This window comes from Streptomyces sp. NPDC127190, from assembly GCF_042672505.1.
Lineage (GTDB): Bacteria > Actinomycetota > Actinomycetes > Streptomycetales > Streptomycetaceae > Streptomyces.
The window spans coordinates 368,294-424,583 of sequence record NZ_JBHXVE010000001.1 but is presented as its reverse complement, the minus strand read 5'-3'; the positions used below and the strand labels follow the sequence as shown (position 1 = coordinate 424,583).

The 56,290-nt window shown below is 72.3% G+C and carries 48 protein-coding genes (1 of these 48 only partly in view); 22 read left to right on the top strand and 26 right to left on the bottom strand.

Annotated features, from left to right (window positions below):
• A protein-coding gene (locus ACFVIU_RS01835) for a sensor histidine kinase (protein WP_385839937.1) crosses the window boundary here: on the bottom strand, window positions 1-855 show its 5' portion. Its footprint begins 327 nt before the window's first position; only the first 855 of its 1,182 coding nucleotides appear in the window; its start codon is at window positions 853-855; the stop codon falls past the left edge of the window.
• 151 nt (window positions 856-1,006) lie between these two features.
• Here ACFVIU_RS01835 and ACFVIU_RS01830 point away from each other — a divergent pair, with 151 nt between their 5' ends.
• A complete protein-coding gene (locus ACFVIU_RS01830; protein WP_385839936.1) occupies window positions 1,007-1,537 on the top strand; it encodes a hypothetical protein in 531 nt (176 codons plus the stop codon).
• Here the strand turns inward: ACFVIU_RS01830 and ACFVIU_RS01825 are convergent.
• The 3 genes from ACFVIU_RS01825 to ACFVIU_RS01815 are packed head-to-tail and all read right to left on the bottom strand — an operon-like array spanning window position 1,534 to window position 3,665.
• Window positions 1,534-2,106, bottom strand: a complete 573-nt coding sequence (locus ACFVIU_RS01825) for a cob(I)yrinic acid a,c-diamide adenosyltransferase (protein ID WP_385839935.1) — start codon at window positions 2,104-2,106, stop codon at window positions 1,534-1,536. The genes ACFVIU_RS01830 and ACFVIU_RS01825 overlap by 4 nt on opposite strands.
• 13 nt (window positions 2,107-2,119) lie before the next feature.
• A complete protein-coding gene (locus ACFVIU_RS01820) occupies window positions 2,120-2,869 on the bottom strand; it encodes an ABC transporter permease (protein ID WP_385839934.1) in 750 nt (249 codons plus the stop codon).
• A gap of 10 nt (window positions 2,870-2,879) precedes the next feature.
• Window positions 2,880-3,665 carry an ABC transporter ATP-binding protein gene (locus ACFVIU_RS01815; RefSeq protein ID WP_385839932.1) on the bottom strand — a complete coding sequence of 262 codons (786 nt, stop codon included), beginning with the start codon at window positions 3,663-3,665 and terminating at the stop codon, window positions 2,880-2,882.
• An 80-nt stretch (window positions 3,666-3,745) separates the two neighbouring features.
• Between ACFVIU_RS01815 and ACFVIU_RS01810 the strand changes: the two genes are divergently transcribed.
• The 4 genes from ACFVIU_RS01810 to ACFVIU_RS01795 all read left to right on the top strand — a co-directional run bounded on the left by ACFVIU_RS01810 (window position 3,746) and on the right by ACFVIU_RS01795 (window position 8,720).
• Window positions 3,746-4,378 carry a TetR/AcrR family transcriptional regulator gene (locus tag ACFVIU_RS01810; RefSeq protein ID WP_385839931.1) on the top strand — a complete coding sequence of 211 codons (633 nt, stop codon included), beginning with the start codon at window positions 3,746-3,748 and terminating at the stop codon, window positions 4,376-4,378.
• A 227-nt stretch (window positions 4,379-4,605) separates the two neighbouring features.
• Entirely contained in the window at window positions 4,606-5,454 is an 849-nt protein-coding gene (locus tag ACFVIU_RS01805; protein ID WP_385839929.1) for a 3-hydroxyacyl-CoA dehydrogenase family protein, read from the top strand.
• Between the two features lie 186 nt (window positions 5,455-5,640).
• Window positions 5,641-5,964: an STAS domain-containing protein gene (locus ACFVIU_RS01800; RefSeq protein ID WP_385840314.1), complete on the top strand. Its 324-nt coding sequence runs from the start codon at window positions 5,641-5,643 to the stop codon at window positions 5,962-5,964.
• A gap of 296 nt (window positions 5,965-6,260) precedes the next feature.
• A complete protein-coding gene (locus tag ACFVIU_RS01795; RefSeq protein WP_385839928.1) occupies window positions 6,261-8,720 on the top strand; it encodes an ATP-binding protein in 2,460 nt (819 codons plus the stop codon).
• 82 nt (window positions 8,721-8,802) lie between these two features.
• Here ACFVIU_RS01795 and nucS read toward each other — a convergent pair whose 3' ends face one another.
• A complete protein-coding gene (gene nucS / locus ACFVIU_RS01790) occupies window positions 8,803-9,474 on the bottom strand; it encodes an endonuclease NucS (protein ID WP_385839927.1) in 672 nt (223 codons plus the stop codon).
• A 276-nt stretch (window positions 9,475-9,750) separates the two neighbouring features.
• Here nucS and ACFVIU_RS01785 point away from each other — a divergent pair, with 276 nt between their 5' ends.
• A complete protein-coding gene (locus ACFVIU_RS01785) occupies window positions 9,751-10,143 on the top strand; it encodes an SCO5389 family protein (RefSeq protein WP_385839926.1) in 393 nt (130 codons plus the stop codon).
• Between the two features lie 137 nt (window positions 10,144-10,280).
• Here ACFVIU_RS01785 and ACFVIU_RS01780 read toward each other — a convergent pair whose 3' ends face one another.
• The gene (locus ACFVIU_RS01780) at window positions 10,281-11,309 is read right to left on the bottom strand and encodes an LLM class flavin-dependent oxidoreductase (protein WP_385839924.1); all 1,029 of its coding nucleotides are present in this window, start codon (window positions 11,307-11,309) and stop codon (window positions 10,281-10,283) included.
• Between the two features lie 233 nt (window positions 11,310-11,542).
• Between ACFVIU_RS01780 and ACFVIU_RS01775 the strand changes: the two genes are divergently transcribed.
• Complete coding sequence (locus tag ACFVIU_RS01775) at window positions 11,543-11,875, top strand: ATP/GTP-binding protein (protein WP_385839922.1); 333 nt, start codon at window positions 11,543-11,545, stop codon at window positions 11,873-11,875.
• Window positions 11,876-11,879: 4 nt separating this feature from the next.
• Here the strand turns inward: ACFVIU_RS01775 and ACFVIU_RS01770 are convergent, their stop codons facing one another.
• From ACFVIU_RS01770 to mce, 5 genes are all read right to left on the bottom strand, one after another.
• The gene (locus tag ACFVIU_RS01770) at window positions 11,880-12,758 is read right to left on the bottom strand and encodes an ABC transporter permease (protein WP_385839921.1); all 879 of its coding nucleotides are present in this window, start codon (window positions 12,756-12,758) and stop codon (window positions 11,880-11,882) included.
• Window positions 12,755-14,044: an ABC transporter ATP-binding protein gene (locus ACFVIU_RS01765; RefSeq protein WP_385839920.1), complete on the bottom strand. Its 1,290-nt coding sequence runs from the start codon at window positions 14,042-14,044 to the stop codon at window positions 12,755-12,757. Before ACFVIU_RS01765 ends, ACFVIU_RS01770 begins: the two co-directional genes overlap by 4 nt.
• 203 nt (window positions 14,045-14,247) lie before the next feature.
• Window positions 14,248-15,183 (bottom strand): cellulose-binding protein, encoded by a 936-nt coding sequence (locus ACFVIU_RS01760; RefSeq protein ID WP_385839918.1) that lies wholly within the window; start codon window positions 15,181-15,183, stop codon window positions 14,248-14,250.
• Window positions 15,184-15,366: 183 nt separating this feature from the next.
• Complete coding sequence (scy, locus tag ACFVIU_RS01755; RefSeq protein WP_385839917.1) at window positions 15,367-19,314, bottom strand: polarized growth protein Scy; 3,948 nt, start codon at window positions 19,312-19,314, stop codon at window positions 15,367-15,369.
• A gap of 206 nt (window positions 19,315-19,520) precedes the next feature.
• Entirely contained in the window at window positions 19,521-19,961 is a 441-nt protein-coding gene (gene mce, locus ACFVIU_RS01750) for a methylmalonyl-CoA epimerase (RefSeq protein WP_385839915.1), read from the bottom strand.
• 148 nt (window positions 19,962-20,109) lie between these two features.
• Between mce and ACFVIU_RS01745 the strand changes: the two genes are divergently transcribed.
• Window positions 20,110-21,309, top strand: coding sequence for an acetyl-CoA C-acetyltransferase (locus ACFVIU_RS01745; RefSeq protein WP_385839914.1), 1,200 nt, complete (start codon window positions 20,110-20,112; stop codon window positions 21,307-21,309).
• A gap of 46 nt (window positions 21,310-21,355) precedes the next feature.
• Window positions 21,356-22,312 (top strand): methylmalonyl Co-A mutase-associated GTPase MeaB, encoded by a 957-nt coding sequence (gene meaB / locus ACFVIU_RS01740; RefSeq protein WP_385839912.1) that lies wholly within the window; start codon window positions 21,356-21,358, stop codon window positions 22,310-22,312.
• A gap of 737 nt (window positions 22,313-23,049) precedes the next feature.
• Here meaB and ACFVIU_RS01735 read toward each other — a convergent pair.
• The 5 genes from ACFVIU_RS01735 to ACFVIU_RS01715 all read right to left on the bottom strand — a co-directional run bounded on the left by ACFVIU_RS01735 (window position 23,050) and on the right by ACFVIU_RS01715 (window position 25,942).
• Window positions 23,050-23,697: a TetR/AcrR family transcriptional regulator gene (locus ACFVIU_RS01735; protein ID WP_385839911.1), complete on the bottom strand. Its 648-nt coding sequence runs from the start codon at window positions 23,695-23,697 to the stop codon at window positions 23,050-23,052.
• Complete coding sequence (locus ACFVIU_RS01730) at window positions 23,694-24,395, bottom strand: DUF4166 domain-containing protein (protein WP_385839909.1); 702 nt, start codon at window positions 24,393-24,395, stop codon at window positions 23,694-23,696. The genes ACFVIU_RS01735 and ACFVIU_RS01730 overlap by 4 nt, the downstream gene beginning before the upstream one ends.
• Entirely contained in the window at window positions 24,392-25,153 is a 762-nt protein-coding gene (locus ACFVIU_RS01725) for a hypothetical protein (protein WP_385839908.1), read from the bottom strand. The genes ACFVIU_RS01730 and ACFVIU_RS01725 overlap by 4 nt, the downstream gene beginning before the upstream one ends.
• A 148-nt stretch (window positions 25,154-25,301) precedes the next feature.
• On the bottom strand, window positions 25,302-25,595 hold the full coding sequence (locus tag ACFVIU_RS01720; protein ID WP_385839907.1) for an MTH1187 family thiamine-binding protein: 294 nt from the start codon (window positions 25,593-25,595) through the stop codon (window positions 25,302-25,304).
• The gene (locus tag ACFVIU_RS01715) at window positions 25,592-25,942 is read right to left on the bottom strand and encodes a DUF3817 domain-containing protein (protein ID WP_385839906.1); all 351 of its coding nucleotides are present in this window, start codon (window positions 25,940-25,942) and stop codon (window positions 25,592-25,594) included. The genes ACFVIU_RS01720 and ACFVIU_RS01715 overlap by 4 nt, the downstream gene beginning before the upstream one ends.
• A gap of 200 nt (window positions 25,943-26,142) precedes the next feature.
• On the opposite strand from ACFVIU_RS01715, the gene ACFVIU_RS01710 reads away from it, so the two are divergent.
• The 7 genes from ACFVIU_RS01710 to ACFVIU_RS01680 all read left to right on the top strand — a co-directional run bounded on the left by ACFVIU_RS01710 (window position 26,143) and on the right by ACFVIU_RS01680 (window position 31,745).
• Window positions 26,143-26,775, top strand: coding sequence for an AIM24 family protein (locus tag ACFVIU_RS01710; protein WP_385840312.1), 633 nt, complete (start codon window positions 26,143-26,145; stop codon window positions 26,773-26,775).
• A gap of 1 nt (window position 26,776) precedes the next feature.
• Complete coding sequence (locus ACFVIU_RS01705) at window positions 26,777-27,427, top strand: AIM24 family protein (protein WP_385839905.1); 651 nt, start codon at window positions 26,777-26,779, stop codon at window positions 27,425-27,427.
• A 65-nt stretch (window positions 27,428-27,492) separates the two neighbouring features.
• Entirely contained in the window at window positions 27,493-28,254 is a 762-nt protein-coding gene (locus tag ACFVIU_RS01700; protein WP_385840311.1) for an AIM24 family protein, read from the top strand.
• 92 nt (window positions 28,255-28,346) lie between these two features.
• Window positions 28,347-28,823 carry a MarR family winged helix-turn-helix transcriptional regulator gene (locus ACFVIU_RS01695; protein ID WP_385839904.1) on the top strand — a complete coding sequence of 159 codons (477 nt, stop codon included), beginning with the start codon at window positions 28,347-28,349 and terminating at the stop codon, window positions 28,821-28,823.
• Window positions 28,824-28,991: 168 nt separating this feature from the next.
• On the top strand, window positions 28,992-29,501 hold the full coding sequence (locus tag ACFVIU_RS01690) for a MarR family winged helix-turn-helix transcriptional regulator (protein ID WP_385839903.1): 510 nt from the start codon (window positions 28,992-28,994) through the stop codon (window positions 29,499-29,501).
• Between the two features lie 129 nt (window positions 29,502-29,630).
• The gene (locus ACFVIU_RS01685; RefSeq protein WP_385839902.1) at window positions 29,631-29,969 is read left to right on the top strand and encodes a DUF3817 domain-containing protein; all 339 of its coding nucleotides are present in this window, start codon (window positions 29,631-29,633) and stop codon (window positions 29,967-29,969) included.
• Between the two features lie 75 nt (window positions 29,970-30,044).
• Entirely contained in the window at window positions 30,045-31,745 is a 1,701-nt protein-coding gene (locus ACFVIU_RS01680; protein ID WP_385839901.1) for a methylmalonyl-CoA mutase, read from the top strand.
• Between the two features lie 226 nt (window positions 31,746-31,971).
• Here the strand turns inward: ACFVIU_RS01680 and ACFVIU_RS01675 are convergent, their stop codons facing one another.
• Window positions 31,972-32,586, bottom strand: coding sequence for a TetR/AcrR family transcriptional regulator (locus tag ACFVIU_RS01675; protein ID WP_385839900.1), 615 nt, complete (start codon window positions 32,584-32,586; stop codon window positions 31,972-31,974).
• A gap of 213 nt (window positions 32,587-32,799) precedes the next feature.
• Here ACFVIU_RS01675 and ACFVIU_RS01670 point away from each other — a divergent pair, with 213 nt between their 5' ends.
• The 4 genes from ACFVIU_RS01670 to ACFVIU_RS01655 all read left to right on the top strand — a co-directional run bounded on the left by ACFVIU_RS01670 (window position 32,800) and on the right by ACFVIU_RS01655 (window position 37,140).
• Window positions 32,800-33,765, top strand: a complete 966-nt coding sequence (locus ACFVIU_RS01670) for a tetratricopeptide repeat protein (RefSeq protein WP_385839899.1) — start codon at window positions 32,800-32,802, stop codon at window positions 33,763-33,765.
• A gap of 624 nt (window positions 33,766-34,389) precedes the next feature.
• Entirely contained in the window at window positions 34,390-35,028 is a 639-nt protein-coding gene (locus ACFVIU_RS01665) for a DUF6230 family protein (protein WP_385839898.1), read from the top strand.
• Window positions 35,029-35,144: 116 nt separating this feature from the next.
• On the top strand, window positions 35,145-35,702 hold the full coding sequence (locus ACFVIU_RS01660) for a DUF6114 domain-containing protein (RefSeq protein ID WP_385839897.1): 558 nt from the start codon (window positions 35,145-35,147) through the stop codon (window positions 35,700-35,702).
• A complete protein-coding gene (locus ACFVIU_RS01655; protein WP_385839896.1) occupies window positions 35,692-37,140 on the top strand; it encodes a hypothetical protein in 1,449 nt (482 codons plus the stop codon). Before ACFVIU_RS01660 ends, ACFVIU_RS01655 begins: the two co-directional genes overlap by 11 nt.
• Before the next feature lie 109 nt (window positions 37,141-37,249).
• On the opposite strand, the gene pyk is transcribed toward ACFVIU_RS01655, so the two are convergent.
• The 3 genes from pyk to pta form a co-directional block, all read right to left on the bottom strand.
• A complete protein-coding gene (gene pyk / locus ACFVIU_RS01650) occupies window positions 37,250-38,674 on the bottom strand; it encodes a pyruvate kinase (protein ID WP_385839895.1) in 1,425 nt (474 codons plus the stop codon).
• A gap of 84 nt (window positions 38,675-38,758) precedes the next feature.
• Window positions 38,759-39,967, bottom strand: coding sequence for an acetate kinase (locus tag ACFVIU_RS01645; protein ID WP_385839894.1), 1,209 nt, complete (start codon window positions 39,965-39,967; stop codon window positions 38,759-38,761).
• A gap of 28 nt (window positions 39,968-39,995) precedes the next feature.
• Complete coding sequence (gene pta / locus ACFVIU_RS01640) at window positions 39,996-42,071, bottom strand: phosphate acetyltransferase (RefSeq protein ID WP_385839893.1); 2,076 nt, start codon at window positions 42,069-42,071, stop codon at window positions 39,996-39,998.
• Window positions 42,072-42,280: 209 nt separating this feature from the next.
• On the opposite strand from pta, the gene ACFVIU_RS01635 reads away from it, so the two are divergent.
• The gene (locus ACFVIU_RS01635) at window positions 42,281-43,306 is read left to right on the top strand and encodes an ATP-dependent 6-phosphofructokinase (RefSeq protein WP_385839892.1); all 1,026 of its coding nucleotides are present in this window, start codon (window positions 42,281-42,283) and stop codon (window positions 43,304-43,306) included.
• A 359-nt stretch (window positions 43,307-43,665) separates the two neighbouring features.
• On the opposite strand, the gene ACFVIU_RS01630 is transcribed toward ACFVIU_RS01635, so the two are convergent.
• The 6 genes from ACFVIU_RS01630 to ACFVIU_RS01605 all read right to left on the bottom strand — a co-directional run bounded on the left by ACFVIU_RS01630 (window position 43,666) and on the right by ACFVIU_RS01605 (window position 54,609).
• Entirely contained in the window at window positions 43,666-44,505 is an 840-nt protein-coding gene (locus tag ACFVIU_RS01630) for a methionyl-tRNA formyltransferase (protein ID WP_385839891.1), read from the bottom strand.
• Window positions 44,506-44,549: 44 nt separating this feature from the next.
• Window positions 44,550-44,759 (bottom strand): MbtH family protein, encoded by a 210-nt coding sequence (locus tag ACFVIU_RS01625; RefSeq protein WP_385839890.1) that lies wholly within the window; start codon window positions 44,757-44,759, stop codon window positions 44,550-44,552.
• A gap of 108 nt (window positions 44,760-44,867) precedes the next feature.
• Window positions 44,868-51,230 (bottom strand): amino acid adenylation domain-containing protein, encoded by a 6,363-nt coding sequence (locus tag ACFVIU_RS01620; RefSeq protein WP_385839889.1) that lies wholly within the window; start codon window positions 51,228-51,230, stop codon window positions 44,868-44,870.
• Window positions 51,231-51,421: 191 nt separating this feature from the next.
• Window positions 51,422-52,108 (bottom strand): helix-turn-helix domain-containing protein, encoded by a 687-nt coding sequence (locus ACFVIU_RS01615; protein WP_385839888.1) that lies wholly within the window; start codon window positions 52,106-52,108, stop codon window positions 51,422-51,424.
• A gap of 174 nt (window positions 52,109-52,282) precedes the next feature.
• The gene (locus ACFVIU_RS01610; RefSeq protein WP_385839887.1) at window positions 52,283-52,984 is read right to left on the bottom strand and encodes a response regulator; all 702 of its coding nucleotides are present in this window, start codon (window positions 52,982-52,984) and stop codon (window positions 52,283-52,285) included.
• Entirely contained in the window at window positions 52,981-54,609 is a 1,629-nt protein-coding gene (locus tag ACFVIU_RS01605) for an ATP-binding protein (RefSeq protein ID WP_385839886.1), read from the bottom strand. Before ACFVIU_RS01605 ends, ACFVIU_RS01610 begins: the two co-directional genes overlap by 4 nt.
• Window positions 54,610-54,774: 165 nt before the next feature.
• Between ACFVIU_RS01605 and ACFVIU_RS01600 the strand changes: the two genes are divergently transcribed.
• Window positions 54,775-56,139 carry a cation:dicarboxylate symporter family transporter gene (locus ACFVIU_RS01600; RefSeq protein ID WP_385840310.1) on the top strand — a complete coding sequence of 455 codons (1,365 nt, stop codon included), beginning with the start codon at window positions 54,775-54,777 and terminating at the stop codon, window positions 56,137-56,139.
• The last annotated feature ends 151 nt before the right edge of the window (window positions 56,140-56,290 follow it).

Genomic DNA, 56,290 nt, shown 5'->3' with positions numbered 1-56,290 from the left:
GAGCCGCACGTCGAGACCGTTGGCGCGGGCGCCCTCGACCAGGGCGGCCAGGCCGTCGAGCGTCGGTGTGGCGGCCGGCTCCAGGTCATCGCCGCGGTCCCGCAGGATGCCGATCAGCCGCCGCATCTCGGCCAGCCCGTCCACGCTGTTCTCCCGGATCACCGTCAGGGCGTCCCGGGAGGTCGCCGGATCGTCGAGGGACAGCGCGGCCGTGGAATGGATGGCGATCGCGGACAGGTGGTTGGCCACCATGTCGTGCAACTCCCGTGCCATGCGGGCCCGTTCGGCGGTGACCGCCTGGACGCGGTCCATCTCGGCGAGCAGCGCGGTCTGTTCGGCGCGCAGCCGGGCGGCCTCGGCCGCCTCCCGGTGGTCGCGCACCACCCAGCCGGTCCCGGCGGGCGCGAGCGCGATCACGCCGATGCCCACCCCGATCAGCAGCCCCTTCGGATCGCGCCACAGGGCGGCCGGTACGACCCCGCCGAGCACCGTCAGCATCCCGGTGATCCAGGGGATGCGGCGGGCGGAGGCCGGGGTGCCGTACAGGACGGCCGCGTACATCAGGTCCGTGTACAGCACGACGGTGACCAGGCTGCCGACGGTCACCGTGTCCAGGGTCAGCGCGATCGTGCCCACCAGCAGCCCGATACGGGGCCGGGTGCGGCGCAGCGGCTCGCAGGCGGCCGTCACCGCCAGCGGCACCAGCGGGGCCCAGGGCGCCTTCCACAGCACGAGCGCGTCCGTGGTCACCCGTGTGTGCAGACCGAGCGACCACAGCAACAGCCCGCCGAGCAGCCCGCCCACGGCGATCCGCACGTCGTCTCGGTGGGGGCGGGGGAGTGCTGCGAGGGCCATGCCCCCATCCAACACGGCCCGCGAGCGGCCCGCGTGCTCCCCGGGCACGGTCCTGGACTGCAACTTTCGCTTACCCGGGGTTCGCCCCCGCCGACGATGATCCGACCCCCGGGCGACCGGGAGCCTTGACGGGTGACGAGGGGAGCGAACCATGGTCGTATGGTTGATCATCGCCTGTGAGGTGGCGTTCTGGGTGCTGCTGGTGGCCGGACTGACCTTCCGGTACGCGCTGCGGATGCCCCGGACGGGGCTGGCGCTGCTGTTGTGCGAACCGCTGCTCGAGGTCGTGCTGTTCCTCGTGACCGCCATCGACCTGAGGAACGGCGCGCAGCCGGACTGGCGGCACGGCCTGGCCGCCGTCTACATCGGCTTCACGGTCGGGCTGGGCCACTCGACGATCAAGTGGGCCGACGCCCGGGTCGCCCACCGTTTCGCCGGCGGCCCGCCCCCGGTGAAGCCGCCGAAGTACGGCACCGCCCGCACCGTCCACGAATGGAAGGTCGCAGGCCGCTGGATCCTGGCCGCGTGCGTCGCCCTCGCTCTGCTCCAGGGTGCCGTCTGGTACGTCGGCGACGGCGACATCAGCTCCCTGCGCGCCTGGCAGCAGCGCATGCTCTGGGTGATCGGCATCAACCTGGTGATCGCCGGCAGCTACACGCTGTTCCCGAAGCGCGAACCCTAACGCTCACCGCCCGGCACCCACAGCACATCGCCCTGCTCCTTGTTCGCCGTGCGCGCCAGGATGAACAGCAGGTCCGACAGCCGGTTGAGGTAGGTCGCGGTGAGCGGGTTCATCGTCTCGCCGTGCACCTCCAGCGCCTGCCAGGTGGAGCGCTCGGCCCGGCGTACGACCGTGCAGGCCTGGTGGAGGAGGGCGGCGCCCGGGGTGCCGCCGGGCAGGATGAAGGAGCGGAGCTTCTCCAGCCGCTCGTTGAAGCGGTCGCAGTCCGCCTCCAGCTTGTCGATGTAGAACTGCTCCACCCGCAGCGGCGGGAACTCCGGCTTCTCCACCACCGGCGTCGACAGGTCCGCGCCCACGTCGAACAGGTCGTTCTGGACGCGGGTGAGGACCGTGACGATCTCCTCCTCCAGACCGCCCAGTGCGATGGCGGTGCCGATCACCGCGTTGGCCTCGTTGGCGTCCGCGTACGCGGAGATCCTGAGGTCCGTCTTGGACACCCGGCTCATGTCGCCGAGGCTGGTGGTGCCCTGGTCGCCGGTCCTGGTGTAGATGCGCGTCAGATTGACCATGCGGCCAGCGTAGTTACGCTCCGCTGGTCCGGAACACCCGTGTGCCCACCGTCACGGAGAGCACCGCGAGGGCGACGGCGACGAGGGCGCCCTGGAGCATGTGCCCGGTCGCGTACCGGCCGACGTACGCGTCGCGCACCGCGTCCACCAGATAGCGGAACGGGACGAAGTGCGAGAGCACGTCCAGCCAGGTGGGTGCGAGGGTCATCGGGAGCATCAGGCCCGACAGCAGCATCGACGGCATCGACACCGCGTTGATCAGCGGCCCGAACGTCTGCGGTGTGCTCACCCGCATGCCGAGCGCGTACGACAGCGAGGCCAGCGAGAGGGTGAGCAGGGCGACGAACACGAAGCCGATCACGATGCCCGCGAGCGGGGCGCGCAGCCCCATCACCAGCGCGGCCAGCACCAGCAGCACCGCCTGGAAGACGAACACCGTGGCGTCGCGCAGCACCCGGCCGAGCAGCAGGGCGAGCCGGCTGACCGGGGTCACCCGCATCCGCTCCACCACCCCCTGCCCCTTCTCGAGGATCACCGTGAACCCGGCGAACAGGGCGCCGAACAGGCCGAGTTGGAGCAGCAGGCCGGGGACCAGCAGCTGCCAGGAGCTGCCGGTGCCGCCGAGCGGGAGGCGGGTGAGCAGGGGGCCGTAGAAGAGGAGGTAGAGCAGCGGGGTGAGGACGCCGAAGAGCAGGGCGAAACGGGAGCGCAGGGACTGGCGGAGGTAGCGGCCGTAGATGAGGGCCGTGTCGTGCAGCAGCATCTTCTGGTTCCTAGACGGCTACGGGGGCGGTGTCGGCCGGCGCCGGGCCGCGGCCGGTGATGGCGAGGAAGGTGTCCTGGAGGGTGGCGTCGAGCGAGCCGCCGTACCGGAGTTTGAGCGCGCCCGGCGTGCCCTCGGCGGCGACCTCGCCCCGGTCCACGATCACCAGGCGGTCGGCGAGGGCGTCGGCCTCGTCCAGGTAGTGGGTGGTCAGGAAGACGGTGGTGCCGTGCTCGTCGCGCAGCCGGCGGACCAGGTCCCACAGGTCGGCGCGGCTGCCCGGGTCCAGGCCGGTCGTCGGCTCGTCCAGGAACAGCACCTTCGGCCGGTGCGTCAGCGCCATCGCGATGTCCAGCCGGCGGCGCTGCCCGCCGGAGAGGGCACCGGCCTTGCGGTCGAGCAGGTCGGTGAGGTCCAGCTGTCGGGCCAGTTCCGCGGCGCGGGCGACGGCCTCGGCCTTCGGCAGGCGGTACATCCGGCCCTGGGTGACCAGTTCCTCCCGCACGGTGATCTGCGGATCGACGCCGCCGGACTGGGCGACATAGCCGCAGGCCCGGCGCACCCCGGCCGGGTCGCCCGCCAGGTCGTGCCCGGCCACGACGGCCGTGCCGCCGGTCGGCCTGAGCAGGGTGGTGAGCATCCGGAGCGTGGTGGTCTTCCCGGCGCCGTTCGGGCCGAGGAAGCCGAGGATCTCGCCCGCGCGCACGGTGAGGTCCATGCCGCGGACGGCCGCCACGGGGCCGGCCTTGGTCTGGAAGGTGCGGGCCAGTCCGGCCGCGCTGATGACTGCTGTCATGCCCGACAGAAAAACAGAGTCCCTGAAATTTTGCAATGACCCCAAGTTTTCAGGAGTACCAGCGAAGCTAGGATGCGGCCATGGCCGAAGGACTCAGGGAACGGAAGAAGCGGCAGACCCGGCAGTACATCTCCGATGTCGCCACCGGGCTGTTCCTGGAGCGCGGCTTCGACGCGGTCACGGTCGCCGAGATCGCGGAGACCGCCAATGTCTCCGTCAACACCGTCTACAACTACTTTCCGGCCAAAGAGGACCTCTTCTTCGACCGCTCCGCCGGCGTCGTCGACCGGCTCGCCCGCTGGGTCCGCGGCCGCCCGCAGGGGGAGTCCGCCGCCGCCGCGGTCCTGCGCGAGCTGCGCGAGGAGATCGAGGCCGTCTCGCCCCGGGTCGGCCTGATCCCCGGCTACGCCCGCTTCCAGCGCGTCATCGAGGAGACCCCCGCCCTGCGCTCCCGCCTCTGGGCCATCGCCCAGGAGGTGCAGGCCAACCTGGAGCAGGCGCTGCGCGAGGAGACCGGCGCGGACCAGGACGACGACCTGCCGCACCTGATGGCCGGTCAGATCGGCTGGGCGCACAGCACGGTGATGGCGGTCATCGGACGCGAGATGGTCAAGGACCGCGACCCCCGCGAGGTGTCCCGCGAGGCTCTGGCGCTGCTGGACGAGATCGAGGACCTGTGGGGGGAGAAGGTCCTGGCGTACGCGGTGCGCTGAGCCTTGCGGATTCAACCCATTGGAGTGAAAAGCCGGTTTCGGGTGGGCGTCGGCCGAAGGGGCCCGGAAAGGCGCCCGATGGGGTGGCCGCTGCCGCTGCCGGTGTGATGTCCGTCAAGTGAGACGTGACGCGCGTTACTTACCGGTCACACAGCCGCTCCCGAGCGCTATGGTCCGCCGGAGAGACACGCGTTGGACAGGGTTCGCAAGGATTCGAAGGAGTCGGAGTGGCACGGAAGCTCGCCGTCATCGGGGCCGGTCTCATGGGGTCCGGCATCGCCCAGGTCGCCGCCCAGGCGGGCTGGGAGGTCGTCCTGCGCGACGTCACCGACCAGGCCCTCAAGCGTGGCACCGACGGCATCAAGGCCTCGTACGACAAGTTCGTCGGCAAGGGCAAGCTGGCGGCGGACGCCGCCGAGGCCGCCCTGGCCCGCATCACTCCGACCACGGATCTGGACGCCGCCGCCGACGCCGATGTCGTCGTGGAGGCCGTCTTCGAGAAGCTGGAGGTCAAGCACGAGATCTTCCGCGCGCTCGACAAGCTCGTGCGCGAGGACGCCGTGCTCGCCTCCAACACCTCCGCCATCCCGATCACCAAGATCGCGGCGGTCACCGAGCGCCCCGAGCGGGTCGTCGGTGTGCACTTCTTCTCGCCGGTGCCGATGATGCAGCTGGTCGAGCTGGTCCGCGGCTACAAGACCAGCGACGAAGCCCTCGCGACCGCGCGGGAGTTCGCCGAGTCCGTCGGCAAGACCTGCATCGTCGTCAACCGCGACGTCGCCGGCTTCGTCACCACCCGCCTCATCTCCGCCCTGGTGGTCGAGGCGACCAAGCTGTACGAGTCCGGCGTCGCCACGGCCGAGGACATCGACCTCGCCTGCAAGCTGGGCTTCGGCCACGCCATGGGCCCGCTGGCCACCGCGGACCTCACCGGCGTGGACATCCTGCTGCACGCCACCGGCAACATCTACACCGAGTCCCAGGACGAGAAGTTCGCCCCGCCGGAGCTGATGCGCCGGATGGTGGACGCCGGTGACATCGGCCGCAAGAGCGGGCAGGGCTTCTACACGTACTGATCACCTTCGGTACGGACATCGGCCGGATCTCACCCCCGGGGGTATCACTCCCAGGGGTGAATTCGGTATCGGTTCGCTTACAAACAGCAACCGCATCAGCACTCACACAGTCAGACGGTGCACAGCACCGCCACCATCGTCATCACCGTCACCGAGTACGCCAACCGCACTCAACGGGGAGCGCATATGCACATCAGGGGCGACCACGTCGAGCTGGTCGTCGGGGGCCGCCTCGACGTCCGCAGCGCGGCGGACGCCCGTACGGCCCTGCACTCGGCCGTCGACGACGGCGTCGGCGACCTGATCCTCGACCTGTCCGAGCTGGACTCCTGGGACGCCACCGGACTCGGTGTGATCATGGGGGCCCACCGGCGGGCCGGGCGCTGCGGTCGCCGCCTGGTGCTGCGCGGTGTGCCGCCGCAGATGCAGCGCCTGCTGGTGGCCACCCGACTGCACCGCATCCTCGCCATCGAGGGCGGCATCGGCGTCGAGTCGCTGCCGCGCGTCTGAGTCGTACGGCTGTGCACAGGGCGACGCGGCGGACCACGGGAGTCCACGGCGGCCGGTGAGACCCGGGCGCAGCCGTCGAACCGCACGTCGGGGGCAATCCTCACAAGACTGTGATGTCTCGGACCGCCCGGCACCCCGCCCTGTCGGAGATACTGGGCGACGGTTTAGGGTTCGGTCGCCCGCCGCCTCGCACCCCTCGACCGAGCGGGCCCGGACCAGAAGCGACAGCGCGGTGTGCAACAGGCCGGGAGGGGCCGGAACACGAGCACGCAACGCTTTTGGGGGGCTGGAAACCCATGGACCCGATCAACCCGGGACCCGAGGAGCAGAGCCAGGCGCACAGCCGCCGTCCGCCCCGGGAACCCCTCACCTCCGACTTCGCGCCGAGCGCTCCCGCGCCCGCCCGCACGGCCCGGCTCGTCACCGGCGACCTGCTGCTGACCGTCAACCCCGTCGACGGCAGCGAGATAGCCCTCTGCCCGCCGGCCGAACGGCCCGGCAGGCCCCGCAAGCGCACCGCCGCCGAGCGCGCCGAGACCGAGCGCGCCGCCCGGCCGCCCGTGCCGCCCGGCGCCGGCCACCCGACGCCCGCCCTGCTGGAACGCCAGGACGAACGCGAACGCCTGGTCCGGCTGCTGGCCCGCGGCCGCACCGTGCGGCTCACCGGTCCCGGCGGCTCCGGCCGCAGCGCCCTGCTCGACCTCGTCGCCGAGGACTGCCAGGACCTCGCCCCCGACGGTGTGGTGCGCCTGACCGGCTTCCATCGCACCGCCGCCGAGGTCCTGGACGACCTCTTCCACGCCGTCTACGACGCCCCGGGGTACCGCCCCGAAGCGGACGAACTGCGCGCACTGCTGACGGAGATCGGCGCGGTCGTCGTCGTGGACGACATCGAGTTCGGCGGCGCCGCCCTCGACGAGCTGCTCGACGCCACCCCCGAGTGCGCGTTCCTGATGGCCGCCACCCCCGAGGTGGCCGCCCCCTCCGCCGAGTCGGAGGTCGAGGAGGTCTTCCTCGGCGGCCTCGACCGCGCCGCCGGCGTGGAGATCCTGGAGCGCGCCGTCGGCCGGGTCCTCACCGAGGAGGAGGCCAACTGGGCCGGCGACCTCTGGTTCGAGTCCGAGGGGCTGCCGCTGCGCTTCGTCCAGGCGGGCGCCCTGCTCCGGCAGCGCGAGGAGCTGCGCGCCGGTGCCGCCGGGGTCGACGCGTTCGACGTCTTCGAGGACGCGCGGCCCCCTATCCCGCCGCTGCCCGCGACGGAGGGCGAGGAGGTCCCGCTGCCCTCCCTGGGCGAGGCCGCCGCCCCCGCCCCGCTGCTCGCCTCCCGGCTCGGGGCCTCCGCCCGCGCCGCCCTGCGCTTCGCCGTCGCCCTCGGCGGCGAGGTCCCGCACCAGGCCCATCTGCCCGCGCTCGTCGGCGACACCCACGCCGACGCCGCCCTCGGCGAGCTGGTGGGATGCGGACTGGTCTCGCCGGTCGGCCCCCGCTACCGGCTCGCGGCCGGCGTGCAGGCTCAGCTGGAGGCCGCCGGATACGGCGAGGACGCCCAGGACCGGGCGCTCGCCGCCGCCCAGCACTACGCCTGGTGGGCCGGCCACCCCTCGGTCACCCCCGAGCGGGTCGCCGCCGAGGCCGACGCGGTCCTCGCCGCGCTGGCCGCCGTGGTCCCCCAGACACCCCGCTTCGTCTCCGACAGCTCGGAGAACTGCGCCGTACGGCTCGCCCGCACGGCCGCGCCCGCCTTCGCCGCGGCGCTCCACTGGAGCGCCTGGGAACGCGCCCTGCGCTCCGGCGCGGAGGCCGCCCGGCTGACCGGCGAGGTGCCCGAACAGGCCTACTTCCACCATGAGTTGGGCGTCCTGGCGCTGTGCTCCGGACAGCTCGACCGAGCCCGCGCCGAACTGGAGGCGTCCATCGGGCTGCGCGGCGCCCTCGCCGACAAGCGGGGCACCGTCGCCGGGCGCCGGGCGCTCGCGCTCGTCGCCGACCGCGCGGGCGAGGTGCCGGCGGTGGCCGCCCTGGTGGGCGAGGAGGTGCCGGAGGTACCGCACGAGGAGTCGGCGCCGCCGCCGTACGGCCCCGTCGGCGACACCGTGGTCACCCGTCGGCTCCCGGCCGGGAAGCCGCTGGGCGCCGGCTTCCGGCGGCTGGCCCGGCGCAATGTGGCCGCGGCCGGCGCGGGCGCGCTGCTCGCCGCCGTACTGGGCACGGTCGTCACGCTCGGCATGACCTCCCATGAGACCGCCGACAAGAACCCGGCCGGCAAGGTCGGCGCCAACCCCTCCGCCGGCCAGGGCACGGACGACGGCAGCCTGGACGCCGACCCGCGGCAGGACACCGGCACCAGCGGCGGTACCGGCGGCGACGCGGGCACCGTCCCGTCGGCCCGGCCGACGAACCCGGGCCCGGACGGCACCTACGGCACGACGGACGACCCGACGCCGTACACCCCGGCCAGCTCCCCGGCCGCCGACCCGACCGGCAGCCGGTCGCCGAGCGGCGGGGGTACGACCCCGACGCCGCCGAAGACCCCCACGACGAAGCCGTCCACCCCGACCCCGAGCAAGTCGACCCCGACCGGCGGCAGCCCCTCCTCCTCGCCGTCGACCCCGAGTTCGCCGCCGTCCTCGTCCAGCTCCACCCCGACGGGTGGCAGCAGTGGCTCGCCGACGACGACGGACACGGCGAGCGGCCCGGTGTCCTCCAGCGGCTCGGCGAGCGCTCCGCAGAGCAGCGGGTCGGCGTCCGTGGTCTGAGGCCGCACGCAAAAACCGCCGCGACGGCCGGGTACAGCGCTGTCGCGGCGGTGAGCGGGGTGGGCGGACCCGGGACCCGGGGTCAGAACAGGCGGAGCTTGTCGTCCTCGATGCCGCGCAGGGCGTCGTAGTCCAGGATCTGGCAGTTGATGCCGCGGTCGGTGGCGAGGACGCGGGCCTGGGGCTTGATCTCCTGCGCGGCGAAGACGCCCCGCACCGGCGCCAGATGCGGATCGCGGTTCAACAGCTCGAGGTAGCGCGTGAGTTGCTCGACGCCGTCGATCTCGCCCCGGCGCTTGATCTCCACCGCGACCGTCTGCCCGTCCGCGTCCCGGCACAGGATGTCCACCGGGCCGATCGCGGTCATGTACTCGCGCCGGATGAGGGTGTAGCCCTCGCCCAGCGTCTCGATGCGGTCGGCGAGCAGTTCCTGGAGGTGTGCTTCCACGCCGTCCTTGATCAGCCCGGGGTCGACACCGAGTTCGTGCGAGGAGTCGTGGAGGATCTCCTCCATCGTGATGATCAGTTTCTCGCCCGCCTTGTTGACGACGGTCCACACGCCGTCGTCCTCGCCCGTGCCCTCCTTCAGCGTGCAGGGCGGCGACATCCAGTTGAGGGGCTTGTAGGCCCGGTCGTCCGCGTGGATGGAGACGCTGCCGTCCGCCTTGACCAGGATCAGGCGGGGTGCCGAGGGCAGGTGGGCGGTGAGCCGGCCGGCGTAGTCGACCGAGCATCGGGCAATGACGAGACGCATGGTCGGCAACGCTACTCGACGCCCCTCGGTGCGCGCGATTCGCCCGTCCCGCTCCCGATCGATCGCCCCATTTGTCGCTGGAAACTCTTGTTCATCCCTGGCCGATTGTGCCCCTAACGGGACCGTTCCATATACGCATTCTGCTGGTGTGGTCACCGACGGTTGCCTACCGTAGAGAACGGGAGGTCGCGGCATCCTTACCGAGCGTGTTCGACAGCGCGAACTCCCTTACCTGTCCGGCAACCCCTGCTCTTCGGGGGTGCGAGAGGAGAACCCATGTCGCTCGACGTCTCACCGGCCCTACTCGAAAAGGCCGAGCGAGGCGAGGTCGACGACGCAGACTTCGTCGACTGCGTCCGGACCTCCCTGCCCTATGCATGGGAGATGATCAGCTCCCTGGTGGCCCAGCTGAAGGTGGACGGCGGACCCTTCGCCGACAACCAGACGCCGCCGCCGGACGAGCAGGCACGCGGTCAGCTGCTGCGTGCGCTCGCGAGCGACGCCATACGCGGCGCGTTGCAGCGGCACTTCGGGGTGCGCCTGGCCTTCCAGAACTGTCACCGGGTGGCGGTGTTCCCGCTGGACGCCTCGGTGGACGAGACGCTGGCCCGCTTCACCTCGGCGCGCAACCAGTTGCTGAACCAGTCGCCGGAACTTCGCGACTGCTGACGCATGGCTCCGGCACGGCCGGGGCAGTGAGCTGCCTGCTTGCCGCTCCACTCGCGGGGGGTGCATCCAGTACGGGGCGGCAAGCCCCCCAGGTGGCTTGCGCGTCGGCGCCCGCGGCCGCAGCCCCCGGCGCCGGCTCAGCGCAACTGCGGCAGCACCTCGGCGCCCAGGCGCCGTACGTTCTCCTCGGTGGCCGCGAGGTCGCCCGACCCCTCGACCAGCAGGGCGAAGCGGGAGATCCCGGTACGTTCGGAGGTGGCCGCGAGCCGGTCGGCGGCCAGCCGCGGCGTGCCCACCGGGTGCAGCCCGCAGAGCAGCTCCGTGTAGGCATGCGGATCGCGCATCGCCCGCACCCGTCCGTCGACGGTGACATGGGCCTCGAGCCCCTGCCGCAGCCAGCCCGGCATCGCCTTCAGCAGGGTCTCCGCCGCGTCCGTGCGCCGGTCCGCGAGCTGGCATACCCCGGCCGAGACATGCCCCGCCGTCGCGATCTCCTCGGCCGGCCGGCCCGCCGCGCGGGCGCAGCGCCGCCACAGGGCGACCATCTCGGCCTTCTCCTCGTCCCCGACATGCATCCCGAGCAGCATGGGCAGCCCGCGCTCGGCGGCCAGCCGGACGCTCGCCGCAGAGGTGCAGGCGACCACCACCTCGGGCCCGGGCACCTCCGTCAGCGCCTCCGACGGACGCGGTACGACGGGCACCTCGCGGAACCGGTACCGCTCGCCGGCCGCCCCCACCGCCGGCTCGCGCAGCCAGCGCAGCAGCAGATCGAGCGACTCCGGGAACCCGTGTTCGTACGCCCCGAGGCCCGCGCCGAAGACCTCCAGGTCCACCCAGGGGCCACCGCGGCCCACCCCGAGCGTGAACCGCCCGCCGCTCGTCATATGCAGCAGCGCGGCCTGTTCGCCGAGGGCGACCGGGTGCGCGGTGGGCAGTACGCTGACCGCCGTACCCACCCGGATCCGGCGGGTGCGGCCGAGCAGCAGCGCGGCCAGGGTGATCGCGGACGGGCATGTGCCGTAGGGCACGAAGTGGTGCTCGGCCAGCCAGACCGCGTCCAGCCCGGCCTCCTCGGAGACCTCCGCCGAGCGCACCGCCCGGTGCAGCGCCTCCCCGGCACCCTGGCCGGGGAACTGTGCGGCCAGCACAAAACTACCTACGTGCATCGCGTTTTCCTGCTTCCTTGGCTCCGACCGGAGCTCCCCCACCCGGCATAACCGGCTGACACGTGCGCAGGACACGGCTCCGCGAGGAGATTTGCGGATTGTCTTCAGAATGGGTCGTCCGGCAGGGGGACTTGTACGGATTGCTTCCGCATTCGTTCTGTACGCGTACCCCACTCGGCGGCGCGTAGGCTGGAGTCGGCCCGTGCTCCCTGTACAGCCCCGAGAGGTGTCCCGTGTCCCCGCGTCGCAACCGCCCGAAGGCAGCCGGCTCGTCCGGCCGGAGCGCCGAGGACGACCGGGCCGGCCGGTACGGCGGCTGGCAGTCCACGGAGAGCTGGCAGGGCGAGGAGTGGAGCGTGCGCCATGTCGCGGGGGCGAGCGCGCAGGGCAAGACCTACCGCTGCCCGGGCTGCGACCAGATGATCCCCTCCGGCGTCCCGCACGTGGTGGCCTGGCCGGAACACGCGGGCGTGGACGACCGCCGGCACTGGCACAAGGCCTGCTGGAACGCGAAGGACCGCCGCACCACGCGGGTGCAGCGGTCCCGGAACGCCCCGAGGTTCTGAGGCGTCAGACGTCCCGGCTCCGCAGCAGGGCGAACGCACCGGCGTACGCGGCCGCGGTCAGGCCCAGCATGATCCACAGCGGGTCCCAGCCGGTCGGGCCGGAACCGCCGAGGTCGTTGCCGTAGAAGACGGCCAGCTGGCTCGGGATCGAGTACTCGAACAGCCACTGCTGCACCCGGTGCAGCGAGGACGTGCTCATGAACAGGGCGATCACCAGCGGCGCCAGCACCGCGCCGATCATGATCGTGATGGCGCCCGCGGAGTGCCGGATGATCGAGCCGACCAGCAGCGAGAGCAGCCCGAGCAGCGCGAGGTAGAGGCTCACGCCGACGGTGTCCTTGAACCAGTCCCCGCCGGACGGCGTCATCGCGCTGGTGCCGCTCAGCATGGACGCGTGGATCATCCCCACGAAGGCCGACGACGCCAGCGTGATGACGAAGGACACGGCGAAGAACACGATCGACTTGGCGGTGAGCACCCGGGCCCGGTCCGGGCACGCGGTCATCGTCGTACGGATCATGCCGGTGCCGTACTCCGAGGCCGTGGTCAGCACGCCGAGCGTGATGACGCACATCGAGCCGAGGAGCAGCCCGAAGAACCCGAAGGAGAGCGGGTTCTGGCCGTCCAGGGAGGAGGAGTGGGCCTTGGCCAGGGCGCCGGTCATCAGGCCGATGGAGACCACGAGGGCCACGAAGACGCCGAGCGTCCACATCGTCGACCGCACCGACTTGATCTTCGTCCACTCGGAGGCCAGCGCATGCCCGAGGTGGGTGCGCACGACCGGGATGGGCGAGGTGTAACCGGGGTACGGTCCGCCGGGCGCCGCCTGCCAGTCGGGCGCGGACGCGGGGGCCTGCGGCATCGGGGGCTGGTGGCTGCTCATCGGGCTTCCTCGGGCTTGGTCAGGTCGGCGGGGGCGGGAGCGGGTGCGGCGGCCGGGGGTGTCGCCGGGGGAGTGGCGGGGGCCGCGGGCATCGCCGGGGCGGCGCCCTGGGGCCCGCCCGGCTGGGCGTACGGGTTCGGGTCCGAGCCGGTCGGGGGCTGGCCGTACGGGTTCGGGGTGTCCGCGCCGGGGGCGCCGTACGGGTTCGCCGGGGCGCCGCCGTACGGGCCCGCCTGCGGCATCGCGAAGGGCTGGCCGCCCTGCTGGGGCGGCGGCGGGGCGTACCAGCCGGGCTGGCCCTGGCCGGGCACCGGCATCGGCGGCTGCGCGCCGGGCGGCGGCGCCTGCTGGAGGCCTTCCTTCTGGTCGACGGTCGAGCGGTAGTCCACGGCGCCCTGCGTCATTCGCATGTACGCCTCCTCCAGCGAGGCCTGGTGCGGCGACAGCTCCCACAGCCGGACGTCCGCCTCGTGCGCGAGGTCGCTGATCCGGGGCAGCGCCAGCCCGGTCACCCGCAGCGCGCCGTCCTGCTCGGGCAGCACATGGCCGCCCGCCTCGGTGAGCGCCGAGGTCAGCTTCTCGCGCAGGTGCGGCTCGGTGTCGGGGGTGCGGACGCGCGCGAAGTCCGCGGAGTTGGCGGAGATGAAGTCCTTCACGCTCATGTCGGCGAGCAGCTGGCCACGGCCGATCACGATGAGGTGCTCGGCGGTCAGCGCCATCTCGCTCATCAGATGCGAGGAGACGAAGACCGTACGGCCCTCGGCGGCCAGGGCCTTCATCAGGTTGCGCACCCAGAGGATGCCCTCCGGGTCGAGGCCGTTGACCGGCTCGTCGAAGAGCAGCACCTGGGGGTCGCCGAGGAGCGCGGCGGCGATGCCGAGCCGCTGTCCCATGCCGAGCGAGAAGCCCTTGGAGCGCTTCCTGGCCACGTCCTGGAGGCCGACCACGCCCAGCACCTCGTCCACGCGCCGGGCCGGGATGCCCGACAGCTGGGCGAGGCTCAGCAGGTGGTTGCGCGCGCTGCGGCCGCCGTGCACGGCCTTGGCGTCGAGCAGCGCGCCGACCTGTCGGGGGGCGTTGGGCAGCTTGCGGTACGGGTAGCCGCCGATGGTCACCGTGCCGGACGTCGGGTTGTCCAGCCCGAGGATCATCCGCATGGTGGTCGACTTGCCGGAGCCGTTCGGGCCGAGGAAGCCGGTCACGGTGCCGGGTCGTACCTGGAAGGAAAGGTTGTACACGGCGGTCTTGTCGCCGTAGCGCTTGGTCAGGCCTACAGCCTCGATCATGCTCCGCACCCATCGAATGGTTCAGGACAGCGGGGCGCATGCCCCCGTAAGGGTTAGGAGGATATCCGGGCGCTGACGGTTCCGCCCAAGAGAAGGCAAAGCCCCCTGCCATGAGACAGAGGGCTCGTCCAAGCGCCCCAAAGGGGCGCGGGAAACTGCGCGACCAGCCACAAGCGGCCCCGCAGCTCCCCGCGGACCGAAACCTACCGCGACTGCTGCGCCGGCACCCCGCGCGAGATGGGCTCGTCGTCCGTCGCAGAGCCGGCGGCAGCCACGGCCGCACCGGTCAGCGTCGCCAGCATCTCCCGGACGTTCGTCAGCTGGGCGTTGATCGAGTCGCGGCGGTTGGTCAGCGCCGCCAGCTCGCGCTCGGATTCCGAACGGATCCGGTCGGCCTTGGCGTTCGCGTCGGCCACGATGTCCTCGGCCTGGCGCTGGGCGGTCTCCACCGTCTGGCGGGCGCGGCGCTCGGCGTCGGTGCGCAGCTTCTCCGCCTCCAGGCGCAGCTGCTCGGCGCGGTGCTCGATCTCCGCCAGGCGCTTCTCGGCCTTCTGCTGCCGCGAGGCCAGGTCGCGCTCGGACTGCTCGCGGCGCTTGGCCAGGTTGGTCTCGAAGTCCGCGGCGGCCTGCGCGGCCTTGGCGCGGGTCTCCTCGAAGAGGGCGTCCGCCTCCTCCCGCTTCGACTGCGCGTCCTTCTGCGCCTCGGCCCGCAGCTGGGACGCGTCGGCCTTGGCCTTCTCGACGATCCGGACGCCCTCGTCCTCGGCCTTGGCCTTGCGCTCGGCCGCGAACGCCTCCGCGTCGTTGCGCACCTGCTGGGCCGCGGACTCGGCGAGGTCGCGGTGCTGCTCGGCCGCGCGCCGGGCCTCCTCACGCAGCTCCTTGGCCTCTTCCTCGGCCAGCCGCAGGATCTTCTCGACGCGCGCGCCGAGACCGGCGTACGACGGCTCCGCGTCGCTGACCTGGGCCTGGGCGTTCTGCGTTTCGAGGTGCAGCTCCTCGATGCGCTTCTCCAGGGCGGTGATCCGGGCGAGAGCGCTGTCACGGTCGGAGACGAGCTTGGAGATACGTTCGTCCACCTGAGCGCGGTCGTACCCACGCCGCACAAGCTCGAAGCCGTAGGGGGAAGTGTCGCTCATGGGGTTCCTGTCGAATGAGACCGGTGAGGTGATAAGGGGAATCCTAGGGGCCGAAGCGGTGTGTCATCGAGCGGATACGGATTTGATCTGGAGAATGGCACCTCTTTTGAGTGGCTGACCGTCGGACTGCTTGCCAAGGACTCGGGCAAAGCCCCCAGAAAACACCGGAAACCCCTCCGCGTGCTAGCCGTCTGACGACTTGCCACCCGATCGGGGGGCGCCCACGGTGGCACTCGCCTTGACTCCGCCGTCCTTGCCGGCCGCCGGCGTCTCGAAGGACTCCAGCGCCTCCAGGACATCCTGGACCCGGGAGATCTCCGCGTTGATGTCCTCCCGCCGGCGCACCAGGATCTCCAGCTCGCGCTTGCCCTCCTCGACCGTGCGCCGCGCCTCCCGGATCGCCTCGGCCTTCAGCTCCTCGGCCTCCTTGACCAGGCGAGCCTTCTTCAGCTCGGCCTCCTTCAGCAGGCCCTCCGCCTTCTTGACGGCGGCGATGCGCACCTTGCCGGCCTCCGAGTTGGCGTCCGACACCAGCTCCTTGGCCTTCGCCTCGGCCTTCTCCAGCTGCTCCTCGGCGGCCTTGATGAGCGCGTCGCAGCGGTCGCCGGTGGACTTCATCGTCTCGGCGGCCTCCCGGCGGGCCCGCTCGTGCAGCTCCTCGATCTCGCTGGTGATCCGGTCGCGCAGCTCCTCCGCGCGCTCCCTTATGGCGGTCGCGTCCCGGCGGGCGCCGACCAGCAGCTCGTCGGCGTCCGTACGGGCCTTCTCGACCAGCGAGTTGCCCTCGATGGTCGACTCGGTGACGATCCGCTCGGCCTCCGTGCGGGCCGCGCCCACCATCGTGTCGGCCTGCGACTCCGCGTCCGCGGTGGTCTTCAGCGCCTGCTCCTGCGCCTCGGCGAGCAGCTTGTCGACCTCGGCGGTGGTCTCGGTGATGAGCGTGTCGACCTGCTCGGCCGCCTCCGAACGCCGCTTGTTGGCTTCCTTGCGCGCCTCGTCCAGGGTCCGCTCGGCCTCCTCGCGCGCCGAGCCGACGAGCCGCTCGGCCGCCTCCTCCGCGTCCGCCTTCAGCTGCTCGGACTCCGCCCGCACCCGCTCGGCGTGCGCCTGCGCCGAGGCGACCGTCTCCGCGGCCTCGGCCCGCAGCCGCTCCGCCTCGTCGGAGGCCTCCCCGATCAGCTGCTCGGCGCTCGCCACCGCCTCCGCACGGACCCGCTCCGCCTCGGCGGCGGTCTCCGCGGTCAGGCGCTCGGCCTCGGTGAGGGCCTCGGTGCGGACGCGTTCGGCCTCGGTGAGGGCCTCGGTGCGGACGCGTTCGGCCTCGGCGGCGGTCTCGTTGGTGAGCCGTTCTGCCTCGTTGCGGGCCTCGGTGATGAGGGTGTCCGCCTGGGTGGCCGCGTCCGAACGGATCCGGTTGGCGTCCTCCCGGGCGTCCGCCCGGGTACGGGCCGCCGCCTGGTCGGCCTCGGCCAGCGCGTCCGACGCCTCGGTACGCACCCGCTGGGCGTACTCGCCCGCGTCCGCGCGCAGCCGCTCGGCCTCCGCCACCGCCTCGACGACCGTACGCTCGGCCAGCTCCTTCGCGGCCTCCGACTCCTCGGCCGCCTCGCGCCGGACCCGCGAGGCGTCCTCGCTCGCCCGCTCCCGCTCGGCGTAGGCGTCGGCGCGGACCCGGTCCGCCTCCTCCTCGGCCTCCCGCCTGGTCCGGTCCGCCGCGACCTCCGCGGCCGACCGCAGCCCGGCGATCTCCTCCTGCGCCTGCTCGTGCAGCCCGGCGACGGAGTCCCGCACCTGCTGGGCGTGCAGCTCGGCGGCCGACACCATCTCGGTGGCGCGCCGGTCGGCCTCCGCCACCAGCCGGACCGCCTCGGCCTGCGCCTCCTCCACGCGCTTGCGCGCCGAGGCCAGCAGCTCCTCGCTCTGCTCGCGGGCCCGCTCACGCTCCTGGTCCGCCTCCGCCCGCGCGGAACCGAGGACTTCCTCGGCCTCCCGGCGGCGCCGGGCGGCCTCCTCCTGCGCGGCGGCCAGCGTCTCGGACGCCTCCGCGGCGAGCCGCTCGGCGGCGGCCTGCGCCTCGGCACGCACCCGGTCGGCGGTCTCCTGCGCCTCGGTCTTCAGCCGCTCCGCCTCGGCGGCGGCCTCCGAACGCAGCCGTACGGCGACGGCCTCGCCCTCGGCACGGGACGCGGACGCGTCGGACGCGGCCTCGGTCCGCAGCCGGTCGGCCTCGGCCTCGGCCTGCTGCTGGAGCGTACGGATCCGGTCCGCCGACTCCGCGCGCAGCCGCTCGGACTCCTCCGCGGCCTCCCGGCGGATCCGGGCGGCCTCCTCCCGGGCCTCGGTCAGCGCCTGCTCGGCCGATGCCAGCCGCTCCTGCGCCTCCGACTGCAGCCGGGCCAGCTCCTCGGCGGCCTCGCTGCGCCGGGTCTCGACGGCCTTCTCGGTCTCCTCGCGCAGCTCCCGCGCGGCCTTCTCGGCGTCCCCGCGGACCGTCTCGGCCTGCTCGTCGGCCTCGGCGCGCAGCCGCTCGGCCTCCTTGCGGGCCCGCGCCAGGGTCTCCTCGGCCTGCCGGCGCAGACCGGTGGCGCGCTCGATGGCCTCGGTGCGGACCTTCTCGCTGTCCGCGGTCGCGGTCCGCCGCAGCTCGTCGGCGTCCGCCTTGGCCTTGGCCAGCAGCTCCTCGGCGGACCGGGCCGCCTCCTCGATCTGCGCGACCGCCTCCCGGCGGGCCTCCGCGCGGATCGACTCGCCCTCGGCGACCGCGTCGGCGCGCAGCTGCTCGGCCTCGCCGCGCAGCCGGCGCGCCTCCTCCTGGAGCTCGACCGTCTTGGCGCGGTACTCCTTGGTGTCGTCCTTCGCCGCGCCCTTGAGCTGCTCGGCGATGTCGTGCGCCTCGGCGCGCAGCCGGTCCGCCTCGGCCTCCGCCTCGGTGCGGATCCGCTCGGCCTCCTCGGCGGCGGCCTTGGTGGTCTTCTGGGCCTCCTCGGAAGCCTTGTTCAGGACCTCCTCGGCGGTCCGGGCGGCCTTGGACAGCTGGGTAGCCGTCTCCTCGGCCGTGATCGAGCGGGCCTTCTCGGCGGCCTCCGCGACGATCTTCTCGGCCTCGGCCCGGGCGTCCGCGACCAGCTGCTCGGCCTCGGACCGGGTGGACTCGGCCTCCTTGGTGGCCTCCTCGACCAGCCGGGCGACCTGCTCCTTCGCGGTACGCGTGCGCGCCTCGCCGGCGGCCTCCGCGGCCGCCAGGGCCTTGGCGGCGGCCTCCTTGGCCTCCGCCTGCACCTTCTCCGCCTCGGCCTGCGCCTTGCGCAGCGCCTCCTCGGCCGCCGTCATCCGCTCCTCGGCGGCCCGGGTCAGCTCCGCGGCCTGCCGGCGCGCGGTGTCCGACTCGCTGACCGTGGTGGAGCGCAGCTGCTCGGCGTGCTCGGTGGCCTCCTGGGCCTGCGTGGAGGCGGCGTTCAGCAGCCGCTCGGCGTCCGCGCGGGCGCGGCGCAGCAGCTGCTCGGCCTCCGCGCGGGCCGCCTCGGCGTCGGCCTGGAGCCGCTCTCGGGCCTCCCGGGTCAGCCGCTCGGCCTCGGCCCGGGCGGTGGCCATGGCCTGCTCGGCCTCCGCGCGGGACTCCTCCAGCAGCCGGCGGGCCTGCTGCTCGGTACGGGAGCGCAACTGCTCCGCCCAGGCGACGTTCTCGTTGACGTGCGACTCGACCGTGGCGCGCCGCTCGGCCAGCTCCTGGTCCAGCTGCTGGCGCCGGGTCACCGCCTCCTGGTGCAGCTCCGCCTGGAGCCGGGCCGCCTGCTCGGCGTGCTCCTGGAGGATGCGCTGGGTCTGCGCGCGGGCCTGGCTCAGCTCCCGCTCCGCGTCCTGACGCAGCTGCTCGGCCTGCATCTGGGCGTTGCGGAGCAGCTGCTCGGCCTGGTAGCCGATGTCCCCCGCGTCGTAGGCGGGCCGGGTCATGAGGGTGCGCCGCGCCTCGTGCAGCTTGGCGCGCAGCACCTCGACCTGGTAGCCGAGGTCCTCGGCGTGCTGGATCGCCTTCTCGCGCTCGGTCCTCAGCCGCTTCATCTCGGCCTCGAACCGAGAGAGGTGGTCGACGTCAGCCGCCGGCTCTCGCTCCTGGCTCTCGTAGCCCCGCACTGCGCGGTCCCATCCGTCCCCTGGTCAGCTTCTCCAACGAGCTCCGTCCATCGGCCGAACGGGGCCCCCGGGGAATGGTGTCAGATCAACGGCGGAGCACGGGCTGCTGCCCCGACGCTCGTCCCCCGAAACCCGGACCCCGGCATGTGGTCACCCCGGTTTCGGGGACGACCGCCCCCAACCCTACCGGCCCTTATGTACGAGGGTCAGTGCTCGGGCGACTCAACAGGCGCCGAAGTGACCAGTTCTGTCAGAACACCGTGGCAGTCCTTGGGGTGCAGGAACGTGATCCGCGACCCCATGGAGCCCCGCCGGGGCTCGTCGTACAGGACGCGGACGCCCTTGTCCCGGATCTGTGCGGAGTCCGCGTCGACGTCCGCCGTACCGAAGGCGATGTGGTGGACGCCCTCGCCGTTCTTCGCGAGCCACTTGGCGACCGTGGAGTCCTCGCGGATCGGTTCGAGCAGCTGGAGGTAGGAGGCGCCGCCGTCCGAGGCCTCGTTGATCTTGAGCATGGCCTCGCGCACGCCCTGCTCCTCGTTGACCTCGGTGTGGAACACCTCGAAGCCGTAGGTGGCCCGGTAGAACTCGACGGTGGCGTCGAGGTCGTGGCAGGCGATCCCGATGTGGTCGATTCGCGTCAGCATGGATTCAGTGCAGCGCCCCGACGGTGGTTACGCAACGTGCGCGCGATCACACCGACGGCCCGGTGACGGCACGGAGTGCCACTCAGTACATTCGAAGTAAACCCTCGTTCACTCCTCGGCTGTGCAGCCGGTAAGGGGATCGCAGCTCATGTCTTCAGGAACGACCAGCTCGGTGATCGTCGCGGGCGCCCGTACGCCCATGGGACGGCTGCTGGGCTCCCTCAAGTCCTTCTCCGCGGCCGACCTGGGCGGCGTCGCGATCAAGGCCGCTCTCGACCGCGCCGGCATCGGCGGCGACCAGGTGCAGTACGTGATCATGGGCCAGGTGCTCCAGGCCGGCGCCGGCCAGATCCCCGCCCGCCAGGCCGCAGTCAAGGCCGGCATCCCGATGAACGTCCCGGCGCTCACCATCAACAAGGTGTGTCTCTCCGGCCTCGACGCGATCGCCCTGGCCGACCAGCTGATCCGCGCCGGCGAGTTCGACATCGTGGTGGCCGGCGGCCAGGAGTCCATGACCAACGCCCCCCACCTGCTGCCGAAGTCCCGCGAGGGCTTCAAGTACGGCGCGGTGGAGATGCTCGACGCCATGGCCTACGACGGTCTGACCGACCCGTGGGAGAACATCCCCATGGGCGAGTCCACCGAGAAGCACAACACCCGCCTCGGCATCGGCCGCGCCGAGCAGGACGAGATCGCCGCCCTCTCCCACCAGCGGGCCGCCGCCGCGCAGAAGAACGGCCTGTTCGAGGCCGAGATCACCCCGGTGGAGATCCCGCAGCGCAAGGGCGACCCGGTCCTGTTCAGCAAGGACGAGGGCATCCGCCCCGACACCACGGCGGAGTCCCTGGGCAAGCTGCGCCCGGCCTTCACCAAGGACGGCACCATCACGGCGGGGACCAGCTCCCAGATCTCCGACGGTGCCGCCGCCGTGGTCGTGATGAGCAAGGCCAAGGCCGAGGAACTGGGCCTCACCTGGCTCGCCGAGATCGGCGCGCACGGCAATGTGGCCGGCCCGGACAACAGCCTCCAGTCCCAGCCGTCCAACGCCATCCAGCACGCGCTGAAGAAGGAGGGCCTGGAGGTCTCCGACCTCGACCTCATCGAGATCAACGAGGCCTTCGCCGCCGTGACCGTGCAGTCAATGAAGGACCTCGGCGTGTCCACGGAAAAGGTGAACGTCAACGGCGGCGCCATCGCGCTGGGCCACCCGATCGGCATGTCCGGCGCCCGCCTCGTGCTCCACTTGGCGCTGGAGCTGAAGCGGCGGGGCGGCGGGGTCGGCGCGGCCGCGCTGTGCGGTGGCGGCGGCCAGGGCGACGCGCTGATCGTCCGGGTCCCGAAGGCCTGACCTCTCTCTGTACGTCGTACGTCGCTGAAGTGAACGGAGCTGTGTGATGCAGGACGTCTCCTCTCTGGTGGCCCAGGCCAGGGAAGGCCGGCCGCGGGCCGTGGCCCGGCTGATCTCCCTGGTGGAGGGGGCGTCCCCGCAGCTGAGGGAGGTCATGGCGGCCCTGGCCCCGCTGACCGGCAACGCCTATGTGGTCGGCCTGACCGGCTCCCCGGGCGTCGGCAAGTCCACCTCCACCTCCGCGCTCGTCACGGCGTACCGCAAGCAGGGCAAGCGGGTCGGCGTGCTGGCCGTCGACCCGTCCTCCCCGTTCTCCGGCGGCGCCCTGCTCGGCGACCGGGTCCGGATGTCGGACCACGCCTCCGACCCCGGCGTCTACATCCGCTCCATGGCCACCCGCGGCCACCTCGGCGGCCTCGCCTGGGCCGCGCCCCAGGCCATCCGCGTCCTCGACGCGGCCGGCTGCGACGTGATCCTGGTCGAGACGGTCGGCGTCGGCCAGTCGGAGGTGGAGATCGCCTCCCAGGCGGACACCTCCGTCGTCCTCCTGGCCCCCGGCATGGGCGACGGCATCCAGGCGGCCAAGGCGGGCATCCTGGAGATCGGCGACGTCTACGTCGTCAACAAGGCCGACCGGGACGGTGCCGACGCCACCGCCCGCGAGCTGAACCACATGCTGAGCCTCGGCGAGTCCCGCGGCCCCGGCGACTGGCGCCCGCCGATCGTGAAGACGGTCGCGGCCCGGGCCGAGGGCGTGGACGAGGTCGTCGAGGCCCTGGAGAAGCACCGCGCGTGGATGGAGGAGCGGGGCGTCCTCGCCGAACGCCGCACCGCCCGCGCGGCCCGCGAGGTCGAGACGATCGCCGTCACCGCCCTGCGCGAACGCATCGGCGACCTGCACGGCGACCGCCGCCTCAGCGCCCTCGCGGAACGGATCGTCTCCGGCGACCTCGACCCCTACCGAGCAGCGGACGAACTGGTAGCAGGCCTCACCCAATCCTGACCCGCCCATACGGCGCCGTGAGGCCTGGGAAACCAAGCCCCAGGGGTGAGCCCGACCGGTCCGCCCGGCGCGGGTTCGCGCCACGCCGGCGGCGTACGGCCCTGAGTCCTGCCCCAGGCGGCTTCACCGCCGGAGTGGGGCGTCGCCGAGTGTTGCGGGGCGGGGTAGCGGAGTCCCGTCGTCGTCCCTCCCCAGGCGCTGAGCGCGGCCTGCTCGCCCGGTGCGGGATCCCGTGGCCTGCGCGCCCCAGCCGATGGCGTACGACCCGTTGCGTCAGCCACCCCGGCGACTCCATGGCCGCTTGCCTCCAGGCGCGGGGCGTCCTCGCCGAGTCCGGCGGTGCTGGTGCGCGTGGTCATCCCGACCGGGGCTGAGCCCGGCCGTCCCTTCCGGTCCGGAGCTCTGCGGCCCGCCTTCGCTCCGCAGGAGCCGCGAGGCCCTGAGGGAGCCAAGTCCGTCGTCGTCCTGCCCGAGGGCTGAGCCCGGCCGGCTCGCCCGGTGCGGGATCCCGCGGCCTGCGCGCCCCAGCCGATGGCGTACGGCCCGTTGCGTCAGCCGCCCCGGTGACTCCACGGCAGGTTGCCACCAGGAGCGGGATAACCTCGCCCAGCACCCAGCACCCAGCACCCAGCACCCAGCACCCAGCACCCAGCACCCGCAGGGCTCGGCACCCGCAGGGCTCGGCGGCGCCGTTGCCCGGCCCCTGGGGCCAGCCCAGTTCGCCCCCAGCTCGGGATTCAGCGGTTGGTGCGGCGGAGTTGGTGGCGTACTGCTCGTTGGGCCACCGGGCCCAGGGATTCCACCGCGGCGACCAGTGCGCCCAGTTGTTCCAGGGCGTCCAGGGCCGACAGGGCGCCGGCCTCGTCGACGCCCTCGTACAGCTCTATGCCCACGAAGGACGCGGCCACCGCGCGCGCCAGTCCCGCCGGGTCCACGAACTCGCCGAACGGCGTGGGGGTGAGCAGCCGCCGGAGGACCTGCTCGATCTCGGTGATCCAGAGCTGGAGCCCGGCCGCCGTGGCGGGACCGAGGGCCGCGTGGGTCGGGGTGCCGGCCAACAGCTGGCCGAGCAGGGCGACATGGCCGCCGGACCGCTCGTGCCGGTGGATCTCGCGGCCCACGGCGAGCAGTTCGGAGAGGGACGAGACGGCGGCGAGCCGGGCCCGGTACTTGGCGACGGCCTTCTCCGCACCGTACCGGCAGGCGGCCGCGAGGAGTTCGTCCACCGAGCCGAAGTGGTAGAAGACCAGCGCCTGGTTGACCCCGGCCGCCGCCGCCACCGTACGGGCCGACGTCTTGGCGATGCCCTGCTCGGTGAGGGTGCGCAGCGCCCCCTCCAGCAGTCTCGCCTTGGTCTCCTGCGACTTGGCCGTCTCCGGGCTCATGCGCGCGCCTCCTCCCGCACCGGCCGCAGACCGCGCCGCACGCCACAGCAGCGGACATCCGTGTACGACACCGTGAAGGACCCCTCGTAGCCGAAGAGCGGCCCGAAACGGCGGTTGACGACGCGGACGCGGATACGGAAGCGGCCGGCGGCGTCGTCGTAGGACTCGCGCACCTCGGCCGTGGCGCCGATGAGTTCGGGGACGCGGACGTCGACCGGCCCCTCGCGGAAGCGGTGTTCGCCGGAGCGGATGAGCAGGGAGCCGTCGGTCTCGACGCCGAGGTGCAGCTCGCTGGCGAGGTGCTGGTGGGTGCCGAGATAGTCCAGGATGCGGTCCCCCTTGGGGCTGAGCACCATCTGGGCGTCGAAGCGGCGGGCCCGGCCGGGCAGGTCGAAGGTGCGCACGAAGCTCACCGTCTCACGGCCGTGGCTGTCGGTGTACGGCACGTTCTCGATCACGAACGGGACGTTCCGGCCGGTCCTCGGGACGAGGATGTGGCGGGTGGCGCCGAGGGCCAGGAAGGGCTTCACGAACGTGGGCCCGTGCCAGATGCGGTCCATCACGCCCCGGCCGACACACGCCTCGCCGCTCGCGAGACCGACGGAGAAGCGGCGGCGCAGCTGGGGGTGGAGCCGGTCGAAGTCGGCCCCCAGGACGGCCTGGAACATGGAGGCCGCCGAGGTCGTCGTCGGGGTCATCCGTGCTTCTCCAGGGTGCGCAGGACACGGGGCGCCCGGGACTCCCGGGTCTGGGTGACCGGCGCGCGCAGGCAGCGGCGGGCGGCCGGGGTGGCGGACAGCGGCGCCTTGAACAGGGCGACGCAGACGGCGGCGAGGAGCAGCAGCGGGCACAGGAAGGCCACCGAGGGGGCGAGCGGCCCGAAGGCGCCCAGGGACGGCTGCCCGGCGAGCCCGGTGAGGCACACCGTCAGCACGAGCGCCCGCACGGCCAGCTCCGCCAGCCAGTTGGCGAGGGCCCGCTCGGGGGTGATGCCGCGCTCCATCCAGAGCCGCAGCCGGTCGAAGGACCAGGCGGTCGCCCAGCCCATCAGCGGGCGGAACAGCAGCCGGTCGGCGCGGGCGCCGAAGGCCCCCCAGCGGGGCCGGTAGTCGTAGCCGGTGAGGAAGCGGACGCCGTGGGCGTCGGGGACGTAGCGCCAGTAGCCGCTGCCCTCGGCGAGCAGCGACAGCGGGTGCGGGGAGGCGAAGCGCAGGGCGGAGGTGCGGGTGCCGTCGGGGCGCTCCTTCTCGCCGGCCGAGACCCCGGTGCCGGAGACCGTGAGGAAGGGCAGGAGGCGCGTGGCGTACCGGAAGCGCTGCGGCTCGCCCTCCGTGCGCGGAAGGTAGTCGATCTCGGTGAAGCGCAGGTCCCAGCGCTGGTGCCGGGCCGGGTCCTGGGTGTGCGTCCACAGTGTGTCGAGGTCGGCGCGTATATGCGCCTCGATATAGAGACCCATGTCGTTCCCCCACGTCAGGCCCTGGTTTGAGCGACTGCTCAAACACTCTGCGGCGACGGTACACCCTCTTTGAGCGATCGCTCAAACAGTGGGGACGAGAAAACCCCGGCCCGCGCGGGCCGGGGTCTTCGAGGGGCGAGCGACCGGGTCACTGCGCCAGATGGCGCTCCACGGTCTCCACCTTCGAGGTGAGCCCGTCACTCACGCCGGGCCGGATGTCGGCCTTGAGGACGACCGACACCCGCGGGGCGCGTGCCTCCACGGCGGCCACGGCGCGCTTGACGACGTCCATGACCTCGTCCCACTCGCCCTCGATGGAGGTGAACATGGCGTCGGTCCGGTTCGGCAGCCCTGACTCGCGCACCACCCGGACGGCGTCGGCGACGTACTCGCCCACGTCCTCGCCGACGCCGAGCGGCGTCACGGAGAAGGCGACGATCATGCGTTCACGACCCCTTCCTGGCGGGCCCGGGCGGCGATGACGGCGTCCTCGGCCTCGCGGCGCAGCGTCCGCTCGATGATGAAGCCGCCGCCGGGGATGATCGAGTACGCGAAGTAGAGGGCGGCCTTGCCCTTGGCCCACTTGGTGCGGTTCCAGGCGTCCGCCCAGAACAGCACGTAGAGGACGAACAGCACGCCGTGGATCGGGCCGAGCACGGGGGCCACGTCGAAGCCGGACGCCACCGTGTACTTGATCACCGTGCAGGCCGCGAGGATGATCCAGGAGATGCCCTCCGGCACGGAGATCAGGCGGAGGCGTCGGATGGCGGAGGCTGTCTTCAGGTCCACTGGTCACCTTCGGTGGGAGAGTCGCTGACGGCGCGATCGCTGCACTGGACCGCGTTCGCTGCGTGATCCGCTTTGTGAACGGAAGCACAAACGTTCACCCATTGTGGCAAACGGCGCCCGTAGGGGTGCGCTCAGGGTCCGTCTCCACCCGGGGGCCCTGTCCGGTCCACCCGGCCGGCGGCTACTTTCCCTGCGTGGCGATGTTCCGACTCCAAGGCAGCAAAGTGCTGGCCGTCGACATGACCGGGGACGCCGTGAAGGCGAAACACGGCTCGATGGTCGCGTACGACGGACAGATGACCTTCAAGAGACTGAGCGGGGGTGGCGAGGGGCTGCGCGGGATGGTGACCCGGCGGCTCACCGGTGAGCAGATGACGGTGATGGAGGTGAAAGGGCACGGGACCTGCTGGTTCGCGGACCGGGCCACGGAGATCAACCTGGTCGCACTCCAGGGCGACAAGCTGTACGTGGAGTCGAGCAACCTGCTCGTGACGGACGCGGGGCTGCGCACGGGCACGACGTTCACCGGCCTGCGCGGCGCCTCCCAGGGCAACGGCCTGTTCACCACGACCGTCGAGGGCCACGGCCAGGCGGCGATCATGTCCGACGGGCCGGCGGTGGTGCTCCGGGTCACCCCGCAGTACCCGCTGACCGTGGACCCGGGGGCCTATGTCGCCCACCAGGGCAACCTCCGGCAGTCCTTCCAGTCCGGTGTGACGTTCCGCACGTTCCTCGGGGAGGGCGGCGGCGAGGCCTTCCAGATCCGGTTCGAGGGCGACGGGCTGGTCTATGTGCAGCCGAGCGAGCGGAACACGATAGCGGGGGATCTCTGACATGGGCTTCCGGGAGATCAACTCCAAGATGGTCGAGGCGACCGTGCTGCCCGGGCAGCGGCTGTTCAGCCAGCGCGGGGCGATGCTCGCCTACAAGGGGGACGTGTCCTTCACGCCCAACCTCCAGGGCGGCCAGGGCGGACTGATGTCCATGGTCGGCCGCCGGGTGACCGGCGAGGCCACCCCCCTGATGACGGTCGAGGGCAACGGCACGGTGTTCTTCGGGCACGGCGGCCACCACGTCCACGTCATCCGCCTCACCGGCGACACCCTCTACGTGGAGGCGGACCGGCTGCTCGCCTTCGAGGGCACCCTGCGGCAGGGCACGATGTTCATGGGCTCACAGGGCGGGGTCATGGGCCTGGTCCGCGGCCAGGTCACCGGGCAGGGCCTGTTCACCACCACTCTCCAGGGCCAGGGTGCGGTGGCGGTGATGGCGCACGGCGGGGTCTTCGAGATTCCGATCACCCCCGAGCACCCGGTCCATGTCGATCCGCAGGCCTATGTCGCCCACCACGGCGACGTCCGCAACAGGCTGTCCACCGCGCTCGGCTGGCGCGACATGGTGGGCCGCGGCTCCGGCGAGGCGTTCCAGCTGGAGCTGACCGGCAACGGCACGGTCTATGTCCAGGCCTCGGAGGAAAAGCTGTGAGCACATACGCAGGCCCGCACGGCGGCGCATACGGAACCCCCGGCGGCCCGGTGGTCCACGACCCGATGACCCTGCCCGTCGACGACAACGTGAACCCGTACACCTTCTGTGTCGAGCTGAAGAGCGGCCAGTGGTTCCTCCAGAAGGGGAAGATGATCGCCTACTACGGGGCGATCGAGTTCAACGGCATCGGACACGGCCGGCTCGACCATCTCGTCCGCACCTCGTTCCATTCGCCACTGCACGCGAGCGACTGGGTCGTGGCACAGGGCTCGGGCAAGATGCTGCTCGCCGACCGGGCCTTCGACGTCAACGCGTACGACCTGGACGACGGGAACTTGACCATTCGCGCGGGCAATCTGCTCGCTTTTCAGCCAAGTCTGGCGCTGAAACAATCGATCGTGCCGGGTTTTCTGACCCTTATCGGAACCGGAAAGTTTGTGGCGGCATCTAACGGTCCGGTGGTGTTCATGGAACCTCCGATCCGGGTGGACCCGCAGGCGCTCGTCGGCTGGGCCGACTGCCCGTCGCCGTGCCATCACTACGACCACGGGTATCTGACCGGTGTACTGGGCGGTCTACGTGCGATGACGGGCCTCGGCGGGGTATCCGGGGAGGAGCACCAGTTCGAGTTCGTAGGCGCCGGCACGGTGCTTCTCCAGTCGACGGAGACGCTCATGGCGGAGGTGGACACAGGGGTCATTCCGTCCGATCCGGGGACTCCCGGCGGTGGCGGAGCGGCACCGGCTGGACACGGTCCGCAATCGATGGGCGGACCGCGCCTTCCCGGACAGCTCGGAGACCTCCAGCGTCGCTTCGGGCTGTGAGCGGTAGTCTGCGGAGTGTGACGTCGAACGCGTGCGCACAGTCACACCACCCGAAGTAGTTCGTCATTCAACTTCTTAGGTAGACTTCATTCATGGAGACCGAGACGGCCACGCGCTGGCTGACCGATGCGGAGCAGTGCGCCTGGCGCACCCACCTGGAGGTCAACAGGCTGTTGACGTATCAGCTCGAAAAGGATCTCCAGCCGTTCGGGCTGACGATGAACGACTACGAGATCCTGGTGAACCTCTCCGAGTCGGAGGACTTCCGGATGCGGATGAGCGACCTCGCCTCCGCGACACTCCAGTCCAAGAGCCGGCTCTCGCACCAGATCACCCGCATGGAGAACGCGAACCTGGTGCGCCGGGAGAACTGCGAGTCCGACCGGCGGGGACTCTACGCGGTGCTCACCGACCACGGCATGGAGACGATGAGAAAGGTCGCGCCGCATCACGTCGCCTCCGTGCGCCGGCACTTCATCGACCTGCTGCCGCCGGAGTCGCTGATAGAGCTGGACAAGTCCCTCAAGCCGATCGCCGAACACCTCAGAGGGCAGCGGGGGCGTCCCTGAGGCCGGCTGAGCGGCTCGGAGGGTCGTAGCCGGGCGGGGACGGGTGCCGCCGGCCCGCGTGCCGACGGCGCCCGCCCGGCGCCCGCCGGCACCGCCGCGGCGGTGCGGGGCGCCCGAAAGCCGAGACAGAGCTGAGGGGCTTGTGACCGGCGGGTAGGGTCTGGTGACGTGCCGAAGCCTCTCAGTCTTCCCTTCGACCCCATCGCCCGTGCCGACGAGCACTGGAAGCAGCACTGGGGAAACGTGCCCGCGATGGCCGCGATCACCTCGATCATGCGGGCCCAGCAGATCCTGCTCGCCGAGGTGGACGCGGTGGTCAAGCCGTACGGACTGACGTTCGCCCGGTACGAGGCGCTGGTGCTGCTCACCTTCTCCAAGGCCGGCGAGCTGCCGATGTCGAAGATCGGCGAGCGGCTGATGGTGCATCCCACGTCCGTGACGAACACCGTCGACCGGCTGGTGAAGTCCGGGCTGGTCGCCAAGCGGCCCAACCCCAACGACGGGCGCGGCACCCTCGCCGTCATCACCGCCAAGGGGCGCGAGGTGGTCGACGCGGCCACCCGCGACCTGATGGCCATGGACTTCGGCCTCGGGGCGTACGACGCGGACGAGTGCCGGGAGATCTTCGCGATGCTCCGGCCGCTGCGGATCGCCGCGGGTGACTTCGAGGACGAGTAGGCTCGACGCGGGTCAGTGCGCCGATCTCCGCTGTCGCGGAGGTGGTCCCAGCGTCCTGACACGCTAACGCGTGAGGGCGTAGTGGTCCCCGCCGCTGCGGGGGTTTTTCGGGCGGTTACGCTCGATGGCATGAAACGAAGCGTGCTGACCCGCTACCGCGTCATGGCCTACACCACCGGTGTTCTGCTGGTCCTGCTGTGCCTGAGCATGATCGCGAAGTACGGGCTGGACATCAGCGGTGCCGCCGACGTCACCCGGGTCGTCGCCATCGCCCACGGCTGGCTGTACGTCGTCTACCTGGTCGTCGCCTTCGACCTGGGCTCCAAGGCGAAGATGCCGGTCGGCAGGCAGCTGTGGGTGCTGCTCGCCGGCACGATCCCCACCGCCGCGTTCTTCGTCGAGCGGAAGATCAGCCGCGAGCTGGAGGCCAGGGTCGCCGACCAGGTCCCGGCCGCCGCCAAGGCCTGAGGCTCACCGCCGTACGAACCTCGTGCGGCGGTTTGCCATCGACATTTACTAGGACGTCCAAGTAAATTCGACGGTATGGACGCTCACGCCATCGAGGAGGGCCGCCGCCGCTGGCAGGCCCGGTACGACGCCGCACGCAAGCGCGACGCTGACTTCACCACGCTCTCCGGCGACCCCGTGGAGCCGGTGTACGGCCCCCGGCCGGGGGACACGTACGAGGGATTCGAGCGGATCGGCTGGCCCGGGGAGTACCCCTTCACGCGCGGGCTCCATCCGACCGGCTACCGGGGACGGACCTGGACCATCCGGCAGTTCGCCGGTTTCGGCAACGCCCAGCAGACCAACGAGCGCTACAAGATGATCCTCGCGGCGGGCGGCGGAGGTCTGTCCGTCGCCTTCGACATGCCGACGCTCATGGGCCGGGACTCGGACGATCCGCGCTCGCTGGGCGAGGTCGGGCACTGCGGGGTCGCGATCGACTCGGCCGCCGACATGGAGGTCCTGTTCAAGGACATCCCGCTGGGCGATGTGACGACCTCGATGACCATCAGCGGGTCGGCCGTGCCGGTCTTCTGCATGTACCTGGTCGCCGCCGAGCGGCAGGGGGTCGATCCGGGAGTGCTCAACGGAACCCTCCAGACCGACATCTTCAAGGAGTACATCGCCCAGAAGGAGTGGCTGTTCCAGCCGGAGCCGCATCTCCGGCTGATCGGCGACCTCATGGAGTACTGCGCGGCCGGCATCCCCGCGTACAAGCCGCTGTCCGTCTCCGGCTACCACATCCGCGAGGCGGGTGCGACGGCCGCGCAGGAGCTGGCGTACACGCTCGCGGACGGGTTCGGGTACGTCGAGCTGGGTCTGTCGCGCGGGCTGGACGTGGACGTCTTCGCGCCGGGGCTGTCCTTCTTCTTCGACGCCCATGTGGACTTCTTCGAGGAGATCGCCAAGTTCCGGGCGGCCCGGCGGATCTGGGCGCGCTGGATGCGGGACGTGTACGGCGCGAAGTCCGAGAAGGCGCAGTGGCTGCGGTTCCACACGCAGACCGCCGGTGTCTCGCTGACCGCGCAGCAGCCGTACAACAACGTGGTGCGTACGGCCGTGGAGGCGCTGGCCGCCGTGCTCGGCGGGACCAACTCGCTGCACACCAACGCCCTGGACGAGACGCTGGCCCTGCCGAGCGAGCAGGCCGCCGAGATCGCGCTGCGCACCCAGCAGGTGCTGATGGAGGAGACCGGCGTCACCAATGTGGCCGATCCGCTGGGCGGTGCCTGGTACGTCGAGCAGCTGACGGACCGGATCGAGGCCGACGCGGAGAAGATCTTCGAGCAGATAAGGGAGCGCGGCCTGCGGGCTCACCCGGACGGGCGGCACCCGATCGGGCCGATCACCTCCGGCATTCTGCGCGGGATCGAGGACGGCTGGTTCACCGGCGAGATCGCCGAGTCCGCCTTCCGGTACCAGCAGGCGCTGGAGAAGGGTGAGAAGAAGGTCGTGGGCGTCAACGTCCACACCGGTTCGGTCACCGGGGACCTGGAGATCCTGCGGGTCAGCCACGAGGTGGAGCGGGAGCAGGTGCGCATCCTGAGCGACCGCAAGGCCGCGCGGGACGAGGCGGCCGTGCGGTCGGCGCTGGACGCGATGCTGGCCGCCGCCCGGTCGGGCGCCAACATGATCGAGCCGATGCTGGACGCCGTCCGGGCCGAGGCGACGCTGGGCGAGATCTGCGGGGTGCTGCGGGACGAGTGGGGCGTGTACACCGAGCCCGCCGGTTTCTAGGGGCGGTTGCGCCGGGGGGGCGGGCGGGCGCGGGGGGGGGGGGGCGCGGGCCCGGGGGCTGGGGGGGGGGGGGGGGGTGGGGGGGGGGGGCGCGCGCGGCGGCGCCCCACCCCCCCGGCGGTTTGTGGGGGGGGGGGGGCGGGCGCCCCCCCCCCCCGCCCGCCCCCCCCCCCCCCCCCCCGGCACGTTGTCGGCGGGGTGTCCGGGCCTTCCGTGGCTTACGGTGTCACCCGCCGGTCAGGCCCAGGAGCAGCACCCGGGTGAGGCTGTGCACCCACTGCTCGTCCGCCGGTTTGCCGCTGACCAGGGTGCGGTGGACCACGGCGCCCGCCACCAGGTCGAAGATCAGGTCGCCCGTACGGGCGGATTCCTCGGGGTCGGGTTCCGGGGGCAGTTCGCCGCGTCTCTGTGCCCGCGCGCGGCCCTCCAGGACCAGGCGCATCTGGCGCTGCACGATGGAGCAGCGGATGCGTTCGCGCAGGGCCTCGTCGCGGGTGGACTCGGCGACCACCGCCATCAGGCCGCTTCTGGCTTCGGGGCGGGCGAGGATCGCGGCGAACTGGAGGACCACGCCCTCGATGTCGGCCGCGAGGCTGCCCCGGTCGGGCAGTTCCAGTTCGTCGAAGAGTTCCGCCACCGCGTCGCAGACGAGTTCGTGTTTGCCGGCCCAGCGGCGGTAGAGCGTCGTCTTTGCAACCCCGGCGCGGGTCGCCACGTCTCCCAGGGTGAGCTTCGACCAGCCGAGTTCCACCAGAGCGTCCCGCGTGGCGGCCAGGATCGCGGCGTCCGCGGCGGCGCTGCGCGGGCGGCCCGGACGGCCGGCGGGGGTGCGGCTCTGCATCCCTCGACCATAACCGGCGCACCAGCGGCGGGATCTGTGCGGTGGTGAGGGAGATCACCGAGGCGTGGTGTCGCGAAGGCACCGAGTGCCATTACGCTACGACTCGTAGCGAAAGCTCGTGACGGACGTACACGAGCGCGATCATCGGTGCGGGTGGGGACCCGGCGCCACGCGATTTTTTCTTCAGGCACGGGATCGGGGGAGGATAGACGCATGCAGCCACGGAACATGTCCATGAGCGGCGTCGTCGACCTCGCCGCGGTGAAGGCGGCCCAGGAGGCCAAGGCCAAGGCCGAGCAGCAGCGCGCCGAGGCCGCCCGCCAGGGTGGTGCGGGGGCCGTGTCCCCGGCCGATCTCGTGATCGACGTCGATGAAGCCGGATTCGAGCGGGAGGTGCTCCAGCGCTCCGCCGAGGTGCCCGTCGTCATCGACTTCTGGGCCGAGTGGTGTCAGCCCTGCAAGCAGCTGAGCCCGGTCCTGGAGCGGCTGGCCGTCGAGTACAACGGGCGCTTCCTGCTCGCCAAGATCGACGTCGACGCCAACCAGATGCTGATGCAGCAGTTCGGGGTCCAGGGGATTCCGGCCGTCTTCGCCGTCGTGGCGGGCCAGGCGCTGCCGCTCTTCCAGGGGGCCGCCGGCGAGCAGCAGATCCGGCAGACCCTGGACCAGCTGGTGCAGGTCGCCGAGCAGCGGTTCGGCCTCACCGGTCTGACCGTCGACCCGGACGCCCAGCCGGGCCAGGTCGCGCCGGCGCAGGAGGGGCCGTACGACGCGGCCCTGAACGCCGCCGCGCAGGCCCTGGACGCGGGCGACATGGGCGGCGCCATCCGGGCCTACCAGAACGTGCTGGCCGACGACCCGGCCCACCCGGAGGCGAAACTCGGCCTCGCGCAGGCCGAGTTGCTCCAGCGGGTACAGGGTATGGACCCGCAGAAGGTGCGTCAGGAAGCGGCCGGCGACCCGAAGAACGTCGACGCGCAGATCGCCGCCGCCGATCTGGACCTGGTCGGCGGTCATGTCGAGGACGCCTTCGGGCGGCTGATCGACACCGTGCAGCGTACGGTCGGTGACGACCGGGACGCGGTACGGCGCCGGCTGTTGGAGCTGTTCGAGGTCGTGGGTCCCGAGGACCCGCGGGTGGTGGGGGCGCGCCGGGCGCTGGCGCGTGCACTGTTCTGACCAGTCACTAAACGGCCACGGCTTGTGATGCCGAGGTGAAAGATCTGCCGACGAGGCGTCAGGGCTGTGGCGCTTTACCAAATCTTGGTCATCGCACGCCCTGTTACTGCGAGTAAGTCAGAGCCGTTGGTCTGTCTGGTTTCGTCCAGGGATCAACGGCTTTGCTCTGCCCTGAGATGCCACCCAGCGTCGCACTCCGAGACCGGTCGGTCGTCCTCCGGTTATCCGGCCGTTACTAGCCAGTAACGAACCCCCTTGTGTCCGGGCCGAGAATGCACCACGATCGGCGACGCTCGGTCCATTCCCACACCCCGGCAGCCGGTCGGGAAACGGGAGACTCTGGGTCCCCACCGAGCAGACCCGGCGGCAGTGGCGCCGGGTCTTGGGCAGGGGGGTCTTCGCCGTCCGGTGAAGCCTGTCCAGCAAGGTTGTGCGTGATGCGTGTCAGGCGCGACCAGTGGTTGTCGCTCGGGGGTGATCGCCAGTGATTCGGGCGCTGTTCGCGCCGCCGAGCGCGGGCGCTCCCCTTCCCGAGGACGTAGCACTTCTCCCATCCCTGCCGGGCCGAGCCGACGATTCGGGGCGCGTCCGGGCCAGGAGATGTACGTCCGAGAAGGAGGAAATATGGAGTCCCAGGTGCGTGGCGGGACCAGATGGAAGCGGTTCGCTGTGGTCATGGTGCCCAGCGTCGCCGCGACGGCCGCGATAGGCGTCGCCCTTGCACAGGGCGCTCTCGCCGCCTCGTTCAGCGTGTCCGGCCAGTCGTTCAAGGTGTCGGCCGACTCGCTCGAGGGCAAGGGCTTCGAGCAGTACGGCGCCATCGACAGCGGCTATGAGCTCAACGGCAAGAAGACGCTCCACCCGGTGGCCGTCTCGGCGTTCACCCACGCCGAGATCACCAACCTGTGCCAGTCCGTGGTCACGCCCGACGTGCCGATCCTGGGCAAGGTCAGCCTGATCCTGCGGGCGGGCGGTCCGGGACACGACAAGGTCGAGGCCGACCGGATCTACATCGACGTCGCGGACCTCCAGGCCGACGCCACCTTCAACGGCATCGACATCGGTGTGGCCGCGAAGGACGCCGGCAAGGGCCCGGGCATGAAGGGCGGCGGCGAGCAGGCCAACCCGTACGGCTTCGCCCAGCAGGCCGACTCGGCCACGCTGACCGGTGTGAAGCAGACGGCGTGGGCGACCACCGCGGGCACCTTCAAGCTCAGCGGTCTGCACATGTCGCTGTCGACGGACGGCGCGGAGTGCTACTGAGCACTCGGTGACGGGCGGGGGAGCCGACGGCCCCCCGCCTGTCCACTATCCGGCCGCGTCTTCACGCGCGGCACACATCACCACCACGGCAACGCCGCACCAGGGAGCTGTTTTCCATGAGCGCCGAGACTCCTGCCGCCGCATCCGGCCAGTTCACCCGCCGTAGGCTGCAGTTCCGCGCCTGGCGGGGCACGCGGCCGTTCTGGGCCGGTCTGTACATCCTGCTCAGCGGCCTTCCGATCATCTACTTCCCGTACTTCCACCTCCAGGTCGGCCATCTGACGCTGGCGATGGCGACGACGGCGGGAGCGGGATCCCTGATCATCGGCGTGCTGCTCATTGTCCTGGGCATCAGCCTCTGGTTCCAGAAGCACGTACGGACGTTCGCGGGCGTCGCCGCGATCCTGCTCGCGCTGGTGTCCCTGCCCGTGTCCAACTTCGGCGGCTTCATCATGGGCTTCCTGCTCGCCCTCATCGGCGGGGCGATGGCCGTGGCCTGGGCGCCGGGCGTGGCCCCGCAGCCGGAGCCGCCGGCCGAGGCGGCGCCGGGCCAGGGCGCCGGCCCGCAGGCCGCGCCCCTGCCGGAGCAGCGGGTGGACGGATTCGCCGAGCCGAACGACCTGTCAGGAACGAGCCCGGCCAACGGGGCGAACGGGAGGCACAGTGCCGGCTGACGAGGTGACCCACGGGACCGATGCGGAGGGGTCCCGTGCGAGAACCGGCCCCCGCCACGCGGCCCCCAGGAAGCCGCTGTTCACCAGGTTCCACATGCCGGCCGGCAAGGCGATAGCGTCCGTGGCGATGCCGACGGCGGTGATCATGGGCATGGGCTTCACGTCCACGCTCGCCCTCGCCGACAACAACGGAAGCCCGGCGCCGTCCCCGACGTCCAAGAGCCTGACGGCCGACGAGTACAAGGACTGTGTGAAGGCGCTGGGCGACTCCACGGACCCCTCGGCCTCGCCGTCGCCGTCCGCCTCGCCGAGCACGTCCACGGACACGGCGACGCCCTCGCCCTCCGCGAGCGCCGGCACCAAGGACACGCCGGACACCAAGGACCGCACGGGTACGCCGGACACCTCCGGCTCCTCGGGCTCGGGCTCGGGTTCCGGTTCGGGCTCCGGCTCTGGTTCGGGTTCGGGTTCCGGCTCCGGTGACACGGCCACGCCCACCCCGACCGCGACCTCCGGCTCGTCGGGCTCGGGTTCCGGCTCCGGTACGGCGACCCCGGCCCCGGCCCCCACCAAGAGCACCGGCACGAGCGGCAGCGGCGGCGGCGGTCTGCTGGACACCATCGGTGACACGCTCGGCGGCATCCTCACCGGCGGCGGCAGCGGCTCCGGTACGACGTCCACGGCCGGCACTCCGACGCCGGCCGCGTCCCCGTCGGCGAGCGCGACCCCGGACGCGGCCACGAAGGACAGCTCGTCGTCCGGCACCTCCGGGTCCAAGGCCACGGACACCGTCAAGGACACCGTGCCCAAGGCCGAGAAGACGGTCACGGACACGGGCACCGGCACGGTGCAGAAGACCACCGGCACGGTCCCCAAGACGGCCGGTGACGCCACCAAGGCGCCCCAGGACGCGACCGCGTCGGCCACGCCCAGCCCGTCCGCGAGCGACTCGACCGCGGCCAAGGACTGCCCGGCGGCCACGACCGACGTCAGCGGTGTCGACAACAAGGTCGCGGTGGCGGACGACCCCTGGTACCTGGACGCCAGCTCGCTGCTCCTCAAGGGCGCCGACTACCAGGGCATCGTGGAGGTGAAGACGGCGAACGGCAGCACCAAGAAGGTGCTGAAGTACGTCATCTCCAGCGGCACGGACATCGGCGACCTGCACCAGACGGTGCACGACAAGCTGTCCGGCAAGACCTACCACGTGCAGGCGGCCTCGGGGTCGACGTCCACCATCCGGGGCGGCGACACCGTGATGTACACGGAGAAGATCTCCGGCAACCTGTTCGGTCTGATCCCGGTGACCTTCAGCCCGGACAGCCCGCCCCCGCTGAACATCCCGCTGATCTACTTCACCCACGCCAAGGTGGTCCAGGCGGGCCAGTTCGGCGGCAACCTGCACGTGCCCGGCATGCACGTGTACACGACCGACTGACCGGTCCCACAAGCCCGTTCGGGAGCCGCACACAGCTGAGGGCGCCCCCCTGGAAGTCCGGGGGGCGCCCTCAGCGCCGTACCAGCCCCTCGCGGGGACCGTCCGCTGCTCAGCCCTGGTCGCCCAGGTGGTGGACGCGGAGCATGTTGGTGGTGCCGGGCACGCCGGGGGGCGAGCCGGCGGTGATGATGACCGTGTCGCCGGCGTCGAAGCGGCCCAGCTTGGCGACCTCCTGGTCCACCAGGTCGACCATCTCGTCGGTGGTGTGCACGAACGGCACCACGTGCGACTCCACGCCCCAGCTCAGGGTGAGCTGGTTGCGGGTGGACTCCTCGGTGGTGAAGGCGATGATCGGCTGGGTCGCGCGGTAGCGGGACAGACGGCGCGCGGTGTCACCGGAGTTGGTGAACGCGACCAGGCCCTTGCCGCCGAGGAAGTCGGCGATCTCGCAGGCCGCACGGGCCACCGAACCACCCTGGGTGCGCGGCTTCTTGCCCGGCACCAGCGGCTGGAGGCCCTTGGAGAGCAGCTCCTGCTCGGCCGCGGCGACGATCTTCGACATGGTCTTGACCGTCTCGACCGGGTACGCGCCCACGCTCGACTCGGCCGACAGCATGACCGCGTCGGCGCCGTCCAGGATCGCGTTGGCCACGTCGGAGGCCTCGGCGCGGGTCGGGCGGGAGTTGGTGATCATCGACTCCATCATCTGGGTCGCGACGATCACCGGCTTGGCGTTGCGCCGGCACAGCTCGATCAGGCGCTTCTGCACCATGGGGACCTTCTCGAGCGGGTACTCGACGGCCAGGTCGCCACGGGCCACCATCACGGCGTCGAACGCGGCGACGACGTCCGCCATGTTCTCCACCGCCTGCGGCTTCTCCACCTTGGCGATGACCGGGACCCGGCGGCCCTCCTCGTCCATGACGCGGTGGACGTCCTGGACGTCCTTGGCGTCCCGGACGAAGGACAGCGCGACCATGTCGCAGCCCATGCGGAGGGCGAAGCGCAGGTCCTCGACGTCCTTCTCGCTCAGCGCGGGCACGTTGACGGCCGCGCCGGGCAGGTTGATGCCCTTGTGGTCGGAGACGACACCGCCCTCGATGACGATCGTCTTCACCCGGGGGCCCTCGACGTCCAGGACCTTCAGCTCGACGTTGCCGTCGTTGATCAGGACCTGGTCACCGCGCGAGACATCGCCCGGCAGTCCCTTGTACGTCGTACCGCAGATGTGCTTGTCGCCCGGGACGTCCTCGGTCGTGATGACGAACTCGTCACCGCGCTCCAGCTCGACCGGACCCTCGGCGAAGGTCTCCAGACGGATCTTCGGGCCCTGGAGGTCGGCGAGGACGCCGATGGGGCGGCCGGTCTCCTTGGAGGCGGCCCGGACGCGGTCGTACCGCGCCTGGTGCTCGGCGTGGGTGCCGTGGCTGAAGTTGAACCGGGCCACATTCATGCCCGCCTCGATCATGGCGACGAGCATCTCGTGGGAGTCGACCGCGGGGCCGAGAGTACAGACGATTTTCGAACGGCGCATGGGGCGATCCTATCCGTTTGTTTCGCTACGGAATATTCCGTCTGGCGGAAGATACAAATGAGTGGGACACCGCTCAGGTGCTATTCAGTTGTTCTTTCCGACCAGTGCGTAGGCTTGCGTCGCGATCTCCAGTTCTTCATCCGTCGGCACCACGGCCACCGCCACCCGGGCGCCCTCCGGAGAGATCAGCCGGGCCTCGTCCGAGCGCACCGCGTTGCGCTCCGGGTCGACCGCCAGGCCCAGCGATCCGAGGCCGGCGAGCGCCGCCTCCCGCACGGGCGCCGCGTTCTCCCCGACACCGGCCGTGAACGCGACCGCGTCCACCTCCCCGAGGACGGCGTAATAGGCGCCGATGTACTTCTTGAGCCGGTGAATGTAAATGTCGAAGGCGAGGGCGGCCTCTTCGTCGCCCTCGTCGATCCGGCGGCGGATCTCCCGCATGTCGTTGTCCCCGCAGAGGCCGAACAGCCCGCTCCTCTTGTTGAGAAGAGTGTCGATCTCGTCCATGGACATTCCGCCAACCCGCGCCAAATGGAAGATGACGGCCGGGTCCAGATCACCGGAGCGGGTTCCCATCACGAGGCCTTCCAGTGGCGTCAGGCCCATGGAGGTGTCCACGCACCGGCCCGCCCGCACCGCGGACGCCGAGGCGCCGTTGCCCAGGTGCAGCACGATGACGTTCACCTCGGACGGGTCCTTGCCCAGCAGTCGCGCCGTCTCCCGGGAGACATAGGCGTGCGAGGTGCCGTGGAAGCCGTAGCGGCGGATGCGGTGGCGGTCGGCGATCTTCGGGTCGATCGCGTAGCGCGCCGCCGACTCCGGCATCGTCGTGTGGAACGCGGTGTCGAACACGGCGACCTGGGGCAGGTCGGGGCGGAGCGCCTGGGCGGTGCGGATGCCGGTGAGGTTGGCCGGGTTGTGCAGCGGGGCGACCGGGATCAGCCGCTCGATCTCGGTGAGCACCTCGTCGGTGATGACGGTCGGCTCGGTGAAGAACATCCCGCCGTGCACCACCCGGTGGCCGATCGCGGCCAGCTCCGGCGAGTCGAGGCCGATGCCGTCCCGGGCCAGCTCCTCGGCGACCGCCTTCAGCGCGGCGTCGTGGTCGGCTATCGGCCCGCTCTGCTCGCGGGTGTCGCCGGTGGTGAGGCAGGTGTGCTTGAGCCGGGAGGTCTGCTCGCCGATGCGCTCCACCAGGCCGGCGGCGAGCCGGCTCTCGTCGCGCATGTCGAGGAGCTGGTACTTCACCGACGAGGAGCCGGAGTTGAGGACGAGGACACGGGTCGCGGTCACGGTGTGCGAGAACTCTCTGTGGGGGACGTCAGTTGGCGGGCGTCTGGGCCTGGATCGCCGTGATGGCGACGGTGTTGACGATGTCCTGGACGAGGGCGCCCCGGGACAGGTCGTTGACCGGCTTGCGCAGACCCTGGAGCACCGGGCCGACCGCGATCGCGCCGGCCGAGCGCTGTACGGCCTTGTACGTGTTGTTGCCGGTGTTGAGGTCCGGGAAGATCAGGACCGTGGCCTGGCCGGCCACGTCCGAGTCGGGCAGCTTGGTCGCCGCGACGGACGGCTCCACGGCCGCGTCGTACTGGATCGGCCCCTCGATCTTCAGATCGGGCCGGCGCTCGCGGGCCAGCTCGGTGGCCTCCCGCACCTTGTCCACATCGGCGCCCGAACCCGACGTACCGGTCGAGTACGACAGCATCGCGATCCGCGGCTCCACGCCGAACTGCGCTGCCGTGGTCGCCGACTGGATGGCGATGTCCGCGAGCGCCTGCGTGTCCGGGTCCGGGTTGACCGCGCAGTCGCCGTAGACCAGCACCTTGTCGGCGAGGCACATGAAGAAGACGGACGAGACGATCGACGACTCCGGGCGGGTCTTGATGATCTCGAAGGCGGGCCGGATGGTGGCCGCGGTGGAGTGCACGGACCCGGACACCATGCCGTCGGCCAGGCCCTCCTGGACCATCAGGGTGCCGAAGTAGTTCACGTCGGAGACGACGTCGTAGGCCAGTTCCACGGTGACGCCCTTGTGGGCGCGCAGCTGCGCGTACTTCTCGGCGAAGGCGTCGCGCAGTTCGCTGGTGGCCGGGTCGATCAGCTGGGTGTCGCCCAGGTCGATGCCGAGGTCGGCGGCCTTCTTGCGGATCTGGTCCGCGGGACCGAGCAGGGTCAGATCGCAGACGCCCCGGCGCAGCAGCACCTCGGCCGCGTGCAGCACCCGCTCCTCGGTGCCCTCGGGCAGCACCACCCGGCGCCGGTCGGCGCGGGCCTGTTCCAGCAGCTTGTGCTCGAACATCATCGGGGTGACCCGGTCGCTGCTCGGCGCCGAGACCCGGCGGGCCAGGTCGGCGGTGTCGGCGTACCGCTCGAACAGGCCGAGCGCGGTCTCCGCCTTGCGCGGGGTGGCCGCGGTCATCTTCCCCTCCATCGAGAACAGCTGCTCGGCGGTGGGGAAGGAGTTGCCGGTCACCGACAGGACGGGGGTGCCCGGGGCGAGCCGGGCGGCCAGGGTGAGGATCTCCTCGCTCGGCACCTCGTTCAGGGTGAGCAGCATGCCGGCTATCGGCGGGGTGCCGGCGCTGTGCGCGGCCAGCGAGCCGACCACCAGGTCGGCGCGGTCGCCCGGGGTGACGACCAGGCAGCCCGGGGTCAGGGCGGCCAGGAAGTTGGGCAGCATCGCACCGCCGAAGACGAAGTCCAGGGCGTCCCGGGCGAGGCCGGAGTCGTCGCCGAGCAGCACCTTGGCGCCGAGGGCGTGCGCGATCTGGGAGACGGTCGGCGCGGACAGGGCGGGCTCGTCGGGGACGACGTAGCAGGGGACCGGAAGCCGGCTGGCGAGCCGCTCGGCGATGGTGTCGCGGTCCTCGCGGGCGACCCGGTTGGTGACCATGGCGAGCACGTCGCAGCCGAGGCCGTCGTAGGCCCGGTAGGCGTTCCGGGTCTCCGCGAGCACGGACTCGGCGGTCTGCCTGCGGCCGCCCACCACCGGGATCACGGACGCGCCGAACTCGTTGGCGAGCCGGGCGTTCAGGGCCAGCTCGTCGGGCAGCTGGGTGTCGGCGAAGTCGGTGCCGAGGACCAGCACCACGTCGTAGTCCCGGGCCACCAGGTGGAAGCGGTCGACCAGGGCGGAGACCAGCTCGTCGGTGCCCTGCTCGGCCTGGAGCGCGGAGGCCTCGTGGTAGTCCATGCCGTAGACGGTCGCGGGGTCCTGGGAGAGGCGGTAGCGCGCCCGCAGCAGCTCGAACAGGCGGTCGGGACCGTCGTGGACGAGCAGCCGGAAGACGCCCACCCGGTCCACCTGCCGGGTCAGCAGCTCCATGACTCCCAGCTCCACGACCTGGCGGCCGTCACCGCGGTCGATCCCGGTCACGTACACGCTGCGCGTCACGTGTGCACTCCGATCCGTCTCGTTTGTCCGTTTATATATGCGTCTACGTCGTCGTCAGAGCCGCAAAATCGCCCACCGAGGTGAGCGGAACCCTCTTGACAATACCCCTGGGGCCGGATAAGGCGCCCGTCAAAGCTCCACCGGCCCGGCGGACGTGAAAGAATCGGCATGGCTCACAGGTACCGACAGCGAGCAGGAGACACAGCACGATGCGTATCGGAGTTCTCACCGCAGGCGGCGACTGCCCCGGCCTGAACGCCGTGATCCGGTCGGTCGTGCACCGGGCCGTGACGACGTACGGCGACGAGGTCATCGGCTTCGAGGACGGCTACCGCGGTCTGCTCGACCGCCACTACCGCGCCCTCGACCTGGACGCGGTCAGCGGCATCCTGGCCCGCGGCGGCACCATCCTCGGCTCCTCCCGGCTGGAGCGCGACCGGCTGCGCGAGGCCTGCACCCGGGCCACCGACATGGTCGAGGAGTTCGGCATCGACGCGCTGATCCCGATCGGCGGCGAGGGCACGCTGACCGCGGCCCGCATGCTGTCCGACGCGGGCCTGCCCGTCGTGGGCGTCCCCAAGACGATCGACAACGACATCTCCTCCACCGACCGCACCTTCGGCTTCGACACCGCCGTCGGCGTGGCCACGGAGGCCATGGACCGCCTGAAGACCACCGCCGAGTCCCACCAGCGGGTGATGGTCGTCGAGGTCATGGGCCGGCACGCCGGCTGGATCGCCCTGGAGTCCGGCATGGCCGCCGGCGCCCACGGCATCTGCCTGCCCGAGCGTCCCTTCGACCCCGCCGACCTGGTCAAGATGGTCGAGGAACGCTTCGCCCGGGGCAAGAAGTTCGCCGTCATCTGCGTCGCCGAGGGCGCCCACCCGGCCGAGGGCAGCATGGACTACGGCAAGGGCGAGATCGACCAGTACGGCCACGAGCGCTTCCAGGGCATCGGCACCGCCCTCGCGTACGAGCTGGAGCGGCGCCTCGGCAAGGAGGCCAAGCCGGTCATCCTCGGCCACGTCCAGCGCGGTGGTGTGCCCACCGCCTACGACCGGGTCCTCGCCACCCGCTTCGGCTGGCACGCCGTCGAGGCGGCGCACCGCGGCGACTTCGGCAAGATGACCGCGCTGCGCGGCACCGATGTCGTCATGGTGCCGCTCGCGGAGGCGGTCACCGAGCTGAAGACGGTCCCGAAGGACCGGATGGACGAGGCGGAGTCGGTCTTCTAGCAGGCCTCGCGACTCGGACGGGCAGCGCCGGCGGGTGCTGCCCGTCCCCTGCCCCTCCTAGGGCCTCTCTTTCGGATCTTGTCGGCGTCGCGGGCCCTGGCACGCACATCTGCGGCGTTGTCGTCCCTCGCCGACTCCCCCACGCTCGGCTTCGCTCGCGCGGGGGGACCCCCATCGCTCCGCGTCGACTCCCTCCTCCGCCTTGCATCTGCACGCTCCCCCAAGCTCTCGACTCCTCCCCCACTCTCGGCTCCGCTCGAGCGGGGGGACCCCCATGAGCAGGGGGCACCCCCATGACCCCGCTCGGGTCGGCCGAGAAGGCACCGCCACCGCAGCCGACCTGATCCGAAAGAAAGGCCCTAGTCCAGCGGGTCGGCGGCCAGGACCCACACGTCGCCGGTGCCGCACGTGACGCGGCGCCCGGTACCCGGTGGCGGCTGTTCCAGCGTGGTCCGGCGCAGCCGCCACCGCGTCCCGTCGATCACCGCCACCGGCCCCTGCACGCGGGGGTGATGGCCGGCGATGTTCCACGCGCGCACCTGGGTGTGGATGTGCGCGGCGGGCGCGGACCAGTCCACCGTGGCGTAGTCCTCCGAGAAGAACCCGGCCCAGGAGCCCTCGCGCCGCGGCTGCGGTTCGCCTTCCTCCCCGCGCGCCAGCCGCCGCAGCACCTGCGGCAGCATCTCCGAAGCGGCGTGCAGCACCAGCGAGTTGACTCCGGTGAACGACCAGACCCGGTCGTCCAGGGCGATCCTCGTACGGGCCAGCACGGAGCCGGTGTCCAGCTCCGCGTCCATCCGGTGCCAGGTCACGCCGATCGTGCGTTCGCCGTTGCGCACGGCCCATCCCACCGGGTTCGGGCCCCGGTAGGAGGGCAGGTCGGAGGGGTGGCAGTTGACCGTTCCCAGGCGGGGGGCGGCCACGGCGGCGGCGGGCAGCTTCCTCGGGTACCCGTAGCTGACGGCCACGTCCACGTCGTAGGCGCGCAGGAGCCCGGCGACCGATTCCATCCGGGACGGAACGGCCAGGTCCACCCCCGGCGGCAGGTCGTGCTCGCCGAGCACATGCCCGGGCCAGTCGGCAGGGCGCCGGTAGCCGATCACGACCGGGACCCGGTGCCCCAGGGTGTGCACCGCCTCCACCAGCGGGGGAGCGGTCTGGGGCAGCGCCGCCACGACGGCGACGCGCAGCGCGGGCATCTCCTGATCGCACGGCGCCGGCGCCCCGGGCGTGTCCGGGGCGGTCATCGGGCTGCCCCGGCGGTCCGCAGCGAACGCGGCCGCAGGTCGGTCCAGGACGCCTCGACCCAGGCCAGGCAGGTGGCCCGGTCGGCGCGGGGGTGCACCTCGCGCCAGCCGTCCGGGACGGCGACGTGGGCGGGCCAGAGGCTGTGCTGATCCTCGTCGTTGGCGAGCACGAGGAACGCGCCGTCGGGGTCGTCGAAGGGGTTCATGGGTCTCCTCGGAAGGGCCGCTGAGGGCGTCGAAGGGCGTTGAAGGGTGTCGGGGGCATTCAGGGGCGCGGCCGGTCCCTGCCGTTCCGGGCCGGGACCGGCCCCCGCTCAGCCGCGTGCGGGTAGCGGCGTGAGGGTGGCGGCCAGAGCTGCCGGGGTGGCCCGCCGCATCACCTGGTCCAGGGTGACCGCGGGGCCGAAGTGTTCCCGCAGGCGCTGGAGCAGCCGGGCCGCGAGCAGCGAATGCCCGCCCAGGTCGAAGAAGTTGTCGTCGATGCCGACCCGCTCCAGGCCCAGGACGCCGGCGTACGCCTCGGTCACCACCCGCTCGGCCGATGTGCGCGGCGCGCGCAGCGCGGCCGGGACGCGCTGGGGCTCGGGCAGGGCCCGGCGGTCCACCTTGCCGTTCACGGTGAGCGGCATGCGGTCCAGCACCATCACCCGGGCGGGCAGCATGAAGTCCGGCAGCACCCGGGCCAGCGCGTCGCGCAGGGCGCCCCCCTCCAGGGGTGCACCGGTCTCCGACGAGCCCACCGCGTACCCGGTGAGTTCCTTGCCGCCGCGTCCGTCCGGCCCGGCCACCACGGCGGCCTGCACCACACCGGGCAGCGCGGCCAGGGCGGCCCGCACCTCGTCCGGCTCGATCCGGTGCCCGCGGATCTTGACCTGGTCGTCGTTGCGGCCGGTGAACTCCAGCGTGCCGTCCGGGAGCCTGCGGGCCAGGTCGCCCGTGCGGTACATCCGGGAGCCGGGCGGCCCCCAGGGGTCGGCGACGAACCGGGCGGAGGTCTGCCCCGGCCGGCCCAGATAGCCGCGGGCCACCTGGTCACCCGCCAGGTACAGCTCGCCGGCCAGTCCGTCGGGGACCGGCCGCAGCCCCGCGTCCAGCAGCATCACCCGGGATCCGGGCACCGGAGCGCCGATGCCGGGGCGCGCGGGCCAGTCGGCCGGGTCCCCGGTGACCTCGGCGGCGGTCACCACGTGCGTCTCGGCCGGGCCGTAGTGGTTGTGCAGGCGTTTGCCGCCGCTCGCGCACAGGGCGCGCAGCTGCGGTCCGACGACCAGCGCCTCACCGGCCTGCACCAGGTGCCGCAGGTCGGGCAGCGACTCCCGCTCCCCGTCGGCGAACTCGCACAGCGCCGCCAGCACGGGGGTCGGGGCGAACAGCTCGGTCACGCGGTGCCTGCGCAGCCAGGCGGCCCAGGCGGCGGCGTCGGCACGGGTGTCCGCGTCCGGGACGGCCAGCGTCCGCCCCGTGCACAGGGCGGTGAGCACCTCCTGGGTGGCGACGTCGAACGCCATCGAGGTGAACTGGGCCGTGACCGCGCCCGGTTCGGCCGGGAAGCGCCGCTCGTGCCAGTCCACCAGCCGGTCCATGGCGGCGCCGGGCATCACCACGGCCTTCGGCTTTCCCTGCGTCCCGGAGGTGTGCACCACATAGGCCGGGTGGCCGGGCAGCCGCGCGGGCCGGACCCGGCCGCCGCCGGGCAGCGGCTCGGAGGACACCTGGTGGGGTTCCAGCGCCATCCGCGGCACGGCGGCGTCCACGAGCGCCAGGGCCTCGTCGAACTCCGGTTGCCGGACGAGCAGTGCCGGGCGCCCCTCGGCGGCCTGCGCCGCCACCCGGGGAGCGGGGTGGCGCGGGTCCAGCCACAGATAGGCGGCGCCGGCCTTGAGCACCGCGAGCATCGCGGTCACCGCGTCCCGGCCGCGCCGCAGGCACAGGGCGACGACGTCCTCGGGACCGATGCCGCGGGCGGCCAGTTCCCCGGCGAGCCGGTCCGAGGCCGCGTCCAGGCCTTGGTAGTCCAGCACCCCGCGGTCGTCCACCACGGCCGCCCGCCGGGGGGCCGCGCGTACCTGCGCCGCGAACCGCTCCAGCACCGGCACCGGGGCCGGCACCTGGGCGGGCGGCCGCCCGGCCGCCCGGGGCCGGGCCGCCGCGACCGGGTGCGTGGCAGGCACGAAGAGGTCGGCGGCGAGCGCGTCCAGGGCGTCGACGAACCGTGCGCCGATGTCCCGGGCGCCGGCCTCGCCGAGCCTCTCCGGCCGGTACTGCACCCGGACCGTCATCCGCTCGCCGGGCGAGACCAGCACGCACAGCGGGTAGTGCGTGCCGTTCTCCACCCGGCTGGACGTCACCCGCAGGTCCGCTCCCCACCGCGTGGCGAAGGAGTCGGTGTACGTCTCCAGTACGACGACGGTGTCGAAGAGCTCGCGCAGCCCGGCGGCCCGGATGATCTCCGCCAGGCCCAGGTGCTGGAAGGGCATCATCGCGGTCCGCTGCTCCTGGAGGGCCGTCAGCAGGCCGCCCCGGTCGCCGGCCGCCGCGGTGTCCACCCGTACCGGCACGGCGTTGTTCATCAGCCCGACCATGGACTCGACGCCGGGCAGATGGGGCGGACGGTCGGCGACGACCGTGCCGAACACCACGTCGGTGCGCCCGGTCAGCTGGGCCAGGACCAGCGCCCAGGCGCCGAGCACCAGGGTGTTCAGGGACAGCGCCCGCTCGCGCGCCCGCGCCCGCAGAGCGGCCGTGCGTTCGGCCGGCAGCTCGAGCAGCACCGTGTGCGGGCGGGTCTGCTCCCCGCCGCCCGGCGGCGTCAGCAGCGTCGGCTCGGTCACGCCGCCGAGCAGCGCCTGCCAGTGCTTGGCCGCCAACGCGACGTCCTGGCCGGCCAGGTGCCGCAGATAGGCGAGCGCGGACGGCCGCGCGGCGGGCCGGGGCACGGCGCCCGCGGCGGCCCGGCCGTACAGCTCGGCCAGGTCGGCGAGGGCCACCTGCATCGACCAGCCGTCCATGAGGATGTGGTGGTAGCTCAGCAGCAGCCGGGAGCGCCCCTCGCCCAGGCGCAGCAGCACGGCCCGCAGCAGCGGCGGCACGGCCAGGTCGAACGGTTCGTCCCGGTCCCGGCGGGCCTCCTCGTCGGCGGCGCGCCGGCGGTCGGCCTCGGGCAGCCGCGTGAGGTCGGCCTCCCGCAGCGGGACCGTGACCGTCTCCGGCACACGCTGCTCCGCCCCGCCCCGGCCGTTCCACCGGAACCCGGCCCGCAGGGCCGGATGCCGGTCGGTGAGCAGGGACAGCGCCAGCCGCAGTGCGGCTGCGTCCACCGGTCCTTCCAGGTCGAGCACGGTCTGGACGTGGTAGGGATCCGCGGCGCCCTCGCCCTTGTGGGCGTGGTAGAGCAGCCCCTCCTGGAGCGGGGAGCAGGGCCACTGTTCCTCCGCGCGCTGCGCGGGCACGGCCGGCGCGCCGGCCCGCGGGCGCGTACCGGTGTCCGCGGCGCGGGCGAGGGCGGCGAGCACATCGGCCCATTCCGTCGCCAGGCCCGCCGCGTCGTCGCTGTCCACCAGACGCGCCGACCAGCGCCAGACAGCGGTCAGCAACGGCTCCCCGGTGCGCTCGTCGACGACGGCGTTGATCTCCAACGGGTGGGACAAGGGCTGCCGGGCGGCCCGGTGGATGCCCAGCACGGGTGCCTCGGCGGCGTACGGCCAGGGGTCGCGGCCCGGAACGGCGTACCGGCCCAGGTAGTTGAAGAGCACCGGCCGGCCCGGTGCGGCGGCCAGCAGACCGGCGGCCTGCGGATGCAGGTGGCGCAGCAGCCCGTACGAGGCGCGGTCCTGCGGCACCCGCTGCCACTGCTCCCGTACGGCACGCACGGCGTCGGCGAGGGCCGCGTCCTGTGCGGCGGGGTCCGCCGCGGGCCGGGCCGCCTGCCGGGGGCACTCCAGACGGACCGGGAACATGCAGGTGAACCAGCCGACCGTGGCGGAGACGTCGGTGTCCGGGCCGCCCGCCACGGCGTCCCGGCCGTGCCCCTCGGTGTCCAGGACCAGGGTCCGGGAGCCGCCGCGCCGGGCAGTGGCCACCGCCAGCGCGGCGAGCAGAAGCTCCTGCGTCGTGGCGCCGTAGTGTGCCGGGGCCGTGGTGAGCAGGGCCCGGCCGACCTCGGGGGGCAGCACCGACTCCAGGGAGCGGGAGGTGGCGAGGGTGTCCAGCGCGGGATCGAGCGGCCCGCGCGCCGGCCACGGCGTGGCCGCCGGGACGCTCGCCGCCTGCCAGTGCGCCAGCGTCGCCAGCACTGCGGCGCTTTCGGCCCGGGCGTTGTGCGTCCGCACCCAGCGGCGGTACGGGGTGGCCGCGCCCCAGGCGCCCAGCGTGTGCGGGTCCTCGGCGGCCCGCGCCAGGTCCTGGGTGAGCACCTGCCAGGAGACCCCGTCCACCACCAGGTGGTGCACGGCCAGCAGCAGCCGGCCCGGTCGTGCGGGGCCCGCGTCCCACCACACCGCGCGCAGGGTCCGCCCCGCGGGCAGGTCCAGCGTCCGCATGGCGTGGCCGACCGCGTCCCGGACCGTGCCGGGGGCGGGGGCGTCCGGCAGCTCCCGCACGTCCACCACGTCCAGCAGGGCGCTCGCCGCCACCTCGCCCGGGGGCAGCACCTCGGGCTGCCACACGGCCGCGGGGGACGGGTCGGGGAGCCGGGTACGCAGGGCGTCGTGCCGGTCGAGCACCGCTTGCAGGGCCGCCACGAGCGCCCCGCGCTCCAGACCGGGCGGCGTCTCCACCAGCACCGACTGGACGAACTCCTCGACGCCGTCGCCCTGTTCACGCAGCCACAGCGCGATCGGCGGCAGCTCCAGCCCGCCGGTGGCCGACTGGTGCAGCAGGTCCGCGGCCGGAGCCGCCGCCTGCGCGGCGGCGGCCAGGGCTCCGGGGGTGCGCAGCCGGAAGACGTCCTGCGAGCTGATGGCCACGTTCTCCCGGCGTACCCGGCTGACCAGGCGCATCGCGGTGATGCTGTCGCCGCCGAGGGCGAAGAAGTCGTCGTCGGTACCGGTCTCGGGCAGGCCGAGCACTTCCGCGAAGGCCGCGCACAGCGCCCGCTCGGCGGGCGTGCGTGCCGTACCGGCACCGGCCCGCACGGCGGCGGGTGCGGGCAGCGCCGCCCGGTCCACCTTGCCGTTGACGGTCAGCGGGATCTCGTCGATCAGCAGCACGGCGGCGGGCACCATGTATTCGGGCAGCACCCGGCTAAGCCGGGCGCGCAGATCCTCCCCGGTGACGCCGGCCCGGTCGCGTCCGGGCACCGCGTAGCCGACCAGGCGCCCGTCCGTCGCGACCACGACGGCCCGGGCGACCCCGGGCAGGGCGGCCAGGGCGGCCCGCACCTCGCCCGGCTCGATCCGGTGCCCGCGGATCTTGACCTGGTCGTCGTCGCGCGCCAGGTACTCCAGCGCACCGTCGGACCCGCGCACGGCGAGGTCACCCGTGCGGTACATGCGGGCACCGGCCGGTCCGTAGGGGTCGGCGACGAAGCGTTCGGCGGTCAGGCCGGACCGGCCCAGGTAGCCCCGGGCAACTTGTTCACCGGCGACGTACACCTCGCCGGGCTCGCCGGCGGGCACCTCGGCCAGGTCGGGACCGAGCAGTCGTACGACGGCCCCGGGCAGCCCGGTACCGATCGGCACCCGAGCCTCGGGTACCCGCTGCCCGGGCGGCAGGGGGTGCAGGGTGGTGAAGGTGGTGCACTCGGTCGGCCCGTAGACATGGCCGAGCGCCAGGTGCGGACACGCGGCCCGGACCTGGGTGAACGCCCGCGGGTCGGCGGCCTCGCCACCGGTGAGCACCGTGTGCAGCCCGCGCAGCGCGCCCGGGTCGTCCGCGGCGATCTGGTTGAACCAGGCGGTGGTGAGGAAGACGCCGGTGACGCCGTGCGCGGCGACCAGGGCGGCCAGCCGGTGCGCGTCCACCCGGTCCTCGGCCGGGACGACCACGGTGCCGCCCCGGGTGAGCGGCAGCCACAGATCATGGCTGAGCGCGTCGAAACCGAGCGCGGAGACCAGCGCCGTGACCCGGTGACCGGGGCCGTCCCAGTGCGGGTCGGCGGCGAAGCTCCCCAGGTTGCGGTGGGTGACCTGGACGCCCTTGGGGCGGCCGGTGGACCCCGAGGTGTAGAACACACAGGCCACCCGGTCGAGTTCGCCGTCCGGTACGGCCGGGCTCGGTGTCCCGGCCGCGCGGGCGGCCGCCTTGGGAGAAGCGGCCACGGTGACGGGCCGCGGACCGCCGGGGCGAGCGGCCTCCCCGGCCGGCACGAGCACCGCCGCGCATTCCGCGTCGGTCTCGACGGCCGTCAGCCGCTCGGCCGGCGTCCGCGGATCCAGCACCACGGCGGCGGCGCCGGTGTCGAAGACCGCGAGCAACGAGGCGACCAGCCCCGCGGAGCGCGGCAGCCGCAGCGCGACCGCAGCCCCCGGACCGACGCCGGCCTCGCGCAGCCGGACGGACAACTCACCTGCCCAGACGCAGAGTTCGCGGTACGACCAGGTTCTGCCGCCCTCCTCCACGACCGCGGGCCGGTCCGGTTCGCGGGCTGCGGCGGTGGCGACGGCGCGGTGCACGGGCAGGGGGGCACCGGTGTCGTCGACCGGGTAGGCGGGCGCCCGCATCGCTGCTGAAAGGATCATGAAGGTCATCCAAAGCGCAGCGACGTGCGCCCCCTTCCGGCTGTCACCCGGATGGCGTAGAGGGACCATCCGATCGGGTGCGCAGCAGCCTTTGCGCCCCCTGCCCACGCAACTCCCGTACACCGCCGAGAAGTTCGGCCGCACGTTCCGGCCGGGGGTGGTACACGCCTCGCCGCGCGCCCCCGGCCCGCTCAGCCGCCCTTCTCCACCGCCGCCCAGAAGTGCTCCACGATCCGGTCGAGGAACTCCCGGCCGGACTCGCTGGCGCTGCTGGTGCCGCCGCCCCAGCTGAGGGTGGCGGCCATATGGCCCTGGTAGTCCTGGTGCAGCTCCTGGAGGGCGGCCTCCAGCGCGCCGCGGTCGACGGGTGCCAGCTTCGCCACCGGCCGCACATAGGCCTGCCAGCGGGTGGTCACCGCGCTGCGCAGCAGCTCGGCCAGCTTCGCCTCCCGGCCGGTGACGGACACGAAGTCGGGCACGGACAGGTCCAGCACCCGCGCGAGCGCGGCGGACTGGCGTTCGTTGCCGCGCCACTGGCCGCTGTCCTCCATGCGCAGATACGCGCGCAGGTCCAGGCCGACGGCACGGGCGACGTCCTCGGGGGCGACGCCCCGGGCGATGCGGTGCTCGCGCAGGGTCTGCGGGCTGCCGATCAGTTCACCCGCGGAACACCACAACACCCCTGCCAGGGCGGTGAGTTCGGGGCTGCTCGGGGCGGCGACGCCGCGTTCCCAGGCGATCACGAGGTCGGGGGTGACATAGGGCAGTCCGTACGAGGCCCGCATGCCGTACGCGACATGCTCGGGGCCCATGCCGAGCGCGGCGCGCAGCCGGCGGGCCGCGGGAGCGTTGAAGGGGGGAGCTGAGGGTTGGCGCACCCCGCACAAGCTAGAGGCGCGGTGACGGGATGGCTACGGTCTGTTCGGACAGGATCACCGATTGTCTGAATGCACAGTTCCGGCCGTTCGGTATGTAGGGCGCGTTCCGTGTGTAACGGACGGAACACCTCTTCCGTTCCTCCCTTGACGGCCCGCCCGGGAGTGTCCGGCGCCTCAGCGCCCCTGCGGCATCCACCGGTAGACCAGCTCCGGGCGCCCCACCTGCCCGTACTGCGGGCTGCGGGCGGCGCGGGAGGTCTCCACGAGGTGTTCCAGATACCGGCGGGCCGTGATCCGCGAGATTCCCACCGTTTCCGCCAGCCCCGTCGCCGTGAGCCCCTCCGCCGCCTCCCGCAGCGCCGAGATCACCCGCTCCAGGGTGGGCCCGCTCAGCCCCTTCGGCAGCGCCGCGGGCGACGGCGCCCGCAGCGCCGCCAGCGCCCGGTCCACCTCGTCCTGGCCGCTCGCCTCGCCCACGGCCGCCCGGAACTCGGCGTAGCGGGTCAGACGGTCGCGCAGCGTGGCGAAGGTGAAGGGCTTCAGGACGTACTGGACGACACCGAGCGAGACACCCTCCCGCACCACCGCCAGATCGCGGGCCGAGGTCACCGCTATGACGTCCGCGTGATGTCCGGCCGCCCGCAGGGAGCGCGCGAACTGGAGCCCGTGCACATCGGGCAGGTGCAGGTCCAGCAGCAGCAGATCGACCGGCGTACGGTCCAGGACGCGGCGCGCCTCCGCGCCGGTGTGCGCCTTGCCGACGGCGACGAAGCCGGGGACCCGGCCGACGTACAGCACGTGCGCGTCGGCGGCGACCGGGTCGTCCTCGACCACCAGGACCCGGATCGGCTGCGCGGCCCCCTGCTCCGGGGTCATCTGCCGTCACCCGCCGCCGACCGCAGCGGCAACCGCGCCTCGAACACCGCACCGCCCTCGCCCTCTGCTCCGGACTCCGCCACCGTCAACGTGCCCTCGTGACGGGTGACCGCCTGCCGGGCCAGGGCCAGCCCGAGCCCCCGGCCGTCCGGTCCGGCCGGTTTCGTCGAGAACCCCCGTTGGAATACCAGGTCGGCATGGGCCGGGTCGACCCCCGGGCCCGTGTCGGCGACCCGGAGCACCACTTCGGCCTCCGAGGCGTACGCCGTCACGGTCACCCGCGCCCCGGCGCCGCCCTGCGCCGCGTCCACCGCGTTGTCGATCAGGTTGCCGAGGATGGTCACCAGGTCGCGGGCGGACAGATCGGCGGGCAGCAGTCCGTCGTCCAGCCGGCTGTCCGGGGACACCACCAGCTCCACGCCCCGCTCGTTGGCCTGGGCCGTCTTGCCCAGCAGCAGGGCCGCCAGCACCGGCTCACTGACCGCCGCGACCACCTGGTCGGTCAGCGCCTGGGCCAGCTCCAGCTCGGCCGTGGCGAACTCCACCGCCTCCTCGGCCCGCCCCAGCTCGATCAGCGACACGACCGTGTGCAGCCGGTTCGCGGCCTCGTGGGCCTGTGAGCGCAGGGCCTGGGTGAAGCCGCGCTCCGAGTCCAACTCACCCATCAGCGACTGGAGTTCGGTGACATCGCGGAGGGTGACGACCGTACCTCGGTGCTCCCCGCCGGACACCGGCGAGGTGTTCACCACCAGCACCCGGGACGCGGTCAGATGCACCTCGTCCACCCGGGGCTGCGAGGACAGCAGCGCGCCGGTCAGCGGGGCCGGGAGGTCCAGGTCGGCCACCGAGCGGCCCACCACGTCCGCCGCCTCGCCCACGCCCAGCAGCTCCCGGCCGCCGTCGTTGATGAGGGCCACCCGGTACTGCCCGTCGAGCATGAGCAGGCCCTCGCGGACCGCGTGCAGCGCGGCCTGGTGGTAGTCGTGCATCCGGCTCAGCTCGGTGGCGTTCATGCCGTGGGTGTGGCGGCGCAGCCGGGCGTTGACGACATAGGTGCCGACCGCGCCCAGCACCAGCGTGCCGCCGGCCACCCCGAGCAGCGCCGTGACCTGGTCCTGGATGTGCTCGCTGATCGTCTGCACCTTGATGCCGGCGCTCACCAGGCCGACGACCCGGCCGCCCGAGTACACCGGGGTCACCGCGCGGACGGACGGGCCGAGGGTGCCGGTGTAGGTCTCGGTGAACGTGTGTCCGCGCTGGGCGGGGCCGATGGTGCCGAGGAAGCGCTTGCCGATCTGCCTCGGGTCGGGGTGGGTCCAGCGGATGCCGGACGGATTCATGATCGTCACGAAGTCGACGTCCGCGTCCCGCATCACCTGGAGGGCGTACGGCTCCAGGCGGGCGCTCGGGTCGGGGGTGCGGATCGCCTCGCGGACCGAGGGGGAGTCGGCGATCGAGCGGGCCACCGCGGTGGCCTGCCGGGCGGCGGACTCCTCGGCCTGCCGCTGGTCGCTGACGTAGGTGAACAGCGCGTACCCGGCCACCACGACCGCGACCAGCACGGCCTGCACGGCGAACAGCTGGCCGGCCAGGCTGCGGGGGCGGGGAAGGGCGGGAACGCGCATGTCAGCAGTGTGCCTCTCCGGTTAAGTGTGAACTAAATGAACGGAAGGGTGACCGCCCTCACAGGCCGGGAGATAGTCACGGCATTCCCCGAACAACGCCCGGACGTGAGCCGCACGCCGGTTGTTGAACCGACGAAGACGTCAAGGAGGGCAGTCGTGGCCGCCATGATCCCCGATACGGCACCTGCCGCACCCCGCGTGAAGCGGGACCGGACCCATTACCTGTACATCGCCGTCATCGTGGCGGTCGCGCTCGGGATCGCCGTGGGTCTCATCTGGCCCGATGCCGCGGTCCAGCTGAAGCCGCTGGGCACCGGCTTTGTGAACCTGATCAAGATGATGATCTCGCCGATCATCTTCTGCACGATCGTGCTCGGCATCGGTTCGGTGCGGAAGGCGGCGAAGGTGGGCGCCGTCGGCGGTATCGCCCTCGGCTACTTCCTGGTGATGTCGCTGGTCGCGCTCGCCATCGGCCTCCTCGTCGGCAATGTGCTGCACCCGGGTGCCGGACTGCATCTGACCGCCGCGCTCAAGCAGACCGGGCACGCCCAGGTCTCCAGCGACGCGCTGCCGCCGGTGGACTTCGTGCTGTCGATCATTCCGACCAGCTTCGTGTCCGCCTTCACCGAGGGCCAGGTGCTCCAGACGCTGCTGGTCGCCCTGCTCGCCGGGTTCGCGCTCCAGGCGATGGGCCCGGTCGGGCAGCCGGTGCTGCGGGGCGTCGAGCACATCCAGCGGCTGGTCTTCCGCATCCTGTCCATGGTCATGTGGGCCGCGCCGGTCGGTGCGTTCGGCGCCATCGCCGCGGTGACCGGCTCGGCCGGCCTGGACGCGCTGAAGAGCCTCGCCGTGCTGATGGCGGGCTTCTACCTCACCTGCTTCCTGTTCGTCTTCATCGTGCTCGGTGCGGTGCTGCGGATCGTCTCGGGGCTGAACGTCTTCTCCCTCTTCAGGTACCTGGGCCGGGAGTTCCTGCTGATCCTGTCCACCTCCTCCTCCGAGTCGGCGCTGCCGCGGCTGATCGCCAAGATGGAGCACCTGGGCATCAGCAAGCCGGTCGTCGGCATCACCGTGCCGACCGGCTACTCCTTCAACCTCGACGGCACGATGATCTACATGACCATGGCGTCGCTGTACATCGCGGACGCGCTGGGCACGCCGATGTCCCTGGGCGAGCAGATCCCGCTGCTGCTGTTCCTGCTGCTGGCGTCCAAGGGCGCGGCGGGCGTCAGCGGGGCCGGTCTCGCCACGCTGGCGGGCGGTCTCCAGTCGCACAAGCCGGCGCTGGTCGACGGCGTCGGGCTGATCGTCGGCATCGACCGCTTCATGAGCGAGGCGCGGGCGCTGACGAACTTCGCGGGCAACGCGGTGGCCACGGTGCTGATCGGCACCTGGACCAAGGAGATCGACACGGCCCGGGTGCAGCGGGTGCTCGCCGGCGAGCTGCCGTTCGACGAGACGACCCTGATGGACGAGGACCCGGCGGCCGAGCCGGCCGAGCCCCGCGAGGGCGAGCTGGCGAAGGCCTAGCCAGGACCCCCTGTGCTCCGGACGTCCGGCCCGGCGGGGACCCCCGCCCCGGGGGCCCGCCCCCCCCGGGGGGGGGGAAACCCCACCCAAGCCAACCCGCGGGCCACGGCCACCCGCAAACCCGTCAACCCCCCCCCGATAAATCCCGGCC

Bases quoted from the DNA above. Each gene is read 5' to 3' on its own strand.
- ACFVIU_RS01830 (WP_385839936.1), top strand. From the start codon at position 1,007: ATGGTCGTATGGTTGATCATCGCCTGTGAGGTGGCGTTCTGGGTGCTG.
- ACFVIU_RS01825 (WP_385839935.1), bottom strand. From the start codon at position 2,106: ATGGTCAATCTGACGCGCATCTACACCAGGACCGGCGACCAGGGCACC.
- ACFVIU_RS01820 (WP_385839934.1), bottom strand. From the start codon at position 2,869: ATGCTGCTGCACGACACGGCCCTCATCTACGGCCGCTACCTCCGCCAG.
- ACFVIU_RS01815 (WP_385839932.1), bottom strand. From the start codon at position 3,665: ATGACAGCAGTCATCAGCGCGGCCGGACTGGCCCGCACCTTCCAGACC.
- ACFVIU_RS01810 (WP_385839931.1), top strand. From the start codon at position 3,746: ATGGCCGAAGGACTCAGGGAACGGAAGAAGCGGCAGACCCGGCAGTAC.
- ACFVIU_RS01800 (WP_385840314.1), top strand. From the start codon at position 5,641: ATGCACATCAGGGGCGACCACGTCGAGCTGGTCGTCGGGGGCCGCCTC.
- ACFVIU_RS01795 (WP_385839928.1), top strand. From the start codon at position 6,261: ATGGACCCGATCAACCCGGGACCCGAGGAGCAGAGCCAGGCGCACAGC.
- nucS (WP_385839927.1), bottom strand. From the start codon at position 9,474: ATGCGTCTCGTCATTGCCCGATGCTCGGTCGACTACGCCGGCCGGCTC.
- ACFVIU_RS01785 (WP_385839926.1), top strand. From the start codon at position 9,751: ATGTCGCTCGACGTCTCACCGGCCCTACTCGAAAAGGCCGAGCGAGGC.
- ACFVIU_RS01780 (WP_385839924.1), bottom strand. From the start codon at position 11,309: ATGCACGTAGGTAGTTTTGTGCTGGCCGCACAGTTCCCCGGCCAGGGT.
- ACFVIU_RS01770 (WP_385839921.1), bottom strand. From the start codon at position 12,758: ATGAGCAGCCACCAGCCCCCGATGCCGCAGGCCCCCGCGTCCGCGCCC.
- ACFVIU_RS01765 (WP_385839920.1), bottom strand. From the start codon at position 14,044: ATGATCGAGGCTGTAGGCCTGACCAAGCGCTACGGCGACAAGACCGCC.
- ACFVIU_RS01760 (WP_385839918.1), bottom strand. From the start codon at position 15,183: ATGAGCGACACTTCCCCCTACGGCTTCGAGCTTGTGCGGCGTGGGTAC.
- mce (WP_385839915.1), bottom strand. From the start codon at position 19,961: ATGCTGACGCGAATCGACCACATCGGGATCGCCTGCCACGACCTCGAC.
- ACFVIU_RS01745 (WP_385839914.1), top strand. From the start codon at position 20,110: ATGTCTTCAGGAACGACCAGCTCGGTGATCGTCGCGGGCGCCCGTACG.
- meaB (WP_385839912.1), top strand. From the start codon at position 21,356: ATGCAGGACGTCTCCTCTCTGGTGGCCCAGGCCAGGGAAGGCCGGCCG.
- ACFVIU_RS01735 (WP_385839911.1), bottom strand. From the start codon at position 23,697: ATGAGCCCGGAGACGGCCAAGTCGCAGGAGACCAAGGCGAGACTGCTG.
- ACFVIU_RS01730 (WP_385839909.1), bottom strand. From the start codon at position 24,395: ATGACCCCGACGACGACCTCGGCGGCCTCCATGTTCCAGGCCGTCCTG.
- ACFVIU_RS01725 (WP_385839908.1), bottom strand. From the start codon at position 25,153: ATGGGTCTCTATATCGAGGCGCATATACGCGCCGACCTCGACACACTG.
- ACFVIU_RS01720 (WP_385839907.1), bottom strand. From the start codon at position 25,595: ATGATCGTCGCCTTCTCCGTGACGCCGCTCGGCGTCGGCGAGGACGTG.
- ACFVIU_RS01710 (WP_385840312.1), top strand. From the start codon at position 26,143: ATGTTCCGACTCCAAGGCAGCAAAGTGCTGGCCGTCGACATGACCGGG.
- ACFVIU_RS01705 (WP_385839905.1), top strand. From the start codon at position 26,777: ATGGGCTTCCGGGAGATCAACTCCAAGATGGTCGAGGCGACCGTGCTG.
- ACFVIU_RS01700 (WP_385840311.1), top strand. From the start codon at position 27,493: ATGACCCTGCCCGTCGACGACAACGTGAACCCGTACACCTTCTGTGTC.
- ACFVIU_RS01695 (WP_385839904.1), top strand. From the start codon at position 28,347: ATGGAGACCGAGACGGCCACGCGCTGGCTGACCGATGCGGAGCAGTGC.
- ACFVIU_RS01685 (WP_385839902.1), top strand. From the start codon at position 29,631: ATGAAACGAAGCGTGCTGACCCGCTACCGCGTCATGGCCTACACCACC.
- ACFVIU_RS01680 (WP_385839901.1), top strand. From the start codon at position 30,045: ATGGACGCTCACGCCATCGAGGAGGGCCGCCGCCGCTGGCAGGCCCGG.
- ACFVIU_RS01675 (WP_385839900.1), bottom strand. From the start codon at position 32,586: ATGCAGAGCCGCACCCCCGCCGGCCGTCCGGGCCGCCCGCGCAGCGCC.
- ACFVIU_RS01670 (WP_385839899.1), top strand. From the start codon at position 32,800: ATGCAGCCACGGAACATGTCCATGAGCGGCGTCGTCGACCTCGCCGCG.
- ACFVIU_RS01665 (WP_385839898.1), top strand. From the start codon at position 34,390: ATGGAGTCCCAGGTGCGTGGCGGGACCAGATGGAAGCGGTTCGCTGTG.
- ACFVIU_RS01660 (WP_385839897.1), top strand. From the start codon at position 35,145: ATGAGCGCCGAGACTCCTGCCGCCGCATCCGGCCAGTTCACCCGCCGT.
- pyk (WP_385839895.1), bottom strand. From the start codon at position 38,674: ATGCGCCGTTCGAAAATCGTCTGTACTCTCGGCCCCGCGGTCGACTCC.
- ACFVIU_RS01635 (WP_385839892.1), top strand. From the start codon at position 42,281: ATGCGTATCGGAGTTCTCACCGCAGGCGGCGACTGCCCCGGCCTGAAC.
- ACFVIU_RS01630 (WP_385839891.1), bottom strand. From the start codon at position 44,505: ATGCCCGCGCTGCGCGTCGCCGTCGTGGCGGCGCTGCCCCAGACCGCT.
- ACFVIU_RS01625 (WP_385839890.1), bottom strand. From the start codon at position 44,759: ATGAACCCCTTCGACGACCCCGACGGCGCGTTCCTCGTGCTCGCCAAC.
- ACFVIU_RS01620 (WP_385839889.1), bottom strand. From the start codon at position 51,230: ATGATCCTTTCAGCAGCGATGCGGGCGCCCGCCTACCCGGTCGACGAC.
- ACFVIU_RS01610 (WP_385839887.1), bottom strand. From the start codon at position 52,984: ATGACCCCGGAGCAGGGGGCCGCGCAGCCGATCCGGGTCCTGGTGGTC.
- ACFVIU_RS01605 (WP_385839886.1), bottom strand. From the start codon at position 54,609: ATGCGCGTTCCCGCCCTTCCCCGCCCCCGCAGCCTGGCCGGCCAGCTG.
- ACFVIU_RS01600 (WP_385840310.1), top strand. From the start codon at position 54,775: ATGATCCCCGATACGGCACCTGCCGCACCCCGCGTGAAGCGGGACCGG.